This is a genomic window from Pseudomonas sp. MF08817 (assembly GCF_059862705.1).
Genome location: NZ_JCBCUY010000043.1, coordinates 1 through 43,412, shown reverse-complemented (window position 1 = coordinate 43,412; position 43,412 = coordinate 1). Strand labels below are relative to the sequence as shown.

Annotated in this window: 37 protein-coding genes and 2 pseudogenes; 23 read left to right on the top strand and 16 right to left on the bottom strand. The window is 64.1% G+C overall.

Features of this window, described 5'->3' with window-relative positions; translation table 11 throughout:
- Positions 1-219 precede the first annotated feature (219 nt).
- From AC19YR_RS21900 to AC19YR_RS21890, 3 genes and pseudogenes are all read right to left on the bottom strand, one after another.
- Entirely contained in the window at positions 220-534 is a 315-nt protein-coding gene (locus AC19YR_RS21900; protein ID WP_500600113.1) for a hypothetical protein, read from the bottom strand.
- Positions 527-1,720, bottom strand: coding sequence for a tyrosine-type recombinase/integrase (locus AC19YR_RS21895; RefSeq protein WP_077750514.1), 1,194 nt, complete (start codon positions 1,718-1,720; stop codon positions 527-529). Before AC19YR_RS21895 ends, AC19YR_RS21900 begins: the two co-directional genes overlap by 8 nt.
- A 78-nt stretch (positions 1,721-1,798) precedes the next feature.
- Positions 1,799-2,533: pseudogene (locus AC19YR_RS21890) on the bottom strand (heme/hemin ABC transporter substrate-binding protein); the annotation flags it as partial.
- A 184-nt stretch (positions 2,534-2,717) separates the two neighbouring features.
- Here AC19YR_RS21890 and AC19YR_RS21885 point away from each other — a divergent pair.
- A complete protein-coding gene (locus AC19YR_RS21885; RefSeq protein WP_095111026.1) occupies positions 2,718-3,035 on the top strand; it encodes a Rieske (2Fe-2S) protein in 318 nt (105 codons plus the stop codon).
- On the opposite strand, the gene sfsA is transcribed toward AC19YR_RS21885, so the two are convergent.
- Together sfsA and AC19YR_RS21875 are read right to left on the bottom strand one after the other, a co-directional pair.
- Positions 3,032-3,745 (bottom strand): DNA/RNA nuclease SfsA, encoded by a 714-nt coding sequence (gene sfsA / locus AC19YR_RS21880; protein ID WP_095111027.1) that lies wholly within the window; start codon positions 3,743-3,745, stop codon positions 3,032-3,034. The genes AC19YR_RS21885 and sfsA overlap by 4 nt on opposite strands.
- The gene (locus AC19YR_RS21875) at positions 3,745-4,917 is read right to left on the bottom strand and encodes a pyridoxal phosphate-dependent aminotransferase (protein WP_500600111.1); all 1,173 of its coding nucleotides are present in this window, start codon (positions 4,915-4,917) and stop codon (positions 3,745-3,747) included. Before AC19YR_RS21875 ends, sfsA begins: the two co-directional genes overlap by 1 nt.
- Positions 4,918-5,256: 339 nt before the next feature.
- Between AC19YR_RS21875 and dksA the strand changes: the two genes are divergently transcribed.
- From dksA to AC19YR_RS21860, 3 genes are all read left to right on the top strand, one after another.
- The gene (gene dksA / locus AC19YR_RS21870) at positions 5,257-5,700 is read left to right on the top strand and encodes an RNA polymerase-binding protein DksA (protein ID WP_095111029.1); all 444 of its coding nucleotides are present in this window, start codon (positions 5,257-5,259) and stop codon (positions 5,698-5,700) included.
- Positions 5,701-5,830: 130 nt separating this feature from the next.
- A complete protein-coding gene (locus tag AC19YR_RS21865) occupies positions 5,831-6,847 on the top strand; it encodes a class I SAM-dependent rRNA methyltransferase (protein ID WP_500600110.1) in 1,017 nt (338 codons plus the stop codon).
- Positions 6,848-6,929: 82 nt separating this feature from the next.
- Positions 6,930-9,878 (top strand): DUF748 domain-containing protein, encoded by a 2,949-nt coding sequence (locus AC19YR_RS21860; protein WP_500600108.1) that lies wholly within the window; start codon positions 6,930-6,932, stop codon positions 9,876-9,878.
- A 51-nt stretch (positions 9,879-9,929) separates the two neighbouring features.
- On the opposite strand, the gene AC19YR_RS21855 is transcribed toward AC19YR_RS21860, so the two are convergent.
- Positions 9,930-10,823, bottom strand: a complete 894-nt coding sequence (locus tag AC19YR_RS21855) for a PA4780 family RIO1-like protein kinase (RefSeq protein WP_095111032.1) — start codon at positions 10,821-10,823, stop codon at positions 9,930-9,932.
- A 464-nt stretch (positions 10,824-11,287) separates the two neighbouring features.
- On the opposite strand from AC19YR_RS21855, the pseudogene AC19YR_RS21850 reads away from it, so the two are divergent.
- Positions 11,288-12,376, top strand: a pseudogene (locus AC19YR_RS21850) (cache domain-containing protein); the annotation flags it as partial.
- A gap of 90 nt (positions 12,377-12,466) precedes the next feature.
- Complete coding sequence (locus AC19YR_RS21845; RefSeq protein WP_500600117.1) at positions 12,467-13,234, top strand: methyl-accepting chemotaxis protein; 768 nt, start codon at positions 12,467-12,469, stop codon at positions 13,232-13,234.
- 124 nt (positions 13,235-13,358) lie between these two features.
- Here the strand turns inward: AC19YR_RS21845 and AC19YR_RS21840 are convergent, their stop codons facing one another.
- Positions 13,359-14,636 carry an acetyl-CoA C-acetyltransferase gene (locus AC19YR_RS21840; RefSeq protein WP_095111034.1) on the bottom strand — a complete coding sequence of 426 codons (1,278 nt, stop codon included), beginning with the start codon at positions 14,634-14,636 and terminating at the stop codon, positions 13,359-13,361.
- Between the two features lie 122 nt (positions 14,637-14,758).
- Here AC19YR_RS21840 and AC19YR_RS21835 point away from each other — a divergent pair, with 122 nt between their 5' ends.
- Entirely contained in the window at positions 14,759-16,111 is a 1,353-nt protein-coding gene (locus AC19YR_RS21835) for a 3-oxoacyl-ACP reductase (RefSeq protein WP_500600106.1), read from the top strand.
- Positions 16,112-16,113: 2 nt separating this feature from the next.
- Positions 16,114-16,968, top strand: a complete 855-nt coding sequence (locus AC19YR_RS21830) for a MaoC/PaaZ C-terminal domain-containing protein (protein ID WP_500600104.1) — start codon at positions 16,114-16,116, stop codon at positions 16,966-16,968.
- A gap of 15 nt (positions 16,969-16,983) precedes the next feature.
- Here the strand turns inward: AC19YR_RS21830 and AC19YR_RS21825 are convergent, their stop codons facing one another.
- The gene (locus AC19YR_RS21825; protein WP_095111037.1) at positions 16,984-17,433 is read right to left on the bottom strand and encodes a DMT family transporter; all 450 of its coding nucleotides are present in this window, start codon (positions 17,431-17,433) and stop codon (positions 16,984-16,986) included.
- A 397-nt stretch (positions 17,434-17,830) separates the two neighbouring features.
- Here AC19YR_RS21825 and AC19YR_RS21820 point away from each other — a divergent pair, with 397 nt between their 5' ends.
- Positions 17,831-19,336 (top strand): collagen-like triple helix repeat-containing protein, encoded by a 1,506-nt coding sequence (locus tag AC19YR_RS21820; protein ID WP_500600102.1) that lies wholly within the window; start codon positions 17,831-17,833, stop codon positions 19,334-19,336.
- 158 nt (positions 19,337-19,494) lie between these two features.
- Positions 19,495-21,162, top strand: coding sequence for a ShlB/FhaC/HecB family hemolysin secretion/activation protein (locus AC19YR_RS21815; RefSeq protein WP_500600100.1), 1,668 nt, complete (start codon positions 19,495-19,497; stop codon positions 21,160-21,162).
- A 19-nt stretch (positions 21,163-21,181) separates the two neighbouring features.
- Here AC19YR_RS21815 and AC19YR_RS21810 read toward each other — a convergent pair whose 3' ends face one another.
- From AC19YR_RS21810 to AC19YR_RS21790, 5 genes are all read right to left on the bottom strand, one after another.
- Positions 21,182-23,041 (bottom strand): phospholipase effector Tle1 domain-containing protein, encoded by a 1,860-nt coding sequence (locus tag AC19YR_RS21810; RefSeq protein ID WP_500600098.1) that lies wholly within the window; start codon positions 23,039-23,041, stop codon positions 21,182-21,184.
- Positions 23,042-23,202: 161 nt separating this feature from the next.
- Positions 23,203-23,673 (bottom strand): hypothetical protein, encoded by a 471-nt coding sequence (locus tag AC19YR_RS21805; protein WP_500600096.1) that lies wholly within the window; start codon positions 23,671-23,673, stop codon positions 23,203-23,205.
- 6 nt (positions 23,674-23,679) lie between these two features.
- Positions 23,680-23,976: a hypothetical protein gene (locus AC19YR_RS21800; RefSeq protein WP_141234012.1), complete on the bottom strand. Its 297-nt coding sequence runs from the start codon at positions 23,974-23,976 to the stop codon at positions 23,680-23,682.
- Between the two features lie 250 nt (positions 23,977-24,226).
- The gene (locus AC19YR_RS21795) at positions 24,227-24,637 is read right to left on the bottom strand and encodes a response regulator (protein WP_500600094.1); all 411 of its coding nucleotides are present in this window, start codon (positions 24,635-24,637) and stop codon (positions 24,227-24,229) included.
- Positions 24,638-24,687: 50 nt separating this feature from the next.
- The gene (locus AC19YR_RS21790; protein ID WP_095111042.1) at positions 24,688-24,897 is read right to left on the bottom strand and encodes a Flp family type IVb pilin; all 210 of its coding nucleotides are present in this window, start codon (positions 24,895-24,897) and stop codon (positions 24,688-24,690) included.
- A gap of 326 nt (positions 24,898-25,223) precedes the next feature.
- On the opposite strand from AC19YR_RS21790, the gene cpaB reads away from it, so the two are divergent.
- The 8 genes from cpaB to AC19YR_RS21750 all read left to right on the top strand — a co-directional run bounded on the left by cpaB (position 25,224) and on the right by AC19YR_RS21750 (position 32,681).
- The gene (cpaB, locus tag AC19YR_RS21785; RefSeq protein ID WP_500600093.1) at positions 25,224-26,177 is read left to right on the top strand and encodes a Flp pilus assembly protein CpaB; all 954 of its coding nucleotides are present in this window, start codon (positions 25,224-25,226) and stop codon (positions 26,175-26,177) included.
- Positions 26,178-26,245: 68 nt separating this feature from the next.
- Positions 26,246-27,421 (top strand): type II and III secretion system protein family protein, encoded by a 1,176-nt coding sequence (locus AC19YR_RS21780; protein ID WP_500600115.1) that lies wholly within the window; start codon positions 26,246-26,248, stop codon positions 27,419-27,421.
- Complete coding sequence (locus AC19YR_RS21775) at positions 27,418-28,611, top strand: CpaE/TadZ family protein (protein ID WP_500600092.1); 1,194 nt, start codon at positions 27,418-27,420, stop codon at positions 28,609-28,611. The genes AC19YR_RS21780 and AC19YR_RS21775 overlap by 4 nt, the downstream gene beginning before the upstream one ends.
- A complete protein-coding gene (locus AC19YR_RS21770; protein ID WP_500600090.1) occupies positions 28,608-29,888 on the top strand; it encodes a TadA family conjugal transfer-associated ATPase in 1,281 nt (426 codons plus the stop codon). The genes AC19YR_RS21775 and AC19YR_RS21770 overlap by 4 nt, the downstream gene beginning before the upstream one ends.
- Positions 29,889-29,905: 17 nt before the next feature.
- A complete protein-coding gene (locus AC19YR_RS21765) occupies positions 29,906-30,790 on the top strand; it encodes a type II secretion system F family protein (protein ID WP_500600088.1) in 885 nt (294 codons plus the stop codon).
- Between the two features lies 1 nt (position 30,791).
- The gene (locus AC19YR_RS21760) at positions 30,792-31,673 is read left to right on the top strand and encodes a type II secretion system F family protein (protein ID WP_500600087.1); all 882 of its coding nucleotides are present in this window, start codon (positions 30,792-30,794) and stop codon (positions 31,671-31,673) included.
- Between the two features lie 10 nt (positions 31,674-31,683).
- Complete coding sequence (locus AC19YR_RS21755) at positions 31,684-32,418, top strand: tetratricopeptide repeat protein (protein WP_095111048.1); 735 nt, start codon at positions 31,684-31,686, stop codon at positions 32,416-32,418.
- Positions 32,415-32,681, top strand: coding sequence for a DUF3613 domain-containing protein (locus AC19YR_RS21750; RefSeq protein WP_095111049.1), 267 nt, complete (start codon positions 32,415-32,417; stop codon positions 32,679-32,681). Before AC19YR_RS21755 ends, AC19YR_RS21750 begins: the two co-directional genes overlap by 4 nt.
- Positions 32,682-32,892: 211 nt before the next feature.
- On the opposite strand, the gene AC19YR_RS21745 is transcribed toward AC19YR_RS21750, so the two are convergent.
- A complete protein-coding gene (locus AC19YR_RS21745; protein ID WP_500600085.1) occupies positions 32,893-33,666 on the bottom strand; it encodes a response regulator transcription factor in 774 nt (257 codons plus the stop codon).
- A 133-nt stretch (positions 33,667-33,799) separates the two neighbouring features.
- The gene (locus tag AC19YR_RS21740; protein WP_500600084.1) at positions 33,800-34,270 is read right to left on the bottom strand and encodes an A24 family peptidase; all 471 of its coding nucleotides are present in this window, start codon (positions 34,268-34,270) and stop codon (positions 33,800-33,802) included.
- 75 nt (positions 34,271-34,345) lie between these two features.
- Here AC19YR_RS21740 and AC19YR_RS21735 point away from each other — a divergent pair, with 75 nt between their 5' ends.
- Both AC19YR_RS21735 and AC19YR_RS21730 read left to right on the top strand, forming a co-directional pair.
- On the top strand, positions 34,346-34,786 hold the full coding sequence (locus AC19YR_RS21735; RefSeq protein ID WP_500600083.1) for a TadE/TadG family type IV pilus assembly protein: 441 nt from the start codon (positions 34,346-34,348) through the stop codon (positions 34,784-34,786).
- On the top strand, positions 34,783-37,533 hold the full coding sequence (locus AC19YR_RS21730; protein WP_500600082.1) for an ATP-binding protein: 2,751 nt from the start codon (positions 34,783-34,785) through the stop codon (positions 37,531-37,533). Before AC19YR_RS21735 ends, AC19YR_RS21730 begins: the two co-directional genes overlap by 4 nt.
- Here the strand turns inward: AC19YR_RS21730 and AC19YR_RS21725 are convergent.
- Positions 37,530-39,509: a pilus assembly protein TadG-related protein gene (locus AC19YR_RS21725; protein ID WP_500600081.1), complete on the bottom strand. Its 1,980-nt coding sequence runs from the start codon at positions 39,507-39,509 to the stop codon at positions 37,530-37,532. The two genes, AC19YR_RS21730 and AC19YR_RS21725, sit on opposite strands and share 4 nt — an antisense overlap.
- Before the next feature lie 188 nt (positions 39,510-39,697).
- Between AC19YR_RS21725 and acs the strand changes: the two genes are divergently transcribed.
- The 3 genes from acs to AC19YR_RS21710 all read left to right on the top strand — a co-directional run.
- Positions 39,698-41,635, top strand: a complete 1,938-nt coding sequence (gene acs, locus AC19YR_RS21720; protein WP_500600079.1) for an acetate--CoA ligase — start codon at positions 39,698-39,700, stop codon at positions 41,633-41,635.
- A gap of 48 nt (positions 41,636-41,683) precedes the next feature.
- Positions 41,684-42,556 carry an oxygenase MpaB family protein gene (locus AC19YR_RS21715; protein ID WP_500600078.1) on the top strand — a complete coding sequence of 291 codons (873 nt, stop codon included), beginning with the start codon at positions 41,684-41,686 and terminating at the stop codon, positions 42,554-42,556.
- Positions 42,557-42,784: 228 nt separating this feature from the next.
- The coding region (locus tag AC19YR_RS21710; RefSeq protein ID WP_500600076.1) for a thiolase family protein at positions 42,785-43,412 on the top strand (628 nt) is incomplete at its 3' end.

Sequence of the window (43,412 nt, the reverse complement as noted above, 5' to 3'; positions counted from 1 at the left end):
GACATCACTGTCCAAGTGCTTGTGGAATCAGTGTCCAAGTGGCCGTGGAATGAGTGTCCAAGTCAGCGTGGAGTCGCTGTCCAAGTGTTCGTGGAATGGGTGTCCAAGTGCGCGTGGAATCCCCAACGACGTCACAGTTTCAACAATCAGCTGTCACCGGTAGAGTTTGAAAAGCGTTACGTAGCGAGCCTGGAGAGTGTCTAGAAAACCCGGGGCGATTCACCCTATGACGCGGCCCTTACCCGATTCAGCGTCGAGGTACTTGAACCAATAACGCATACCGGAGGCACAAAGGTTCATTACGGTCGCTTGGCTGACCCCCGACGATTGAATTTCTTGGACGGCCTCGTGTAGCTGACGTGAGAGCAATAGTCTCGTAGCTGGCTCAATCGCTTCCGGTACCGATGCCCACTGCGCGAAGTCGAACACCCTCGTTCCAACGCAAATCGACATGTCACCAGGAGTTTTTTTTGCTGTTTCAATTGAGATGATGTTTTCTGGCTGCATGCCATAGCTTTTTCTGGGTCTAGGCATGTGCATTCCCTAGCAAGTCCAACTCTTCCTGATATGTATTCAGTTCCGAGTTTTCCATGAGATCAAGACAATGAAGATAGATGCTAGTCGTTTGGACGCTGCTGTGGCCCAAGCGATCTCGAACCCATGCAAGTGCTTGCCCCATGGCCGCACGCTTCGACTGGTGGAGTAGTTCAAAAGTAGCAAAGGTATGCCTCAGCATGTGCGGAGTAACCCTGAACATAATCCGAGGTTGCTTCCCAGACCAAAGTCGTCTGTACGCATTGTTCAAGCCTTTTTCACTGAAAGGGTGACCATCTCTGTTTAAGAAGATGGGTTGAATCCCAGAGCGGCTTGCACTGCGACCAAAGTTGGCCCTGAATGCTCCCTCAGCAAAGCTCAGATAATCGAAAAGCTCCCGCATGACGTGCCAACCAATGAAGACTGTCCTAGGTTTTGAATTCTTCAGCAGCATGTCCGATGGGCTGAGATCAACACGAATGCGCTTCCGTACATCGAGCCCTGTCGGGTCAAAAACATACTTAATAGGGAATGTCCTGCATTCTTCATTGCGAAGGCCAGTTTGAAGCATCAGCACCGTCATCAATCGAAGCGTTTTGGTTGTGCATGCCTGAACCAGAAGCTTGGCTTGCTCAAGCGATAGAAGTTTAGGCGGCTCTCGGAAGACCTTGAGCCGAAGGTCGTCGCCATCTGTCATCTTGGCGGCGTGTGCATGCCTCAAAAAGCCCTGATTGTTTCCGGCAACAAATTTCGGTGAGGCATCCCAAGGAACTGAGCTAATGCGGCCTTGTTTATGCGCCCATTGATAGAACCCCATGAGGCATGTCAGCCGCTGGTTCAAAGTGCTCGGTTTTATGGCCCTTAGGCCCGTTGATGGTCTTGTCAGGGAAATTGACCAGTTCCTATACGCGGCAAGATTACTTACGGCGGATCGAGCGTGCCCCGCGACAGGGACATGAGCCCAATCGAGGGCGTTTGCCTCCAGCCATGAGAAATAGTCATACAGTGCTTCGCCGTGATTTCTCCATGTCTTGGGGCTACGCGTCTTGCCTCGTTCCAGCGCCAGATACATGAGGTAATCGTTTGCCGGCTCAACCAACTCCATTTGCCCGTTCAGCAGGAAAGGAATTCCAATATAAGCCTGGGTTAGCAGGACGAAACTGTCATCGGTGAACAGTAGCCTCATGGTTCATACCACTCATTGAGCACTGAGAGATCCTTTCTCTCTAAGCTAATGAATCATGGGCGCTCTGTCTGTAACAGAAATAGGGTTACCCTCCCTGAACAACGCCGCCCGCGCCGCTTCGCCGAACAGGCTGCGGTCGGAGAACACCAGCACGTCCGGGCTGAGGCCGGCCAGGGACTCGACGGAAAACGGCTTGTAGCCCGTGTGGCTGGCCAAGTTGCGCCCGCCCGCGCGCTGCACCACCCAATCGGCGGCGGTGTCCTTGCCCGCCACCAGCGATTTGCCGCCGGCATTGCCGATCACCACCAGCACCCCCGGGGCCTGGGCGCGGGTTTGCGCCTCGCGCACCCATACGGCCTGCTGGTCGAGGCGCTGTTGATACGCCGTGAACAGCCGCGCAGCCTCTGCTTCAGCACCAAGTAGCGTGCCCAGGCGTTGCAGGTTGGCCTGCAAGACGGGCAGCTCAGGCTCGGCAGAAAACAACTCGACCTGCACCCCGGCGCTGCGAATTTGCGCCAGCACCGGCGGCGGGCCCATTTCATCGGTGCCCACCAGGATTTGCGGGCGCAGGCTCAAAATGCCCTCGGCCGACAACTGGCGCTGATAGCCAATGCTAGGCAGTGCCTTGAGCGCCTCGGGGTGCTGGCTGGTGGTATCGACCCCGACCAATCTAGACTCCCCGCCCAGGGCACTGACCCACTCGGACAACGCGCCCCCGGCACTGACCCAGCGCTGTGCCACATCGGCCGCGAACGCCGTCGGGTTGAACAGCAGGGCGGCACAGAACGCGACGGTGAGGGTACGCAGGCGCATAGCGGGTTTCCTTTATGGCTAGGCTGGTTGTGTCAGGCCGCGCGGTGGGGGCCTCTATGCAGCGGTGCACGGCTGGCGAAGCCGGCATTTGATAATTGTTTGCATTTGAACGTCAAGCACTGACATTTCCCCTTACCGTGGGATGATCGCCCAGGCCCGCCGCCTGCGGCACTTGAGGAAAGACATGAAGTTTCTATGCAACAGCAGTGAACTGGCCGACGCCGCCAGTCGCGGTTTTGAGGTCGAGGGCCAGAAGCTGCTGGCCGTGCGCCGCGACGGCCAAGTCTATCTCTACCTCAATCGCTGCCCCCACCGCGGCATACCGCTGGAATGGCAACCCGACCGTTTTCTCGACGACAGCGCCAGCCTGATCCAGTGCGCAACCCACGGCGCCTTGTTCCTAATGGAAACCGGCGAGTGCATCGCCGGCCCCTGCGCCGGAAAATCCCTGGCGGCCCTGCCCTGCCGGGAAGACAGCCAAGGCATCTGGGTCGGGCTTTAACGGCCCAACTGCACGGGCAAGCGCCGTTCCACGCGGATCTCCTCGCAGGTCAGGCTCACGCCGTAGGCCAGAACTTCCACGCCTGCCGTAACCGCCTCACGCAACGCGGCCGCGTAGCCCGGGTCGATTTCCTCGGCCGGGCGCACGGCGTCGATGCCGGTGAGGTTGACGCAATACAACTGCACCGCCCGCACGCCGTCACGGGCCAACGCCGCCAGTTCACGCAGGTGCTTGGCGCCGCGTGCCGTTACCGCGTCGGGAAACGCCGCCACTGGCGTGCCATCAAAGCCCAGGGTGACGCTCTTGACCTCAACGAACGCCGCGCCTTGCGGGTAGTCCAGGCGAAAGTCGATGCGGCTGTTTTCCTGGCCGTATGGCACTTCGCGCTTGAGCCCGGTGAACCCGGCAAGTTCGGTGATCTGCCCGGCGCGCAGGGCCTCCTCGATCAAGCCGTTGGCCCGCGCCGTATTCACACAGGCCAGGCGCCCTTGAGGGGTCTGGCTGATTTCCCAAGTGCCGGGCAGTTTGCGCTTGGGGTCGTTGGAACGGCTGAACCAGACCACCCCACCGGGCGCCATGCAATTGAGCATCGAGCCGGTGTTGGGGCAGTGGATGGTCAGCAGTTCGCCTTCCAGGGTTTCGATATCGGCCAGAAAACGCTTGTAGCGGCGCAGCAAGCGGCCCTCTTCCAGGGCAGGAGAAAAGCGCATCAGCCTTGCCAACTGCGCAGGCCGCGGGCAATGCGCTCCACCGCTTCTTGCAAGCGCGGCAGGCTCTGAGTGTAGGCAAACCGCACGTGATGCCCGGCCAGGTGGCGGCCGAAGTCCAGGCCCGGGGTGAAGGCCACGTGCTCGGTTTCCAGGAAGTGCTGGCAGAAGGCGAACCCATCACCGCCGAACTGGCTGATGTCGGCGTATAGGTAGAACGCCCCTTCAGGCTCGACGGCGATGCCGAACCCCAACTCCCGCAGGGCCGGCAGCAGGAAGTCGCGACGCCGGCCGAACTCGGCGCGACGTTCTTCGAGGATGTCCAGGGTCGCAGGCTCGAAACACGCCAGCGCCGCGTACTGGGCCATGCTCGGCGCACTGATGTAGAGGTTCTGCGCGAGTTTCTCCAACTCGCCTACCGCGTCCGGCGGGGCCACCAACCAACCCAGGCGCCACCCGGTCATGCCGAAGTATTTGGAGAAGCTGTTGAGCACAAAGGCGCTGTCGTCCACTTCCAGCACGCTGGCGGCGTCGGTGCCGTAGGTCAGCCCGTGGTAGATCTCATCCACCACCAAATGGCCATTACGCGCCTTGACCGCCGCCGAAAGCCCGGCCAATTCGTCACGGCTGAGCAGGGTCCCGGTGGGGTTGGCGGGCGAGGCCACCAGGGCGCCGACGCTGTCCGCGTCCCAGTGCCGCGCCACCAGTTGCGGGGTGAGCTGATAGCGCACATCCGGCCCCACCGGCACCAGTTGCGCCGCGCCTTCGACCAGGCGCAGGAAGTGGCGGTTGCACGGGTAGCCGGGGTCGGCCAGCAACCAGTGCTTGCCCGGGTCCACCAGCAAGCTACTGGCCAGCAGCAAGGCGCCGGAGCCGCCGGGGGTAATCAGGATGCGCTCGGGGTCGATGCTCAAGCCGTAGCGCTGCTGGTAGAAACCGGCAATCGCGCCGCGCAACTCAGGGATGCCACGGGCCGCGGTGTAGCGGGTCTTGCCGGCGGTCAGGGCAGCCTGGCCGGCCTGGATGATCGGCTCGGCGGTGGTGAAGTCCGGCTCGCCGATTTCCAGGTGGATCACATCGTGGCCGGCGGCTTGCAGCTCATTGGCGCGGGCCAACAGGGCCATGACGTGGAACGGTTCGATCGCGCGGCTGCGCGCACTGTAGGGCTGAGCCATGGGTAGCCATTCCTTCAATGGGAGGCAAAAGAGCCGATTCTACCCAACCCGGGGAACGAGCGAGCGGCTAAAGCGGTCAGAGCCGTCAGCCAGGTCCCGACCAACAACCGGGGCGTACACCCCAGGCTTGACTAAAATCACTAATCACGCAGGCCACCCGACTTACCAGACGCGGCTTTGCAACCTTTTGCATGCAAGGCTGGCCGTACGCTCGACAACCGGGAGTAGCGCGGCCCGATTTGATCTGGTAAGTTCGCCCGCTTGCAGCCGCAGGGCCGGCAGGTGTCGGTGAAGGAACAATCCTGCGCAATGGATTACAAGAGTAGAGGCGGTCCATTCATGCCCACCCAAGCAAAGCAACAGCCAAACCAGTCGATCAGCGGCTTTGAACCCTACAAAGAGGTCAAGGGCGAGGAATACATGGGCAAGCCCATGCGCGATCACTTCACCAAGATCCTGAACAAGTGGAAACAGGACTTGATGCAGGAAGTCGACCGCACTGTTGACCACATGAAAGATGAGGCAGCCAACTTCCCCGACCCGGCCGACCGTGCCAGCCAGGAAGAAGAATTCAGCCTTGAACTGCGTGCCCGCGACCGCGAGCGCAAACTCATCAAGAAAATCGACAAGACCCTGCAACTGATCGAAGACGAAGAATACGGCTGGTGCGAATCCTGCGGCGTCGAGATCGGTATCCGCCGGCTCGAAGCGCGCCCGACCGCCGACATGTGCGTCGACTGCAAGACCCTGGCAGAAATCAAGGAAAAACAGGTCGGCAAGTAGTCGCCGGCTTGTATAAAAGAACGGAGCGTGCGAACGCTCCGTTTTTGTTTGCCCCGCTTTATCGCCCCGCCCGCCGCCCCAGGCAATGCTGTTAAACTCCCGCGCCCCATTCCCCAGCAAGGCGCTTTGCATGTCTTCCTTGAATCAGGCGCTGCGCGCCGCCCTCGATCATCGCCAAGACCTGCTCGCCACCCTGCACGGGCAAGGCACCGATTGCTATCGCCTGTTCCACGGCAGCCAAGAAGGCGCCGGCGGCCTGACCATCGACCGCTACGGCCCGCAACTGCTGGTGCAAAGCTTCCACCAAAGCCTGGAACGCGACGCCTTGCTGCAACTGCATGCCCTGGTCGATGAGCATCTGGGCCTTGCGACCCTGCTCGTCTACAACGACCGCTCCCGGGGCAACTCGCGCATCGACCGCCAAGACAGCATTTACCAGGCGCACGACGCCGCCCTGCAAGACCTGGTCGGCCACGAATGGGGCCTGAACTACCGCGTGCGCGGCCGCCATGCCGGGCAAGACCCGCTGCTGTTTCTCGATCTGCGCAACACCCGCGGCTGGGTCAAGGACCACAGCGCCGGCAAGAGTGTGCTCAACCTGTTCGCCTACACCTGCGGCGTCGGCCTCAGCGCAGCGGCCGGTGGCGCGCGCGAGGTATGCAACCTGGACTTCGCCGAAGGCAACCTGGCCGTGGGCCGGGAAAACGGCCAGCTCAACCCGCACCTGCCGGCCATGGAATTCGTGCAGTCGGACTACTTCCCCGCCATCCGCCAACTCGCCGGGCTGCCCATCAGCCAGCGCCGCGGGCAGAAACTGCCCAGCTACCCACGCCTGGAACAGCGCCAGTACGACCTGGTGCTACTCGACCCACCGGCCTGGGCCAAAAGTGCGTTCGGTACTGTCGATTTGCTGCGCGACTACCAGAGCCTGCTCAAGCCCGCCCTGCTGGCCACCGCCGACAATGGCGTGCTGATCTGCTGCAACAACTTGGCGAAAGTCAGCCTCGACGACTGGCGCGAGCAGGTGCTGCGCTGTGCCGACAAGGCCGGGCGGCCAGTACGCGACTGGCAGGTGATGACGCCGGGGGCGGACTTCCCCTCCCACGACGGGCAGCCGCCCCTCAAGACCCTGATCCTGCAACTCTGAGACAAACTTCAGGCGCCAATAAACACGGCTACTTCGGAACCAGAATGGCGTGCCATACTCCAAGGCACTCCGATTCAGACAGATGACGCCGCACATGCCCAAAGGATTGATTCGCGCTATTGGCGCCCTGTTGACCGCCCTCGCTCTCTACAGCTTGCTGGGCTTCTTGATCCTTCCAGGCATTGCCCTGCGCATCGCCAACCAACAGTTAGCCAACTACGCCACCACCCCCGCCCACATCCAGCGTATCGAACTCAACCCGTTCAGCCTGGAACTGAGCGTCTGGGGCCTGAACATCGGCGAACCGGGCAAGGAGCAAGTGACCTTCGAGCGCCTCTACGCCAACCTGCAATTGGACAGCCTGTGGACCCGTGCCCTGCACCTGGCGGACGTGGAGCTGGACAAGCCCAAGACCCAGATCCTGTTCGGCAAGGACGGCAAGCTCAACCTGCTGGGCCTGTTCAACCTGCCCGCCAGCGAACCCACCCCCGCCGACCCCGAGGCCAAGCCGTTCCCACTGCGCATCGAGCGCATCAAACTGGCCGGCGGCTATGTGCACTTCCAGGACCTGCGCCCCAGCGAGCCGATCGAATTCCTCTACGACAAAATGGACCTGGAGCTGAAAAACCTCAGCACCCTGCCCGACGACAACGCCGACATGACCCTGGTGGCCGCCGGCCCCGAGGGCGGCAAGATCGATTGGACCGGCAACTTCAGCCTGGTGCCGATTGCCTCCGAAGGCACCCTGAAAGTCACCGACGGCAAGATGAAAGTCTGGTGGCCCTACGTGCGTGACGCCGTGCCCCTGGTGCTCGAAGACGGCGTGCTCAACCTCAGCACCCGCTACAAACTCAACCTGAGCCAGCAGACCGAACTGCTGCTCAGCGACGTGGCGGTCAGCGTCGCCCCTTTCGCCATCAAGGCCCCCGACGGCCGCCCACTGGCGCGCCTGGAACGCCTGGACATCAGCGAAACCACGGTCGACCTGGCCAAGCAACAGGTCATCGTCGGCAAGATCCGCAGCCAGAAGCTGGAAACCTGGGCCGCCCGCGAAGCCGATGGCCAACTCGACTGGCAAAAGCTCTTTGCCAGCCAACCGGCCAAGCCGGCGTCCAAAGCGGCCGCCACCGCCCCGGCCACCGCCGACACCCCCAAAGCCGACCAACCGGCGCCGCCCGGCAAGCCTTGGCAAGTGCTGCTCAAGGACGTGCAACTGCGCAACTACCACGTGCACCTGGCCGACCGCCAAGCCAAACCGGCCGTGGCCCTGGAACTGGGCCCGCTGAACCTGGACCTGCAAAACTTCGACAGCCTCAACCAGTCGCCCTTCACCCTCAAGCTCGATACCGGGTTGGGCAAGCAGGGCAAGATCCTGGCCAATGGCGAGGTCAACCTGAACCCGGTCAGCGCCAAGCTCGCGGTGCAAACCAAGGACATCGACCTGCGCGTCGCCCAGTCCTACATCAGCCCCTTCATTCGCCTGGAACTGCGCAGCGGCATGCTCGGCAGCGACCTGGCGGTCAACCTCAAGAGCACCGAACCGCTGGCCCTGAGCATCACCGGCCGCGCCCAGGTCGATCAGTTGCACACCCTCGACACCCTGAAAACCCGCGATTTCCTCAAGTGGCAGCAAGTGGTGGTCGAGGGCCTGGACTACCGCCACGGCGACAGCCTGTCGATCAACCGCATCAACCTCAAGCAGCCCTATGTGCGCTTCATGATTAACGATGATCGCACCACCAACATCGACGACCTGCTGATCCCGCAACCGGCCGACAGCGGCGCGAAAAAAGCCGCCGCCAAACCCGCCGCCAGCCAGGAAAAACCCCTGGGCATCCACATCGGCGGCATCGCCATCAACGACGGTTCGGCCAACTTCGCCGACTTCAGCCTCACGCCCAACTTCGCCACCGCCATCCAGCAGCTCAACGGCCAGATCGGCACCATCGACAGCCGCCAGGCCAAACCGGCCACCGTGGACGTCAAGGGCAAGGTCGACCGCTATGCGCCGGTGACCATCAAGGGCAGCGTCAACCCCTTCGACCCAATGGCCGCACTGGATATCGCCACCAGTTTCAAACGGGTCGAACTGACCACGCTCACGCCCTACTCCGGCAAGTTCGCCGGCTACCGCATCCGCAAGGGCCGCCTCAACCTCGACCTGCACTACCTGATTACCAAGGGCCAGCTCAAGGCCCAGAACAAAGTGGTGGTCGAGCAACTGCAACTGGGCGAAAAGGTCGATAGCCCGGACGCCGTCAGCCTGCCGCTGAAACTGGCGGTGGCGTTGCTCAAGGACGTGGACGGCAAGATCTCCATCGAACTGCCGGTCACGGGCGATCTGAACAACCCGCAGTTCAGCGTGATGCCCATTGTCTGGCAAACCCTGCGCAACCTCATCGTCAAGGCCGCCGCCGCGCCGTTCAAGTTGATCGGCGGGCTCGTCAGCGGTGGCGGGTCGCAGGACCTGGGCACCGTGTCCTTCGCCCCCGGCTCCAGCGAGTTGGGCAGCGACGCCCAAGCCGCCCTCGCCACCCTGGCCAAGGCCCTCAAGGAACGCCCGGCCCTGCGCCTGGAAATCGAAGGCACCAGCGCCGCCAGCAGCGACGGCCCGCTGATTGCCGAGCAACGCCTGGAGCGCGAATACCAGTACACCTACTACAAGATGCTCCAGCGCCGTGGCGACAAAGTGCCGGCCCAGGCTTCGCTGCTGCAAGTGCCGGAAGACGAGAAAGCGCCCCTGCTCGAAGGCATCTACCGCACCCGTCTGAAAACCCAGCCACCGGCCGAATGGGAACAACTGAGCCGCCGCGAGCGCACCGAAAAACTGCATGAGGGCGTCATCAAGTTCTGGAGCGAAAGCGATGTGCTGCTGCGCCAACTCGGCCAGGACCGCGCCAGCAGCATCAAGGACTACCTGGTGGATAAAGGGCAACTGGCCGACGACCGCGTGTACTTCATCGACGCCAACCTGGGCGAGGCCGAAAGTGATGGCCGGGTGATTACCCCGCTGCACCTGGACGCCGAATAGCTTATCGGCGAACACAAAAAATCCGGCCGAGGCCGGATTTTTTGTGGGCGATCACTGCATCCAGGGTGGAGGCGGTTCTTCAGCCTTGCTCGGCGGTGCGTCGTCGGCGGCGCGTACCGCTTGCCGACGCTCCTCGTCGAGGCGCGCGGCCTCGATCTCGCGCATGATCCCGCCCACGTCCGCCAGCTCTTCGGGTTCGTCGAACTCGCCGGTCAGCACACTGGCCGGGTGCAAGGTGCCGGCTTCGTACAACGCCCACATTTCCTTGGCGTACTTGGTCGCCTTCAACTCCGGGGCAAAACGCCCGAAGTAGGACGCCATGTTGCCCACGTCCCGCTCCAACATGCTGAACGCGTGGTTGTTGCCCGCCGCGTCCACCGCTTGCGGCAGGTCGATAATCACCGGCCCGGTGGGCGTAAGCAGCACGTTGAACTCGGAAAGGTCACCGTGCACCAGGCCGGTACAGAGCATCAGCACAATCTGCTGGATCAGAAAGGCGTGGTATTCGCGCGCCTGCTCCGGTTCCAGCACCACGTCGTTCAAGCGCGGGGCCGCATCGCCGTACTCGTCGGCAATCAGCTCCATGAGCAGCACGCCTTCAAGGAAATCGAACGGCTTGGGCACCCGCACGCCCGCGCCGGCGAGGCGGAACAGCGCCGCCACCTCGGCATTCTGCCAGGCGTCCTCGGTCTCTTTGCGACCGAATTTTGAGCCCTTGGCCATCGCCCGCGCCTGGCGGCTGTTGCGCACCTTGCGGCCTTCCTGATACTCGGCCGCCTGGCGGAAACTGCGTTTATTCGCCTCCTTGTAGACCTTTGCGCAACGCAGCTCATTACCGCAGCGCACCACATAAACAGCTGCTTCTTTACCACTCATGAGTGGGCGCAGCACCTCGTCGACCAGACCGTCCTCGATCAGGGGTTCAATGCGTTTTGGAGTCTTCATCAGCTTTTATTGTGGGTCCTTTATTACCAAACACGCGAATGTCACTCGTTATACGGCAATCCTCTCTCCGGTGGGAGAGCCTGCCGACCTATGAACGCAACCGATGCACTCAATGTGCCAGATTATTCGGACAAAACCCGAGGGCCTATGCCGACCGCGAGGAATCATAGCCGACGCGGCAAACCCAGCATGCCGCACACCCAGCACCATTTGCGACAGAATCTGACACAGCAGCGCCAGGTGTCTGAGGATTTTTCCTCAGACACCTCAATTTCCCGCCGCGCCAGCCGAAGCCCTTACAGACAAGGGAGTTTGTCTGCCTCCAACAAAAAACCGTCATCGACCCGGTGACAAAGGCTTTCCCCGCTGCGGGACGAAAGGACTCGACGCACCACACAAGACGTTTACGGCTGCCGTCAATCCGCGATCACTTCGTGGGCCTACAAGAAAAATCTGGAGCGCGGATGAACATCAAACAAAAGCTGACCTGGGCGTTTGCAATCATCGCCTGCTTGCCGGTCGTACTGGTCGCCACCCTGGTGGTGCTGAACTTGCGCAACGATGCCAAAGAGGCCTTTGTCGATAGCAGCGGCCGCGAGATCCGCCAGGTCAGCAACGCCATGCAGATCTTCTTCGACAGCATCAGCCAGAACGTCAACTACCTGGCTTCCCAGCCGCTGATCCGCAACACCGACGACAGCCTCAAGACCTACATGAGCGCCGATGCCGCCCAGGTCCCCCAAGGCGACGTGGACAAGCAGATCTTCCGCCTGCTGGAAAACCTCGGCACCACGCACCCGGCCTACGCCTACGCGATTGTCGGCACCAACGCCGGCGGCTACGTGTCGTGGCCCGATGATGCCACGCTGAGCAACTACGACCCACGCCAACGCCCCTGGTACCAAGCCGCCCAGGCCAACCCCGGCAAGCCGATACGGCCACCGGCCTACTACTGGGCGCAAGACAACGCCACCTACGTCAGCACCGTGCGCACCATCGACAACAAATTGGGCAGTAACGGCGGCGTGGTCAGCATCGACGTGACGCTCAAGCAGCTCACCGAGATCGTCAAGCAGATCAAGCTCGGCGAAAGTGGCTACCTGATGCTCATGGAGAACTCCGGCACCGTCCTGGTGGACCCGGCGCAACCGGAGCACAACTTCAAGGCCCTGGGCAGCCTTGGCGAGGGCTACAGTGACCTGGCCAAAGCCGGCAAGGGCCTGGTGGAAGTCCAGCTCAATGGCGAGCGCTACATGGCCAACGTGTGGCCTTCCGAGCAACTGGGCTGGACCTTTATCGGCCTGATTAAACACAGCGAAGTGATGAGCTCGGCCACCCAGTTGACCTGGTTGATCGCCCTGATCGCCGGGGTGCTGGCGGTGGTGTTCGCCGGGGTCGGTGCCAGTTTCGCCAGCCTGATCGTGCGCCCGATCCGCAGCGTGGCCAGTGGCCTGGAAGGCATCGCCCAGGGCGAAGGCGACCTGACCAAAAGCCTGAACATTCGCGGCAGCGACGAAACCGCGCAACTGGCCAACTGGTTCAACCAGTTCCTGGCGGCGATCCGCAGCCTGATCCAGCACATCGGCCAAGCGGCCGGCAAGATCCTCGACACCTCGCGCAGCTCCACCCAGGTGTCCCACGACATGGCCGAAGCCGCCGGGCGCCAGCGCGAAGCGGTGGACATGGTGTCCACGGCGTTCCACGAAATGGTCGCCACCGCCAACGAAGTCGCGCGCTCGTGCAGCCAGGCCGCCGAATCCGCCGACAGCGGCCAGCGCCAGGCCCGCGAAGGCCAGCAGCAGATTGACGCGGCCGTGCAGAGCGTCGATCAGTTGAGCCAGGAAATCGAACAGTCGGCGCAGTCGATGCAACAACTGGAACGCGACAGCAACGACATCCAGTCGATCCTCGGCACCATCCGCTCCATTGCCGAGCAAACCAACCTGCTGGCCCTCAACGCCGCCATCGAGGCCGCCCGTGCGGGCGAGCAGGGCCGCGGCTTTGCCGTGGTCGCCGACGAAGTGCGCGCCCTGGCCAAGCGCACCGCCGACTCCACGGCGGAGATCGACGGTTTGCTGGGCAACCTGGCCAAACGCACCAGCCAGGTCACCCAGCAAATGCACGCCAGCCTGCAGGTGTCCCAGGAGTCGGTCAGCCGCATCGGCCTGGCGCGCAACAGCTTCGGGCAGATCCGCGAATCGGTGGACGTGATCCGCGACATGAACACCCAGATCGCCACCGCCGCCGAAGAACAGCACCAAGTTGCCGAAGACATCAACCGCCACATCAGCCAGATCCACGGCGATGCGCAACGGGTGGCCGAACTGGCCGACTCCGCGCGCCTCGACTCCCAGAGCCTGGCCGGGCTGTCCCATGAACTCGATGGCTTGGTGCGCCGGTTCAAGACCTGAGGTTCTCCCCTGTGGGAGCGGGCCTGTGTGGGAGCGAGCCCTGCTCGCGATAGGGCCGGCACAGCCTATGGGCAGCCATCGCAAGCAGGGCTCGCTCCCACCCAAGCCCTGCCCACAGCCCGCGTCAGCGCTCGACGATAGCCGTCACGCCTTGCCCGCCCGCCGCGCAGATGGAAATCAGGCCCCGGCCGCTGCCTGCGGCGTCCAGCAGTTTGCCCAGGTTGGCGAGAATGCGCCCGCCCGTGGCGGCAAAGGGGTGGCCTGCGGCCAGGGAGCTGCCCTTGACGTTGAGGCGGCTACGGTCGATGGCGCCCAGCGGTGCGGCCAGGCCGAGGCGGCTCTGGCAGTAGTCGGGGTCTTCCCAGGCCTTGAGGGTGCACAGCACCTGGGCGGCGAAGGCTTCGTGGATTTCGTAGTAGTCAAAATCCTGCAGGCTCAAGCCATTGCGCGCCAACAACCGTGGCACCGCGTACACCGGGGCCATCAAGAGGCCTTCGGCGCCGCCGACGAAATCCACCGCGGCCGCCTCGCCATCGCGCAGGTAGGCCAGAACCGGCAACCCGCGCTCCTTGGCCCAGGCCTCGCTACCGAGCAACACCAGGGACGCGCCGTCCGTCAGGGGCGTGGAGTTGCCTGCCGTCAGGGTGCCCTTGGCGCTGCGCTCGAACGCGGTCTTGAGGCCGGCGAGTTTTTCCAGGGTCAGGTCCGGGCGCACGTTGTTGTCGCGGGTTAGGCCCATGAACGGCGTAAGCAAATCGTCGTGCCAGCCTTCGGCGTAGGCAGCGGCCATGTGCTGATGGCTGAGCAGGGCCAGTTGGTCCTGTTCGGTGCGGGGGATGCTCCAGGCCTGGGCCATCAATTCGCAGTGCTCGCCCATGGACAACCCGGTGCGCGGCTCGCCGTTGCGCGGGAACTGTGGCACCAGGTGCCCGGGGCGCAGTTGCAGGAAGGCCTTGAATTTGTCACCGGTGGTTTTCGCCCGGTTGGCTTGCAGCAGGATGCGGCGCAACCCTTCATTGATGGCGATCGGCGCGTCGGAGGTGGTGTCCACGCCGCCCGCCACGCCGCATTCGATCTGCCCCAGGGCGATTTTGTTGGCCACCAGCAGCGCCGTCTCCAGCCCCGTGCCGCAAGCCATTTGCACGTCATAGGCCGGCGTGGCCGGGGACAGCCGCGAGCCAAGCACACATTCGCGAGTCAGGTTCAGGTCGCGCGAATGCTTGAGCACCGCCCCAGCTACCACCTCGCCCAGGCGCAAGCCGTGCAGGTTGTAGCGCTCGATCAACCCTTCCAGGGCGGCGGTGAGCATCGCCTGATTGCTCGCGGTGGCATAGGCGCCGTTGGAGCGGGCGAACGGAATGCGGTTACCGCCGATAATCGCGACGCGGCGCAATTGAGTCATGGAAAGCTCCCTAGGGTTTGAAAGGCTACAGACCCACAAGCGTAGGCCGTATCCAAGGCGATCGAACGACTGATCGCCATTCATGGTCCACACTTTGAGTCCCCGCCCTTGGAGAGTGTTCCATGTCTGACCGTTATATCGACTTCGCCAACTCGGCCCTCGGCCATCGCCTGGTCGGCGCCCTTGGCCTGCCGTCGCCGGTTCGCCTGGAACGCTGGCAGGCCGGGCGCCTGCGGCCCATCGAAGGCGCATTGCTGCTGGGCGGCGGGCCGCTGGTGACGCCGATCGCAGCCTTTGCCCACAAATTGACCGACGCGGTGTACAGCTACGCCAGCGACGCCGCGCCCGCCCAGGCGTGGATTCCCGGCCACGGCCCGCGCCTCAAGGCCGTGGTGTTCGACGCCAGCGCCCTGACCTCGGTGGAGCAGCTCAAGCAACTGCGCGAGTTCTTCCAGCCGCTGCTGCGCAACCTGGACAACAGCGCCCACCTGGTGCTCCTCGGCCGCGCCCCGCAAAGCCTCGACGAGCCCTTCGCCGCCAGCGCCCAGCGTGCCCTCGAAGGCTTCGCCCGCTCGCTGGCCAAAGAACTGCGCAACGGCGCCACCCTGCAATTGCTCTATGTGGGCGCGGGCGCCGAAAGCCAGCTCGAAGGGGCGCTGCGGTTTTTCCTGTCACCCAAAAGCGCCTACGTCTCGGGCCAGGTTGTGCGCCTACAGGCCTGCGCCACCCAAGTGCAGGACTGGAGCCGCCCGCTGGCCGGGCGCAAGGCGTTGGTCACCGGCGCCGCCCGCGGCATTGGCGCGGCCATCGCCGAAACCCTGGCCCGCGACGGGGCCCACGTGGTGCTGCTGGACGTGCCCCAGGCTCGCGCCGACCTCGATGCCCTCGCCGCACGCCTGGGCGGGCGCAGTGTGGCCCTGGATATTTGCGCGGCGGATGCCGGCGCGCAGTTGATCGAACAACTGCCGGACGGCATCGACATCGTGGTGCACAACGCCGGCATCACCCGCGACAAAACCCTGGCCAATATGACCCCGGAATTTTGGGACGCGGTGTTGGCGGTCAACCTGCAAGCGCCGCAAACCCTCACCCAGGCCCTGCTGGACAGCGGCACCCTGGCGGACAACGGCCGGGTGATCCTGCTGGCCTCAATCAGCGGCATCGCCGGCAACCGCGGGCAAACCAACTACGCGGCGAGCAAGGCCGGGTTGATTGGCCTGGCCGAAGCCTGGGCGCCGTTGCTGCATGGCCGCGGCATCAGCATCAACGCCGTGGCGCCAGGGTTTATCGAAACCCAGATGACCGCCCACATCCCCTTCGCCCTGCGCGAGGCCGGGCGGCGCATGAGTTCCCTGGGCCAGGGCGGGTTGCCCCAGGATGTGGCCGAAGCCGTGGCCTGGCTCGCCCAACCCGGCAGCGGTGCGGTCAGCGGCCAGGCCTTGCGGGTGTGCGGGCAAAGCGTGCTGGGGGCCTGACCATGACTGTTCATTGGCACGACCTCAGCCATCCGCCCGCGTTACCGGGGCTGTATGTGAAAGCCGCACTGCGGCGCAAGGTCCACGGCAGCGACCTGCCGGTCGATGGCCTGCGCTGCGCCGTGCAGGTCGAGCCGCGACGGTTGGCGGCGTATCGCCAGGTCTGTGGCTTTGCCGAAAGTGCGTGGCTGCCGCCGACCTATCCCCATGTGCTGGCCTTCCCCCTGCAAATGCAGTTGCTCACCGCCCAGGACTTCCCCTTCCCGCTGCTGGGGTTGATCCACCTGCACAACCGCATTCGCGTGTTGCGGCCCCTGGGCGGCGTGGCCAGTGCCTGGGTGAGCGTGCACGTGCACAACCTGCAACCCCACGCCAAAGGCGCCGTGTTCGATTTGGTCACCCGCTTGGAAGACAACCTGGGCCTGCTGTGGGAGGCCGAAAGCCGCCTGCTGTGCAAAGGCGTGAAGTTGCCCGGCGAACCCACCGCGCCAGAAGCGCCCGAGCCCCTGGCGCTAACGGCGCTGGAGCACTGGAACGCACCCGCCGATATCGGCCGCCGCTATGCCCGGGTGTCGGGGGACTACAACCCGATCCACCTCAGTGCCTTGAGCGCCAAACTGTTCGGCTTGCCCCAAGCCATCGCCCACGGCTTGTGGAGCAAGGCCCGCACCCTCGCCGCCCTGGGCGAGCGGTTGCCGGCCAGTGGCTACGAGATAAGCGTGAGCTTCAAAAAACCGCTGCGCTTGCCCGGGGCGGTGACGTTGCTGGCCAGTGAACCGGGGCCGCAGGGGGCGTTGTGTTTGGTGGGTGGCGAGATCGAACACATGACCGGGCATTGGCGTGCGCTGACGCCGTAGGTAGCAAGCAGGGGGTCAACCGCGCCGGATCAGGAACACCCCGGCCAAAATCAACACCAACCCGGCGATTTTGAAGGCGCTGATAGGCGCTTCGCGAAACCCTGCCCAGCCGAAGTGATCCAGCGCCAGGGCCATGCCCAACTGCCCGGCCAGCACCAGGGCCATGAACAACATGGCGCCGATACGCGGCCCGGCGAAGGCTGCCGTGGTGATGAAAAACGCGCCCAGCAAACCGCCACTCCAGTGCCACCAGGTCAGGGTTTTCAGCGCCGCCAGGGTCGGCACTTCACGCTGTACCAGCACCAGCAACAACAGCGCCATGGTGCCGACGAAAAACGAGATAAACGCCGCCGCCAACACACTCGATACGTTTTTCGCCAACTGGCCATTGATGCCCGCCTGCAACGGCAGGAACGCACCGGCGACAAAGGGCAGGCACAACAGCCACCAGACAGGGGCAGGCATAAAGCTCTCCAACAGAAAATAAGGTGCGCGGAGTATACGGCAATACCTAGTTACACCTGAGTATTCATTAAGTAAAAGAATAAAGGGCCCGTGATTAACCCTGTGCTGGCGGGGTGTCGCACTGCTTAATTGTATATATATAACTAAAGTTTATTTCTCGTTAGCTTCGCCTCTTACGGCCTGCCATGTCACTGATTAAAAATCATTTTTTATTCCGGATAAAGCCAATGGAACCGGGCCTTGGCGGCCGGGTATATAAGTTATTAATACCAAGTTGAGAATGGCGCCAAACAGCATCTGGGATTGTTATGGGCTCACGGACGAAGGCATCGCCAGCGACAGAACTGGCGAGCCATCGAAAACATCGAGCGTTGTACAGGTGCAAGGAATAAATCCCATGAAAACTCAAATTTCATTGAAAGCATGCACGGCAGTGGCCCTGATCCTGGCCCTTTCCCTGGGCGGTTGCAGCAGCGGCGGTGGCGGCCATAAGAGCCGTTCCAGCAGCTCCACCCCGGACAGCTCCACCGACGCCGGCAATGGCGGCACCGATGACGGCACGGGCGGAACCGGTGGCGGTACGGGCGGTACGGGTGGTGGCACCGGCGGCGGTACTGGCGGTACAGGTGGTGGAACCGGCGGCGGTACGGGCGGCGGCACCACCACCCCACCCCTGGTCACCAGCACCGTGGTCGATCAAGTGGGCGATACCGTCACGGGCGTGGGCGATGGCGTGGGCGCCATCGGCGATGGCTTGGCGGGCACCCCTGTGGTCGGCGGCATCGTGCAAAGCGTCACCCACACCACCGACAATGTGGTCGGCACCGTTGGCGATGGTTTGAGCGGCGGCCTCGGCACCCTGGGCAGCAACCCCAACGCCCTGAGCGACACCACCGCCACCGTCGGCAAAGTGGTCGGCAATGTGGGCGATGGCGTGACGGACCTGAGCGGCAAACTCAACACCGCCACCGGCAGCATTCCCCTGGTGGGCGATATCGTCGCCAAGGTCACCCCAGTGGTGGGCCAGGTCGGGGAGAAAGTCAGCATGCTCGGCGACACCCTGACCCACATCACCAGCGACGGCCCGCTGGGCAAGCTCACCGACGCGGTAGGCAATAAAGTCGCGGTGCCGGTGGTGACCCTGGCAGAAAACGTCATCAGCAAAGCCACCAATGCCACGGGCCTGGCAGCCCCGCTCAATGGCACGGTGAACGGCATGGCGAACGTGGTCGATGGCCTAGGCGACAAAGTGGCCGCCGCCGGCAACGGCAACCCGCTGACCAACACCCTCGGCGGCGCCCTGAGCAACGTCGGCGGCACCCTGGATAAAGCCGGCAACTACGTGGCACCCGCCACCGGTGGCGGCAGCACGCCAGGCCTGGGCGGCACTGGCCTACTGGAAGTGGTGGGCGGCGCAGTGGTCAACGTCACCGGCGGCCTGAATGCCGGCAACACCAACCCACTGGTCAGCGCCACTGCCGTCACCGGTGGCAGCGCCGGCACCCTCGTCGCCGTGACCGGCGGTGCCCTGGGCGGGACTGGCGTGGCCAACACCGCCGCCACCGCGCCCCTGGCCAGCCTCGGCAACGCCATCGGCAGCGGCCTGAACCCGGTCACCACTGCGGTGGCCAGCGCCACCCAACAAGTGACCGCCGCCACGGGCCTGGCCGCCCCGGTCAGCGCCATCACCAGCCAACTGGGCGGTGCGGTCAGCGGGGCCGGCGCAAGCATCGCGGCCAACACGCCTAACCCTGTGGTCAAGGCGGTCGGCGGTGTGGTTACCACCGCTGGCGGCACGGTCTCGGCGGTCAGCACCCTCACGGGCACCGGCAGCACGGGGGGTGCCACTAACGGCGGTTTGGGTGGCCTGCTCAACAACCTCAAGGGCAGCCTGAACCACTAAAAAATGCACCTGGCCGATTCGACGGCCCTTCCTACAGCGCCTACGCTTGGTTGGAGACAGAAGGTTCAGGCGAATCTTCTGTCTTTTTCTTTTTGGAGCATAACGGTCCACTCGGATCGACAGTCCTTTCGCGATGTGGTCTGACCATGGAGTGTCCTATGCGCGCTTTGGCTTCCCTGTTGTTGCTCAGCCTGTGCCCTTACGCCTACGCCGAATCCCTGCCCACCTTCCTCAACAGCAACGAAACCATCCGCAACCTGCCCGCGCCCAACCTGCCCGCCGACGCCTACCGCCCGGTGACGCCGCAGTTGCAGTTACCCACCCCGGCGCCTCAGCCGCAGCAGTTGATGATGGACACCCAGGTCACCATCAAGAAGCTCAACATCGAGGGCGGCACGATCTACCCGCTGGAGGACGTGGCCCAGGCCTACCAGCCGCTGCTGGGCCACGAAGTGACCCTGGCGCAATTGATCGAAGCCACCCGCGCCGTCACGCGCCGCTACCAGGACGATGGCTACTTGCTGTCCTACGCCTTCCTGCCCCAGCAAAGCTTTGATGGCGGCGTGGTGCGCGTGGTGCTGGTGGAGGGCTATATCAAGGACTACCAACTGCAGGGCGACATCGGCCGAGTCTCAGGCTACTTCGAGCAATTGGTGGCCAAGCTCAAGGCCGAACGCCCGCTCACGCGCGCAACGTTCGAGCGCTACACCACGCTGATGAGCCGCATCCCCGGCATCACCGTGCAGGCACAAGTGCCGCCGCCGGGCACCACCGACGGCGCGGCGTACCTGATCGCCCAAGCCAGCCGCAAACCCTTCACCAGCAGCCTCAACACCACCGACGACAACCGCAACGGCCCCCAGGCCCTGCTGGGGCTGACCAGCAATGCCCACACCGCGATGGCCGAGCAGGTCAGCGTCAGCGGCCTGTTCCCACCGGGGGACGACCACGAGCACTACTATCGCCTGGACTACAGCCAGTTCCTCAACGCCGAAGGCACCCAATTGAGCCTGTACGGTTCGCGCTACCGCGCCGACCCAGGCACCCACGTGCAGCTCGCCAATGGCCTGCAACTCAAACCGCACCGCGAAAACGACCGCTACTCCATCGGCCTCACCCACCCCTTCATCGCCTCGCCCACCGAAGTGCTCAACCTCAGCTCGCGCTTCTACGCGGTCAACGACAAGACCCGCTACCAAGTGGTCGGCTACCCGCTGAGCGTGGAAGACAAAACCGACATCCGCGCCATGGCCTTTGAAGGCGACTGGCGCAAAGCCAACGAAACCCAATTGCGCATCCTCAGCGGTGGCGTCTACCAGGGCATCGACAGCCTCGGCGCCAACAGCGACAACCGCGCCTACGACCTGGACTTCATCCGCCTGCGCCTGTCCGGGGTGCAAAGCGACAAGTTCTTCAGCAACTGGCAAGGGGTACTTTCCGCCGCGCTCTACTGGACCCAAGACACCCTGCCCGACAGCGAACGCGCCGTGTTCGGTGGGCAGAACTTCGGCCGTGGCTACCCCGACGACCAAGCCTCCGGCGACAAGGGCTGGGGCGTGGCCTACGAGGTCAACTACAGCCACAACCGCGACAGCACCTGGCTGCGCATCCTGCAACCCTACGTGGTGCTCGACCGCTCCAAGGCCTGGTTCAACGACCTGCCGGTCAAAGGCAACGACCTCTCCTCCGCCGCCATCGGCCTGCGCTTTGGCGACGCCAAGTACTACAACATCGCCCTGGAAGCGGCCAAACCCCTGGCCGACGAAGCCCTCGACACCTTCAACCGCAAGCCGCGCTATAGCCTGAGTTTCAGTTATCAGTTGTAGGGGCCGCTGCACACGGCCCTCAATGGGCGAAAAACCTCTCATACGCCAGCTCCAAACGCTGCAAGAAACCGGGGTCCGGCGCGGTGGATAACCGATGGATCGCCCGGCGGTTCATGTAGTGCCGGGCATGCACCCACGCGCCGAAGGCCGTCTCGATATCCGACTCGGCCATGCTGTCGTGGATGTCGTTGAGAAAGTGCGGGTACAGCGCTTCGATCTCGGCGATTCGGCTGCCGGGGTTGTTCCACAGCCAAAACAACGCCTGGGCCTGCGGGTCGCTGATGAAGATGTCCGGCGCCACTTCGCCGTCGAGTTGGCGCCGCGCTTGCGGCGGGTCGAACTGCGGGCCGGAGCGGGCGTGGCGGTCCATGTAGGCCAACTCGTCGGCCAGTTTCTGGTAGCGGCCAAAGGCTTTGGGGTCCAGCGGTACGCCCAGGCCCCAGCCACGGGTCTTGCGCCCGGCGCTGTGCTGGTGCTGGTCGTACCACATGCGCAGCCAGTGGATGAAGATCACCGTGTGGCCGCTGAGTTCTTCTTCGATGGTTGTCGGCAGTAGGCTGATAAACAAAGGCGCTGCCGGCACCGTGCATTGGTACGCCGAGGCTTGTGCGTTGACGATCTGCGGCTTGAAACGCTCGGTGGCCCGGCCCGACTCAAGCACCAGCGAGGGGATTTCCCGGGTGGTGGCCGCCAGTTGCTTAACGGCGGCGCGGTAGTTGCGCTGGAAGGTGGTGATTTCGGGGGGGATGCGGAAGGTTTTGTATAAATCACCATCAATCTTCGCCAGTTTTTCCAGGCTCGGCATCGGCACTCCCGCCGCGTAGGCGCGGTGATACATCATCTGCAACGGGTACCGCGACACGTTATCCGACACGTTCTCGTCATCCTCATCGGCCCCACCGCCCACATCGACCTGGGCACCGGGGAACAAACGCTCCTGGCGGGGGCCGCGACAGTCCTCGGGGTCGGCGCCGAGCATGCTCAGGGGTTTGTAAAAACGCAGTTCGTGGGCGGCGGCGTAATGCACGCAACGCTCAACCTGGGGCGAGAGGTGCAGTTGCGAAGACACCTGGTTACTCAGCGGCATAAACCCCGTCAGCAGGTTGTCGTCATAGCGGTTGGTCACGCAATCGAACAAGCCCATGAACCGGATGTGCACGGGAATGCCCTGGTAAGCCCCGCCCTCCATGAGGCCTTCCAGCAGGCGTTGGGCAAAGGCCAGGGCCAGGCCACCGCCCATGTCGTAGCCGAAAATCGCCACGTTGATCTTATGGATCGGCAGGCGCTGCTGGGCGCTCATCACTGCCAGTTGAAAGTCGCGCCGAGCGGCGTTGAGGCGCACCTCCACGCCGGTATTGAACAGCGCGGCCCCTAGGGAGCCATCACGCACCCAGCCCCAGGACTCGGCCACAGCCCCTGCCGAAACCTTGGCCCCGGCTTGCCCCGCCGACTGGGCGGCGCGCCAGGGGTGGCGCGTCACCTCCTCCCAATAGTCCTGCCACTCGCGACGCAGGTTGCGCTCGATACGCGCCCATTGTTTACGGGGTTTGGCCACCAGGCGCTTGGCCTGGCGCCCCGCCCTGCCGGCCGCCTCCTTGCCTTGCTCCAAGACCTCTTGCGCCGTCCACATCGCCCGCCGAATCAGGCTGCGATCGCGGATCCCCTGGCTGCGGGCCCAGGCATCTTCCACGGCGGCCTTCGTGCGTTCCCGGGCCTTGTCTTGGGCCATCTCAGGGGTTTTATCGTAAATAGCGTCACCGGCTTTATCGGCGATGGCAGCGGCCAATACTCGGGTTTCAGGGTCGAAGTCGGCGCCGAGGCCGGGGTAGTAATAGGTGTGAATACCCTTTTCTTCGCGCTGATAGGCCGCCTTGTACAACTTAACAATATTTGATGTAGGTCCTACAACCTCCGAAAAACCAAACCCATCAAAGTAAAAACTTAGCCACAAGACCTGCTGACAGATAGGACACAACTCCTCCGACTCGGACTTAACTCTGTCAAAGAAAACATCATCCAAACTTAATTCGATATCATCCATCACTGCACCTCACTCTCAGACGACGGCATTATTTTTGGAGTACGCAAATCATCCACCCACTGCAATTGAGGGCTTCCACTTTTCATAAAATAGATTCGGAAATATCGAGAGCTTGAGGATTCAGGCTGCGGAATAGTGACCCAAGTAGAAAATTCCTCCCTGGGAATTCCCGCCTCAAGCTCCTCTAAGCTTCGTGCAAGACTCCAACTTAAACTGACCTGCCTCCCCGCAATCACACGACACCCACACACATATCCCCCTCCTCCGCCATATATGCCATATCCATCCCTTCCAGATGGATTCCCCCAACAACCAGACTTGCTTTCCTCATCCAGTCGAAAAATATGAAGTTGACGCTCATACTGGTTATATCCAGTAATACAAACCTCCTTCGAGGCAGGTGCAAAAACATCACCGCACCCTGCCAGCAAAGTCAGCAACAGGCCTGCCATCAGTAGTTTTTTATTCATTGTTTATCATCCTTCGATTGGCGGCATGATTCTCGGAGTACGTAAATCGCCCCACCCAAGTAAGCAGCGCAATCGAAACTTCAAACTGTCTTGATATCGTTCAACTAATTCTTGCAGCTTAAACGTGCTGAGCAACAGCCAGGTCAGCCGCAACAAGATTGCACCTATGTAATAACGCTGGGTTTTGCACGCCTGTGGGTGGGCAGGGAGTTGTGCCGCATCGCTGAATACGTTGGGCGAACGCGGGGGGCCGTTTTCGGTTTTTTTTGTGTGGGGAAGCCAGCGCGTCAGTGTGGTTTGCATCGGCAAGCCTTTTGGCAACGGTCAATAGGGCGGCGAAACCCGGTGCAGCAGGCATCCATCAACAGCCCTTCACGCCCGGGGCCCACAAGAACGCAGAGCGTAAAGACTGAACATCCTTGCGTAATGTCGGAGAATTCCCGTTTTCAAGACGGCCACTTCCTGATCCCCCTATTGGGTGCAATGTTCAGTGGGTGACTACGGGCGGCGGGGTGGGACGTGCGGCACCAGAAGGGAAGCAAGGCAGGGCCGGCTACGGATTAACCAAAAACACCTTGGGCTGCGGGAACAGGTTGTTCAGGGTTTCGAGCAGGCGTACGTGGTAGATGGGTTTGCGGAACAGGTCCAGCACTTGCAGGCGCAGCAGGTCGCTGACGTCGTCCATGTCGGCGTGGCCGGAGGTGACGATCACGGGCAAGTGTTGGCGCAGGGTGTGTTCGCGCAGGCGGCGGATCAGGGTGATGCCGCTTTCTTCGGGCATGCGCAGGTCGGTGATGACCAGGGCGATGTCCGGGTGTTGGGTCAGGGTTTGCAGGGCGTGCTTGACCGAGGTGGCGGTGAAGCAGTGAAAGCCTTCGCCTTCGAGCAGTTCGGCCAGTTCCAGCAACGCCTCTTCTTCGTCGTCTACCAAAAGCAACTGCTGTCGCGACGAAGAAGAGGTCATGGGCGTGGCTCAACTCAAAGAGATGAAGGTGCAGGCACAACCGCCCACGGCTAAGGCACTGGTTTGCCACCCGGGGAGGTTCCGCCCAGGCTGGTGGTCACCGAGTTGAATTTATCCCACACGGCCCCGCCCAGCGGCGTGACGAACAGCACCAATACCACCGCCACCATGGCCACCAGCAATGCGTATTCGATGGCGGATGCACCGTCATCGCGTCTCAGAAAACGCCGCGCTTTGCGCAAAAAGTTCTGAAGGATCATTGGACTTCTCCTTATGCGCCATCGAGTGCGCTTGATACTGGGACTGCAACATGAGTCCTCTGTGCCACCTGAGCATTGTCAACAATCCCCCACCCAACAAGTGTAAGAACTGATTAATCACAAAGTATTAATCCAAAGGTTTGCACCAGCAAAACACCGTGGATAAAGGGCCAAGAACCCGCCGCCAATTATTTTTCGCGCAGTAATGGCGTTTTGGCTTAGCTGCACTACCTTCAAATAGCAAAATCGTTGCATGTTCATAGCTGCCTGATTGCCCGACGGGCCCGTTTTACGGCCGCTGAAGCAGCAGGAAAGGGAGAGCCGTCATGAACAGTCGAGTCACCATGGCCCTCGCCGGGTTGCTGTTGCTGGGCGCCGTATTCGTCGGCTACTGGGGCCTGATGCTCAACCGCCAACCCGAACCCGTAGCCGAGCCGGCCGCCCCGGTGGCCGTCAGCCAAACCGTGGAGAAAGCCGTTACCACAGCCCAAGACCAGACCCGCACACCGGTGGTGGTGCTGCTGCGCGATGTGCCGGCCTTTACCCCGTTGACCGCCGAGGATCTGACCCTGGAAAAACTGCGCAACGCCCCGGCCGGCAGTCTTTCCAGCCTGGACCAGGCCCTGGGCCGCACCCCCTGGCGCACCCTCGCCGCGGGCACCTGGCTCAACGATGAAAGCTTCAGTGCCGGCGGCCCGCTGGCGCGGATGATTCACAGCAACGAGCGTGCTTTGGCCATGGCGGTGGATGAAGTCATCGGTGCCGGCGGCCAGTTGAACCCCGGCGATTATGTGGACGTGCTGCTGTTTTTACGCGCCGACGCGAGCAACCTGCAACAGTCGGTGCAAGTGGTGATCCCGGCCATGCGCCTGCTCGCCGTGGGCGAACAATTGGGCCTGACCAACGATGGCCAACCGGCCTCGCCGGCCACCACGGCGGAAGAAAAAATGAAGCTCGAACAGCGCCGTTATGGCGCGCGCACGGTGATCCTCGCCGTGCCGCAAAAGCTCCTCAGCCGGATGATGCTCGCCACCCAGGTTGGCACCTTGCGCCTGGCCGTGCGCAGCAGCGAAGAGAAGAACCTGGCGCGTTACTGGGCTGGTGAAAATGACAGCATTGGCACAATCGACGCAACCAACAGCCAACTGTTCCAGTTCACCGAACTGGCCATGGCCCGGGCACCCAAGGGCGGCATGGTTGCCGGCCCCGTCGCCAGCGGCGGCACGCCTGCGCCACGGCGCGGCATCGAGGTGATCCGCGGCAACCAGGCCAGCCAATGAACCCCTTGATCGAGCAAGGATGCATGCGCATGCAAAAACCTTCCTTCAGCACCACGCTTGGCGCCCTGATGCTCGCCGGGCTGCCGCTGCACACCGCCCTGGCCGCGCCTGCCAATTGCAGCTCCCTGGCCGGGTTGCCGGCGGTGCTGGAGGTGGGCGAGGGCCTGCAACAGAACATCGAATCCCCCGTGGCCATCACGCGCTTGGCGGTGGGCGACCCCAAGGTCGCCGACGTGCACCCCAACGGCGACAAATCTTTCCTGCTCACTGGCATGGCCAGCGGTGCCACCAGCCTGATGGTCTGGACCGGCTGCGCCAGCCCCCCACGCCAGAGCATGGTGTTCGTGCGCGGCAAGGCCACCGCCGCCCTCACCCGCGCCGCCCTGGGCCCCACCGAGGACCCCCTGCTGCCCAGCCAGGTGCAAACCGATATCCGCTTCGTCGAAGTCAGCCGCAGCAAGCTCAAGGAAGCCACCGCCTCGCTGTTCGGCACCCGCGGCAACTTCCTGTTCGGCGCACCCAAGACCCTGCCCACCATCGACGGCGTGGTCACCCCCAAGCTGCCGGTGGACAACGGCCAGTTCAACTTCTCGTGGATCGGCGGCAAAACCATGGTGATGATTAACGCCCTCGAAGGCAGCGGCTTTGCCTACACCCTGGCGCGGCCCAGCCTGGTGGCCCTGAGCGGGCAGAGTGCGAGTTTCCTGGCCGGTGGCGAGATCCCCATTCCGGTGCCCAGCTCCGGCAGCGACAGCGTGTCCATCGAGTACAAGGAATTCGGCATCCGCCTGACCCTCACCCCGACCATCATCGGCCGCGACCGCATCGCCCTCAAAGTTGCCCCGGAAGTCAGCGAGCTGGATTACAGCAACGCGGTGAACATCGCCGGCACCCTGGTGCCGGGCCTGACCGTGCGCCGCACCGACACCAGCATCTCCCTGGCCGACGGCGAGAGCTTCGTCATCAGTGGCCTGATTAGCACCCGCAACAGCTCCCAGGTGAACAAGTTTCCGGGCCTGGGCGACATCCCGATCCTGGGGGCGTTTTTCCGCGACTCAGAGATCAAACGCGAAGAGCGCGAACTGCTGATGATCGTCACCCCGCACCTGGTCCAGCCGCTGGCCGCCGATGCGCGCCTGCCGTCGCTGCCGGGCGAGCAGATGCGCAACTACGACCCCAACTTCTACCGCATGTTCTTCCTTGAAAACGGCAACTTCGACAACCGCAGCGGGTTATCGCAATGAGCCAGAACCTGAGCCAGACCTTCCTCGCCATCACCCGCAACCCCACCGACCAGGAGTGGCTGCAAAGTGCCCTTGCGCCGTTGGGGCAAGTGGTCAGCGCCGGCGGCGGCAGCCTCGACGAGTTGCTCGCGCTGGTGGACGTAACCTTCGCCAGCCTGGTGTTCGTGGGCCTGGACCGCGAGAACGTGGTGGCCCAGTGCGCGATGATCGAGGGCGCCCTGGAGGCCAAGCCGATGCTGGCGATCGTCGCCTTGGGCGATGGCATGGACAACCAACTGGTGCTCAACGCCATGCGCGCCGGGGCGCGGGATTTCGTCGCCTACGGCTCGCGGGCCAGTGAGGTCGCCGGGTTGGTGCGGCGCCTGGGCAAACGCCTGCCGCCGGTGGCCCACAGCACCTTGCTCGGCGGCCTCACGGTGCTCTACAGCACCCAGGGCAACGGCGACGGCGCGCTGATCTCCAGCCACTTGGCGCTGGTGGTGCAAAAGAGCGGCCAGCAAACCCTGCTGCTGGACCTGGGCCTGCCCCGGGGCGACTCCCTGGCGCTGCTGGGCCTGGAGAGTTCGTTCAACTTCGGCGATGCCCTGCGCCACCTGCGCCGCCTCGACGCCACCCTGATCGACAGCGCCTTCACCCGCGCCGAAGCGGGGCTGCGCATCCTCGCCTACGCCCCGGGCGATGAGCCCCTCAAACGCACCAGCGCCGCCGAGCTGTACATGCTTCTCAGCGCCCTGCGCCAGCATTTCCAGCACATCGTGGTGAACCTCACCGGGCAGTCGGACAGCGAAGCGCTGCGCACTTTCGTCAGCCACTGCGACAAGTTGCTGTGGCGCACCGACCAGAGTGTGCTGGACTGCCGGCGCAACCTGGCGGTGCTCAACCTGTGGCGCGAAAAAGGCATGAAGCTCGACCACGCGCGCCTGCTGGTGGACAGCTACCTGCGCAGCGTCGCCCCCGACGCCGAAACCCTGGGCAAGACCTTTGGCATGGAAGTCATCGCTGTGCTGGCCCTGAGCCCCGAGCTGCGCCTCAACGCCAAGAACCAGGGCGTGAGCCTGTTTGAGCTGGCCCCGCGCGAGAGCCTCACGCAGAGCCTGCACACCCTGGGCGAACGCCTGGCCAAGCGCTCCGAAGGCTTGGCCAAACCCAAGGGCGGCTGGCTCAGCCGATTGCGAGGAACGCCCCCATGACTGGCGAAAAACTGTTCGGCGCGCCCACCGCCAGTGTCGGCGCCAAGGGCAATGCCGACCACGAAGGCCTGAAACTGGTGCTGCACCGCTACATCATCGACGCCATCGAGGAGTCGGGGAAAAACCTGCTCGAAGGCTCACGCCAGAACCTCGCGCAATTTGTCACCGATAAAGTGGCCGAGTACATCGCGCGCCTGCACCTGGCCATTTCCCGCTACGAGATGGAACGCCTGGGCGAAGAGATCGTCGACGAGCTCACCGGGTTCGGCCCCCTCGAAGTGCTGCTGCGCGACCCGGCCGTGACCGAAATCCTGGTCAACGGCCCGCATCGCGTGTTCATCGAGCGCGACGGCGTGCTGCACCTGAGCGACCTGCGCTTTATCGACTCGCACCACGTCGAGCGCGTGATGCAGCGCATCCTTTCGCCCCTGGGGCGGCGCCTGGACGAGTCCTCGCCCATGGTCGATGCACGCCTGCCCGACGGCAGCCGGGTCAACGCCATCATTCCGCCCATCGCCCTGGACGGGCCGTGCCTGTCGATCCGTAAGTTTCGCAAGGACATGCTCAAAAGCAGCGACCTGGTGGCGATGCAAACCATCGACCAGAACATCTTCGAGTTCTTCCAGGACGCGGTGGGCAAGCGCTGCAACATCCTTATCAGCGGCGGCACCGGCACCGGCAAGACCACCCTGCTCAACATCCTCAGCCAGTTGATTAACCCCCACGAACGCCTGGTGACCATCGAAGACGTGGCCGAGCTGCAATTGGGCCACCCCCACGTGGTGCGCCTGGAAACCCGCCCGCCCAATGCCGAGGGCCACGGCGAGGTCAAGGCCAGCGACCTGATCCGCAACGCCCTGCGGATGCGCCCCGACCGCATCATCCTCGGCGAGATCCGTGGCGTCGAAGTGCTCGACGTGCTCACCGCGATGAACACCGGCCACGACGGTTCCATGAGCACCGTGCACGCCAACAACGCCCAGGACGCCCTGTTGCGCCTGGAAACCCTGGTGGGCCTGACCGGCCGGCAAGTGGCCGAACGCACCTTGCGCCAGATGATCTGCGCGGCCCTGGACGTGGTGATCCAGCTGACCCGCATGCCCGATGGCCGGCGCTGCGTCAGCGAGGTGGTGGAAGTGGTAGGCGTGCGCGACGACGTGTACGTCACCAACACCCTGTTCCGCCTCGACCGGCGCAGCGGCTTCGGCTTTTTGCGCGAGGCGCTCAACCCGGCCGGCGACAAGCTGCGCCGCGAATTCGCCCTGAGCCAGGACTGACCCGCGAGGTGCCGACCATGTTGCTGCCGTTGCTGCTGAGCGTGGTGTTTTTGCTCTTGGTGAGCCTGTCGATTCGCCTGTTCTACCAGGGCCTGCGCAAAACCGGCAACGAGCGGGTGATGCAGCGCCTGGCCCAGGGCCAACCGCAACTGGCGCCGGAAAAAGCCGCCTGGACCGGCCTGGAGCGGGCCTTCCTGCGCGCCGGCCTGGGCCGCCCCACCGAGCGCCTGGGGCTGTGGCTGGCGGCGTGGGCGCTGCTGCTGATGCTCGGGTTTGCCCTCCATGGCTGGGTCGGCCTGCTGGTGCTGCTGGTGCTGCCGCCGCTGGTGGTGCGCCTGGTGATTGCTTGGCTGTACCGGCGCCGGGTCAACCGCATGATTGCCCAATTGCCGCCGCTGCTGGACCACACGGTGCGCAGCCTCAAGGCCGGGCGCACCCTGGCCGACGCGGTGCTGGGCGCCATCGAGGCCAGCAACGACCCGCTCAAGAGCGCCATGAGCCGCATCCAGCGCAACGTGCAACTGGGGGTCAACCTGCCCGAGGCCGCCAGCGACTTCGCCGAACTCTACGAACGCGATGAACTGCGCCTGTTCGCCCTGGGCCTGAAGGTCAACCACCGCTACGGCGGCAACGCCAGCGAACTGCTGGAAAACCTCATCAAGATGATCCGCGAGCGCGAACAGGGCGCGCGCCAACTCGCCGCCCTGACCGGCGAAACCCGCATGACCGCGGTCGTCCTGGCGGTGTTGCCGGTGGGCATGGTCGGCTACTTCATGCTCACCAACCCCCACTACATGCTCAGCATGTGGCACGACCCCAGCGGCCAGCGCATGCTCATCACCGCCGTGGTGCTGCAAGTGTCGGGCTGCCTGGTGCTGTGGCGCATGTTGCGGAGTATCTGAGATGGCCCTGCTCGCCGCTGCCCTGATGGTTGTCGCCGCCCTGGCCCTGGCACTGCTGGCCCTGCTGGGGCAAAAACGCCGCGAACGCCAGGTCGCCCAACGCCTGCAAGGGCACCTGGTGCGCGACAACAAACTGGGCAGTTGGCTGCGCCTGTTGGGCGACAGCCGTTTCGGCCAGCGCTCGGTGAGCCTGGACAACGAAACCCAACGGCTGCTCAACCGCCTCGGTTGGCGCAAGGCCAGCCAGCGCTCGCTGTACGCCGCCAGCCAGGTCGGCCTGCCCATCCTCGCGCTGTGCCTGGTGGTGCTGGCGCAAACCCTGTTTTTCCCCAACATCGAGCACCAGTGGCTGGCGCCGTTCTTCGCCCTGTGCCTGGGCTACCTGCTGCCCAAACGCCTGCTAGCGGCAGCGGCCAAGCGCCGGCAAAGACAGATCAGCGTAGAAATCGCCACCTTCATTCCCTTGCTGCGCATCCTGTTCGAGTCGGGCATGGCGGTGGAGCAAGCCCTGCGGGTGCTGAGCGTGGAAGCGCGACGGCTGCTGCCGGAGCTGACCCAGGAACTGCGCATGATCCTGGCCCGGGTCGATTCGGGCCTGGAGCTGGGCCATGAACTGAACCTGTCGGCCAAGTTGCTGGACACCGACGAATTCACCGACACCTGCGTGATCCTCCAGCAGCTGCTGCACCAGGGCGGCGGCGCGATGAAGTCGCTGCTGGCCCTCAAGCAACTGCTCGACGACCGGCGCCTGACGCACTTGCAGGAATACATCTCGAAAATGTCCGCCAAGATGTCCGTGGTGATGATGCTGTTTCTGTTCCCAGCCTTGCTGATCGTGCTCGCCGGGCCCGGGTTCACCGCCATCGCCCGCGCTTTTTCCTAGAGGGAACACCATGAAAAAACGCCTGATGATCGCCAGCCTGCTACTGCTCGGCGGCTGTGCCAGCAACGGCCAGGCCCCTTGGGCGACGCTGGGCGCCGCCAGCAGTTGCGGCAAATTGAGTGCCGACCAGGAACTGGCCCTGAACCTGGCCGACGACATGGCCCGCGACGGCAAACTGCACGCCAGCCTGGCCAACCTGCAAAGCCTGCCCGACACCCTCAGCCAGGTGCGCCTGAGCAAGGCGCGGGTGTACCGCTTGCTCGGGCGCGGCGAGGCCAAAGCGCTGTACCAGAGCCTGGCCGGCGGTTGCCTGGCGGGCGAGGCCGAACATGGCCTGGGGCAACTGGCGGCGGCCCGCGGCGACAACGCCCAGGCCCTGGCCCACTTGCAACGCGCCGCCAGCCTGGCGCCCACCGACGAGAAAATCCGCAACGACCTGGGCGTGGTCTACCTCAACCAACTGCGCCTGAACGAGGCGCGCTTTGAATTCCTCACCGCCATGGAACTCAAGCAAAGCGACTCGCTGGCGGCGGTCAACCTGGTGACCCTGCTGCTGTATCAGGACAACTGGGCGCAAGCGGGCGAAGTGGTCAGCCGCGCCGGGTTGAGCCCGCAACAATTCACCCTGGCGCAATCGCGGGCCGAGCAACTCAAGGCCGGCGCCAAACCGGCCCCCGTCAAACCCGAACATGTGGCGACCACCAGCCACTTGCCTGTGACCCAAGCGAACCAGGAGTGGCCATGAAACGACTCACCCTGCTGTGCTGCGCCGCGCTGCTGGCCCTGCCCCAAAACGGCAACGCCATCGAACCCGGCCCCGCCTCCAAGCAACAACAGGAAACCGAAGGCTGGCTGCACCTGCAAAGCAGCAACGCCGCGCCCTCGCCCACACCGCAAACCGCCAGCAGCGCCGAACGGGAACTGGCCATGCAGCGCTGGCTCAAGAGCTACGAAGACCAGATACCGGATTTCTATGATGCGGATGTGGGTGGGGAGATCAGCAAGTAGGACACAGGCACCCAGGCACTGTGGGCCCGCCCCCACACAAGGCACAGGCAAAACCAAAATACCGCTGACACCGCAAACCCCTTGTGGGAGCGGGCCCGCCCGCGATGGCGCCGGCACACCCCACACACCTCCACTGCCTGGCCTACCGCCGTCGCGGCCACAGTGGGCCCGCTCCTACAGGGAGGATGTACTGCTCAGAAATACAGCAGGCTCAATGCGCGGTGACTTGGTGGCGCATGCCCGAGCGGCTCGGGGAGAGGGCCAGGGCCAGTTGGGTGCGGTTGTGCATGTGGGTCAGGCGCAATACCTGGGAGACGTAGAGCTTCACGGTGTTTTCGGTGATGCCCAGTTCGCAGGCGATCTGGTAGTTGGTCTGGCCTTTGCCCACCAGGCGCGCCACATCCAGTTGCCGGGGCGAGAGTTGGTGGAAGATCGCCGGGATTTCGTCCGGCTCCGCCTCGTTGGCCATGGGCGCCGGCGTGCCGGGGCTGCGGCGCACTTTGTCGAGGTCCTGGTAGAGGCCGTCGATGGAGGTGGAGAGGTCTTGCAGCTTTTGGTTGAGGTGGCCCAGTTGCAGGGTTTTCTGTCGCTCCTGCAGGGCAACTTCCTGGCGTTGCAGGCCTTGCAGCAGTTCGTCCAGGTCGATGGGTTTCTGGTAGTAGTCGGCGATCCCGGCGCGCAGCGCCTTGATGACGTCCTGTTTGTCGGCACGGCCGGTGAGCATGATGGCCTCGAACGCCCGTTGTTTGCCGGCAATGCGTTGCAGCGCCTGGACTAGTTCGATGCCGTCCATGTCGGGCATGTGCAGGTCGCACAGCACCAGGCCGATGTCGCAGTCTTCGTTAAAGCGCTCCAGCGCCTGGGGGCTGGATTCACACGGCACGCACCGATAACCGCTGCTTTCGAGAAACTCGCAGAGCTCTTCGACAATCAGTGGCTGGTCGTCGACCACGAGCACTTTCACCTGGGACGTTAGCTTGTTCACGCGAAACTCCATGCCTGGCAAGCCTGGGAGGGGGCAGCCTCTTCCTGTACCAATAGCCATAGGCTGTATAGGGTGTGATTTCAAAGTAGACGCACTTTGCCACTCTGTACATAAAGCGGCCGGGGCCACGCGACTAGTGGATCCAGGCCAGGGATAGCAGCAGGCCCAGCAAGACGAAGGGCGCGGAGGGTTGGTTTTTTGACTCTTTCGGGTCGAGCCACCGTACGTGCGCCCTAACCCGTTGACTCATAAGCGGCCAGACCTTCGGCGCGATCAACAGCCACAGCACGCTGACCACGCCGGCACCGATGAAGGTGCCCAGCAGGTGCAGGGTGTCGGTGGCCAGGCCCAGGGCGGCCATCAATTTCACGTCGCCAGCGCCCATGCGGCCCATGGCGTAGCCGGGCAAGGTCATGGCCGCCGCCAGTAAAAAGGCGAATACGCCTTGCTGGGCGCTGGCACCGATCCACGTGGTGTCGTTCCACAACAGGTAGACCAGGGCCACCACTGTTGCCCCGAGGGTCAAGCCATTGGAGATCTGCCGCTGCCGAGCATCCTGCGCAGCACAAAGCGCCAGCCACATGAATAGGAAAAAGGTGTGCATCAGGTAAAAAACGTCCCTTTTTGCCGAATGATTCTATGCTGACATTACGTCGTAGTTGTCAGGGTAGACGCGCGCATGAAAACCAGCCTGCCTAGAAAGCAAAAAGGCGCCGTAGCGATCGAATTCGCCTTGGTGTTCGTGATTTTTTTCGCGGTGTTTTATGGCCTCGTCACCTACAGCCTGCCGCTGCTGATGATGCAATCGTTCAACGAAGCCACCGCCGAGGCGGTGCGCCGCAGCGTGGCCCTGGACCCGGCCACGCCCAACTACAAGAGCGCCGTCGAAGCCCTGGCCAACGCGGTGCTGCGCGAGAAGCTGGAATGGCTGCCCAGCACGCTGAACATCACCTGGGGGGTGGACACCAGCGCCGACTACACCGCCGGCGTGCTCACCGCCAAGGTCAAGTACCCCAGCAGCAAGTTGAACCAGGTACTGCCCTTCCTCGTGCTGCCAGGCGTGGGCAAAGTGCCTAACCTGCCGGACTACCTGAGCGCCCAGTCGAGCCTGCAATTTTGAATTCCGGGGGACGATTGTTCGGCCGCTTGCTGGGCCGCAACCCGGCGTTGCTCAACGACCCCTGGGCAGCCCTGCCGGCGCCCAGTGTCGGCTTGCAGTTGTACCTGAACCACGACGGCGGCGTGCTGCACATGGCCGGGCCGCTGCGCCACATGCTGGCCCAGCTCCGGCCGCTGGACCGCCCGCCGCCGCTGCTGGATTTTCTGCTGCCCCACAGCGCCCTGGTGGTCGAAGGCACGCCCGGCGATTGGCTGGGCCACAGCCTGGACCTGGATTTCGCCAACCTGATCGGCCCGCCCTTGCAGTTGCGCGGCTGGGTGTTGCCCCTGGCCGAGGGCTGGCTGTTACAACTGCTCGACATCAGCGACCTGCGCCAGGGCCGCCAGCAGGCGCAAAGCCGCGAACATTGCCAGAGCCTGGCCGCGCAAATCAGCCAGCAGTTGCGCCAGTGCAGCCTGTCGCGCCTGCCCCAGGTGCTGGGCGAACAACTGCAAATGATCGCCCAGCACTGGTACATCCCCTGCGTGGCGGTGGCGCTGCTCGATGAGCGCAATCAGGGCTGGCAGATCCACTGCCAATACCGCGCCCACGATGCCCCGCAGCTGTGGCACAACGGCCAGTTGCTGGGTAGCAGCCTGGACAGCCTGAGCGGTAACACCCCCCTGCGCCTGAGCGTGCAGCAGGGGCTGAGCGAACACCCGCGCTTGCAAGGCCTGTTCGCCCACAGCGACGGCTGGCTGGTGCCGTACCGCGACGACCACGGTGTCGGCGCCTGGCTGCTGTGCGGTTTTTACCCGGTGTTGCAGCACGCCCCGGATTTGAGCTCGCGCGACTGGCTGCTGCTCACCGCCGCCCTCGCCGGGCCATTGCTCAGCCGCTTGCGCGAGCAGCGCCACCACCTGCAACTCGAACGCCTCGATGCCTTGCAAGGCCTGCTCGGCGCCGGGTGGTGGGAATGGCAGCAGACCGACAACCAGATCCACCTGGCGCCGCCGCTGGCCCACAGCCTGCAATTGCCAGCGGACACCTGGCAGTTGCCCCGCGAAGAGTGGCTGGCGCTGATCCACCCGGCCGAGCGCGAAGAACTCAACCGCCGCTTGCTCGACTTGCAGCAGCACGGCAAACCACTGGTGCTGAGCGTGCGCCTGCACCACGAGGAGGCCGAGCACGGGCCGCGGTGGTATCGCGTGCAGGGCCAGGCGTTGGGTGTGGGCGATGCTCGGCGGGTGGTCGGCTTCATGCTCGACATCAGCGACATCAAGAACCAACAGCAACAGGCTGCCGCGGCCCACGCCCGGCTCGATAACCTGATCGCCAGTTCCCCGGCGGTGATCTACGTGCAGCGTTACGCACAAGGGGCGCTGGAGCCGAGTTTCTTCAGCGCCAGCCTGTTACCGCTGTTGGGCTGGACCCTGGCCGATTGCAGCGCTGCCGGCCTGCTGGAGCACTTGCACCCCGACGACCGCGAGGCGTATTTCCAGCGCACCCGGCAATTGCTGCGCGAGGGCTCGGTACGCAGCCGCTATCGCCTGCGCGACGCCGCGGGCAGCTACCACTGGCTGCTGGACGAAGCCAAGTTGCTGCGCGATGACCTCGGCCTGCCAGTGGAGGCAGTGGGCCTGTGGCTGGACATCACCGAGGCGACCCAGGCCGGCGAGCACGTGCGCCAAAGCGAGGAACGCTACCGCATGCTGGTGGAGGATTCGCCAGCGATGATCTGCCGCTATCGCCCGGACTTAAGCCTGATCTTCGGCAATCGCCCCTTGGCCACTTACCTGGAATGCGCCCCCGAGGCGCTGCCGGGGGTCAACCTGGGCCAGTGGATGAGCGCCGAACAGCGCGAGGCCTTCGCCCAACGCATCGCCCAACTGACCCCGCAACGGCCCATCAGCACCGCCGAAATCAACCTGCAACTGCCCGGGCGCGCCAACGCCTGGTGGGTGTGGTCCGACCGCGGCGTGTTCGACGAGCACGGCCAGTTGCGAGAAGTGCAAGCCGTGGGCCGCGACAACACCGAGGTGCGCCGCGCCCAGCAGCAACTGACCCAGAGCGCGAAAATGGCCACCCTCGGCGAGATGGCCACGGGCCTGGCCCACGAGATCAACCAACCGCTGAACGTGATGCGCATGGCCGTGGTCAACGTGCTCAAGCGCCTGGACAGCGGCGACGCCGAGCCCGCGTACCTGCAAGACAAACTCAAGCGCATCGACGCGCAGATCCAGCGCGCTGCCCGGGTGGTGGACCACATGCGCGTGTTCGGCCGCCGCTCGGAGGTTGAGCAACAGCCGTTCGACCCGGCCCGCGCGGTGGAGGGCACCGTTGCGCTGTTGGGCGAAGGGTTGCGTGGCAAAGGCGTGGAACTGCGCATCAGTGAAGTGCCGTTTGCGGTGCAGGTGCACGGCCATGTCGATCAATTGGAGCAAGTGCTTATCAACCTGCTGGTCAACGCCCGCGATGCGCTGCTGAGCAAGCGCGAGGCCGACCGCCCGTTCAAGCCGTGGATCAGCGTGCACGCCGAGCGCGACGAAAACGCTGTGCGCCTGTGGGTGCAGGACAACGGCGGCGGCATCGACCCGCGCTTGCTGGAGCGCATCTTCGAGCCATTCTTCACCACCAAACCCGTGGGCGTGGGCACCGGCCTGGGGTTGTCGGTGAGCTACGGCATCATCGCCAACATGGGTGGGCGCCTGAGCGCCGGCAACACCGCCGACGGCGCGCGGTTTTGCGTGGAGTTGCCGCTGGTTTAGATGAGCAATTGCGCCCGCCCGCCGGCATGGCAACTGAGGTTGGCGCCCACTTCGGCATTGCCCAGGCTCACCCCCAAAACGCTCAACACGCTGTTGACGATAGGGTCCAGCAGCGGCCCGAGAATGCTTTTGATCGCCGTCACCAACGCCGCGCTGATATCGCTCAACAACCCCGCCACCCCGGCCAGGGCCGCCGCGCTGATGCCACCGCTGGGCGCGGCGTAGGAGGTCAACTGCACGCCGGTGAGGGTGTCGCCCAGGCTGGTGATGATGTTGGTGGTGGCCAGGCCTTTGTACAGCGGGCCCAGGCCGATATTGGGCGGTAGCGGGTAGGGAATGCTCTGGCTGCGCGAGGCCACGCTGGTTTGCACCTTGAGGTCGAGCCAGCCCCCGACGCTGGGGATGCGTGCCTCGCAGCCCAGGCCAATGAACAGCAGGGTGTAGCAGCGCTCGGTGCCGATATCCACCAGGCGCACCGGGTCGACCACAATGGCCGCCGCCGAAGAAAACGCCTGGGTGGCGTTCACCCGGCCTACCCCCAGGCTGGCCAGCGCCGTGGTGACCTGGGCGGTGAGGCTTTTGGAGGCATCGGTGTCGCAGTTGTAGTCGGTGACAAAGCTCTTGGCCGGGGCTGCCTCCACGCTGACGTCCAGGCTGGAGATCAGTTGCAGCGAGGGGTGCACGCAGGGCTTGGTGAGGATGCACAGCAACGGGTCGAGCAGGGTCGTAAGCTTGAGGCCCAGCAGGTTGTTGACCACCCCCACCACCGGGGTCAGCACCTGGGACAAGCCGTTGGTCAGCGCGCTAATGTTTTTGAGTACCGGCAGGTCGAGGGTCACCAGGGTACGCACCTGGGCGGTGCGCACGAAGATCTGCCTGGCGGTCACCACCGGGCCGACGGCGGCGTATTCGGCCTTGGCTACTTTCGGGTTGCCGATGGCCGACATCTGCGGGGCCTCGATGACCTTGGTCTTGATCGTGACCGTGGCGACATTGGGCACGCCAACGCTGTAGTCCACCGAGACGGCGGTCTTGCTGTTGGATAACTGCGCCACGCCTTGTACCAATTGGAACAGTTGCAGGGTGGAATCCAGCCCCGCCGTGGTGGTGCCGGTCTGCACCTTGATGAGGTCGCCCAGTTTGAGCAATTGAGTGTTGCGGCTTATCAGGCTCAGGGCCTGCATCGCCTGCAAGGTGACGGTAGCCACCGAGCCGTCCTTGGGCAGCACTTTGATCGCGGCGTCGAGCAGTTTGGTTGGCGACACATCGGTGGCGAGCAGGGTGTCGTAGTCGCCGGCCTTGACGTTGAGGTCCACCGCCAATTGATCGAGGAAGCTGAGCAACTTGATGTCGGTCTTGGCCAAGCCGTCCCAGCCCAGGGCGCTGATGTTCACCGTGCCGCCCAGCAGGCCGCCGACCACCGCGTTGAGCACGGCCGACTTGGTGCTATCGATGGTGCCCAGCACGGTGCGGATAGTCAGCATCGCCAAGGGCGAAGGCATGCCTGCCACCGCCGTGGCGCTGAGGGTTGTGGTGGTGGTCGCCGCGCGGCCGCTGAACAGGGCGCCCACGCCCGCGGCAATGCTGGTGGTGACGGTACGGGTGGCGACCACGCGGATGGCTTCGCTCTTGGCCGCATCCACGGCAAAGGTGCGCAGGTTTTGCCCATTCACGGTGAGCGCGCCGCACGTGGTGGCCAGGGTCTGGTTGGCGTCAACGGTGAAGCCGTTGCGGGTGGCGTTTTGCGCGGCATAGGTGGCCGCGCTGGTGTCCGGGGTGCAATGGCCACCACGGCTGGCGGCTTCCAGGGCGGCCATGTCGGCCACGCGCTGGAGCTTGCGCTGCTCCAGGTACAGGCGGCCGCTGTCGACCACCACCAGCATCATCAATGCCGCCAACCCCAGAGTGATGGCCGCCACCAGGCCAATGGCCCCGCGTTGGCGGGTACGGCTGCTGCGTCCTGAACCGGGAGACATCGAGCACTCCTGTGCCGGCCTGAGGCCGAGCGCTTCCTCCGTTGATGCAGGGCAGTGTAGACAAGGCAGTGGCGCTGCGCTGGCAACCGGCCAGCCCAGGCGACTGGCGGCGGCCGCCAGGGTTGAACCCCGCCGCCAGTGCGTGCATGGTTGTGCTTCGTCGCCAAAAACAACAATAAGGAACCGTCATGTTCGATATCAGCACGTTCCCCAAAGCCGATGCCGTGCGCCGGGCTGCCCAACTGAGTCAGGACGACTACCAGCGCCTGTACCGCCAATCCATCGACCATCCCGACACCTTCTGGGCCGAGCAGGCCAAGCGCTTCCTGGATTGGTCCACTCCCTGGCAGAGCGTGCAGCACAGTGACCTCACCCACGGTACCGCCACCTGGTTCGACGGTGGCGAGTTGAACGTCAGCTACAACTGCATCGACCGCCACCTGGCCACCCGTGGCGAGCAAGTCGCGCTGCTGTGGGAGGGCGATGACCCGGCGCAGTCAGCCAACATCACCTACCGCCAACTCCACGAACACGTCTGCCGTTTGGCCAACGTGCTGAAAAGCCGCGGCGTGAAAAAGGGCGACCGGGTGTGCATCTATATGCCGATGATCCCCGAGGCGGCCTACGCCATGCTCGCCTGCACCCGCATCGGCGCCGTGCATTCGGTGGTGTTCGGCGGCTTCTCCCCGGACGCCCTGCGCGACCGCATCCTCAACGCCGACTGCCGCACGGTGATAACCGCCGACCAGGGCGTGCGCGGCGGCAAATTCGTGCCCCTCAAGCAGAACGTCGATAAGGCCCTGCTCAGTTGCCCGAAAGTCAGCACCGTGCTGGTGGTGGAGCGCACGGGCGCCGAGGTCGACTGGACCCCGGGCCGCGATATTGGCTACCGCCAGGCCTGCGCCGAGGTAAGCGCCGACTGCCCGCCCGAGCCCATGGGCGCCGAAGCACCGCTGTTTATCCTCTACACCTCCGGCAGCACCGGCAAACCTAAAGGCGTGCTGCACACCACCGGCGGCTACCTGCTGCAAGCGGCGATGACCTTCAAGTACGTGCTCGACTACCGCGACGGCGAAGTGTTCTGGTGCACCGCCGACGTCGGTTGGGTCACCGGCCACAGCTACATCGTCTATGGCCCGCTGGCCAACGGCGCCACCAGCCTGATGTTCGAGGGCATCCCCAGCTACCCCGACAGTTCGCGGTTCTGGCAGGTGATCGACAAGCACCAGGTGAATATTTTCTACACCGCGCCCACCGCCCTGCGCGCCCTGATGCGCGAAGGCGACGGGCCCCTGCAAGGCACCTCCCGCGCCAGCCTGCGCCTGCTGGGCAGCGTCGGCGAGCCGATCAACCCGCAAGCCTGGGACTGGTACTTCAACACCGTGGGCCAGCAGCGCTGCCCGATTGTCGACACCTGGTGGCAGACCGAAACCGGCGCCATCATGCTCAGCCCCCTGGCCAGCGCCCAACGCATCAAACCTGGTTGCGCGACACAACCGCTGTTCGGCGTGCAACCGGTGCTGCTGGATGAACAGGGCCGGGAAATCGACGGCGCCGGCAGCGGCATCCTGGCGATCAAGGCCAGTTGGCCGGGGCAGATCCGCAGCGTCTACGGCGACCCGCAACGCATGGTCGACACCTACTTCAAGCCCTACCCCGGCTACTACTTCACCGGCGACGGCGCACGCCGCGACGAGGACGGCGATTACTGGATCACCGGGCGCATCGACGACGTGATTAACGTCTCCGGCCACCGCATCGGCACCGCCGAAGTAGAAAGCGCCCTAGTGCTGCACGACAGCATCGCCGAAGCCGCCGTGGTGGGTTACCCCCACGACATCAAAGGCCAGGGCATCTACGCCTTCGTCACGCCGATAAACGGCATCGCCACCGACGACGTCCTGATGAAAGCACTGCGCGACCACGTCAGCCAGGAAATCGGCAGCTTCGCCAAACCGGACCTGATCCAATGGGCCCCGGCCTTGCCCAAAACCCGTTCGGGCAAGATCATGCGGCGCATCCTGCGCAAAATCGCCTGCAATGAACTGGACACCCTGGGCGACACCTCCACCCTGGCCGACTCCAGCGTGGTCGATGGCCTGATCGCCAAGCGCCTCAACACCTGACCCACCACGCGGCGCGCCGGCCGGGCGCGCCGCCCCTATCGAGCCGCCATGGACTTTATCCGCAACCGCATCGAAACCCAGATCATGAGCCTGAGCGGCCTGTCCCTAGGCCGACTGGACCTGGAAAACCCCAAGGGCGACCCGGGCCTGTTCGGCCCCGACTCCGTCAGTTGGCAGGTACACGGCGACTTCACCAGCATGCTCATCGGCGGCATCAGCGCCCTGCTGCTGCAAGCCCTACATCCGCTGGCGCTGGCCGGGGTGTGGGACCACTCCAGTTTCCGCCAGGACATGCTCGGGCGCCTGCGCCGCACCGGGCAGTTCATCTCCGGCACCACGTTCGGTTCACGTCAGGACGCCCAATGGCTGATCGATAAAGTGCGCACCATCCACCTGCAAGTGGTCGGCACCGCCCCTGACGGCCGCCCCTACGCCGCCAGCGACCCCGACCTGCTGACCTGGGTGCACGTGGCCGAGGTCAGCAGCTTCCTCGCCGCCCACCTGCGCTACCGCAACCCCGACCTCAGCCCCGCCGACCAGGACCGTTACTACGCCGAAATTGCCCTGATCGCCGAACAACTCGGCGCCCGCGACGTGCCCCGCTCGCGCCAGGAAGTGGCGACCTACCTGCAACGCCTGCGCCCGCAATTGCTGTGCGACGAACGCAGCCGCGAAGTGCTGCGCCTGCTCCTCGCCGCCCCGGCGCCGAGCCGCTTGGCCAAGCCCTTCGGCGCGCTGATGATGCAGGCCGGCATCGACCTGCTGCCGGATTGGGCCAGCGCCATGCTCGACGTGAGCCAAACCCCGCTGCAACGCTCGCTGATCCGCGCCAGCGTCAAACGCAGCGCGCCGGTGTTGCGCTGGGCAGTGCGCAACGGGTCGGTGCAAAGGGCCAAGCGGCGCATGGGGATTTCTGAGTGAGCGCCGGGGTGGGTGTGTAAACCCCTTGTGGGAGCGGGTCCTGCCCGCGATCGCGGTTTCAAGTACGCCATCGCGGGCAGGGCCCGCTCCCACACAACCCTGCTCCCACACTGCCCGCCCCCCAAGACAAGACCCGGGGAACACTTCCCGACCGCCCGGTTCGCAATTGGAACCCAGCGCCAGGTCTGTGCCACCATGGCGTTTTGACTTCACTTGAGGATCAGCGCCATGCAAGACGTCGTTATCGTTGCCGCCACCCGCACCGCCGTCGGCAGTTTCCAGGGCTCGCTCGCCAGCGTGCCGGCCGTGGAGTTGGGCGCTGCGGTGATCCGCCAATTGCTGGCCCACACTGGCCTGGACCCGGCCGAAGTGGATGAAGTGATCCTCGGCCAGGTGCTCACCGCCGGTTGCGGGCAGAACCCGGCGCGCCAAGCGGCGATCAAGGCCGGCCTGCCCCACGCCGTGCCGGCGCTGACCCTGAACAAAGTCTGCGGTTCGGGCCTCAAGGCCCTGCACCTGGGCGCCCAGGCCATCCGCTGCGGCGACGCCGAAGTCATCATTGCCGGGGGCCAGGAGAACATGAGCCTGGCCCATTACGTCATGCCCGGCGCGCGCACCGGCCTGCGCATGGGCCACGCGCAAATGGTCGACACCCTGATTAGCGACGGCTTGTGGGATGCCTTCAACGATTACCACATGGGCATTACCGCCGAGAACCTCGTCGAAAAATACGCGATCAGCCGCGAAGACCAAGATGCCTTCGCCGCCAAATCCCAGCAAAAAGCCGTGGCCGCCATCGAGGCCGGGCGCTTTGCCGACGAAATCACCCCGATCCTGATTCCCCAACGCAAAGGCG

Bases quoted from the DNA above. Each gene is read 5' to 3' on its own strand.
- AC19YR_RS21900 (WP_500600113.1), bottom strand. From the start codon at position 534: ATGCCTAGACCCAGAAAAAGCTATGGCATGCAGCCAGAAAACATCATC.
- AC19YR_RS21895 (WP_077750514.1), bottom strand. From the start codon at position 1,720: ATGAGGCTACTGTTCACCGATGACAGTTTCGTCCTGCTAACCCAGGCT.
- AC19YR_RS21885 (WP_095111026.1), top strand. From the start codon at position 2,718: ATGAAGTTTCTATGCAACAGCAGTGAACTGGCCGACGCCGCCAGTCGC.
- sfsA (WP_095111027.1), bottom strand. From the start codon at position 3,745: ATGCGCTTTTCTCCTGCCCTGGAAGAGGGCCGCTTGCTGCGCCGCTAC.
- AC19YR_RS21875 (WP_500600111.1), bottom strand. From the start codon at position 4,917: ATGGCTCAGCCCTACAGTGCGCGCAGCCGCGCGATCGAACCGTTCCAC.
- dksA (WP_095111029.1), top strand. From the start codon at position 5,257: ATGCCCACCCAAGCAAAGCAACAGCCAAACCAGTCGATCAGCGGCTTT.
- AC19YR_RS21865 (WP_500600110.1), top strand. From the start codon at position 5,831: ATGTCTTCCTTGAATCAGGCGCTGCGCGCCGCCCTCGATCATCGCCAA.
- AC19YR_RS21860 (WP_500600108.1), top strand. From the start codon at position 6,930: ATGACGCCGCACATGCCCAAAGGATTGATTCGCGCTATTGGCGCCCTG.
- AC19YR_RS21855 (WP_095111032.1), bottom strand. From the start codon at position 10,823: ATGAAGACTCCAAAACGCATTGAACCCCTGATCGAGGACGGTCTGGTC.
- AC19YR_RS21845 (WP_500600117.1), top strand. From the start codon at position 12,467: ATGGCCGAAGCCGCCGGGCGCCAGCGCGAAGCGGTGGACATGGTGTCC.
- AC19YR_RS21840 (WP_095111034.1), bottom strand. From the start codon at position 14,636: ATGACTCAATTGCGCCGCGTCGCGATTATCGGCGGTAACCGCATTCCG.
- AC19YR_RS21835 (WP_500600106.1), top strand. From the start codon at position 14,759: ATGTCTGACCGTTATATCGACTTCGCCAACTCGGCCCTCGGCCATCGC.
- AC19YR_RS21830 (WP_500600104.1), top strand. From the start codon at position 16,114: ATGACTGTTCATTGGCACGACCTCAGCCATCCGCCCGCGTTACCGGGG.
- AC19YR_RS21825 (WP_095111037.1), bottom strand. From the start codon at position 17,433: ATGCCTGCCCCTGTCTGGTGGCTGTTGTGCCTGCCCTTTGTCGCCGGT.
- AC19YR_RS21820 (WP_500600102.1), top strand. From the start codon at position 17,831: ATGAAAACTCAAATTTCATTGAAAGCATGCACGGCAGTGGCCCTGATC.
- AC19YR_RS21815 (WP_500600100.1), top strand. From the start codon at position 19,495: ATGCGCGCTTTGGCTTCCCTGTTGTTGCTCAGCCTGTGCCCTTACGCC.
- AC19YR_RS21805 (WP_500600096.1), bottom strand. From the start codon at position 23,673: ATGAATAAAAAACTACTGATGGCAGGCCTGTTGCTGACTTTGCTGGCA.
- AC19YR_RS21800 (WP_141234012.1), bottom strand. From the start codon at position 23,976: ATGCAAACCACACTGACGCGCTGGCTTCCCCACACAAAAAAAACCGAA.
- AC19YR_RS21795 (WP_500600094.1), bottom strand. From the start codon at position 24,637: ATGACCTCTTCTTCGTCGCGACAGCAGTTGCTTTTGGTAGACGACGAA.
- AC19YR_RS21790 (WP_095111042.1), bottom strand. From the start codon at position 24,897: ATGATCCTTCAGAACTTTTTGCGCAAAGCGCGGCGTTTTCTGAGACGC.
- cpaB (WP_500600093.1), top strand. From the start codon at position 25,224: ATGAACAGTCGAGTCACCATGGCCCTCGCCGGGTTGCTGTTGCTGGGC.
- AC19YR_RS21780 (WP_500600115.1), top strand. From the start codon at position 26,246: ATGCTCGCCGGGCTGCCGCTGCACACCGCCCTGGCCGCGCCTGCCAAT.
- AC19YR_RS21775 (WP_500600092.1), top strand. From the start codon at position 27,418: ATGAGCCAGAACCTGAGCCAGACCTTCCTCGCCATCACCCGCAACCCC.
- AC19YR_RS21770 (WP_500600090.1), top strand. From the start codon at position 28,608: ATGACTGGCGAAAAACTGTTCGGCGCGCCCACCGCCAGTGTCGGCGCC.
- AC19YR_RS21765 (WP_500600088.1), top strand. From the start codon at position 29,906: ATGTTGCTGCCGTTGCTGCTGAGCGTGGTGTTTTTGCTCTTGGTGAGC.
- AC19YR_RS21760 (WP_500600087.1), top strand. From the start codon at position 30,792: ATGGCCCTGCTCGCCGCTGCCCTGATGGTTGTCGCCGCCCTGGCCCTG.
- AC19YR_RS21755 (WP_095111048.1), top strand. From the start codon at position 31,684: ATGAAAAAACGCCTGATGATCGCCAGCCTGCTACTGCTCGGCGGCTGT.
- AC19YR_RS21750 (WP_095111049.1), top strand. From the start codon at position 32,415: ATGAAACGACTCACCCTGCTGTGCTGCGCCGCGCTGCTGGCCCTGCCC.
- AC19YR_RS21740 (WP_500600084.1), bottom strand. From the start codon at position 34,270: ATGCACACCTTTTTCCTATTCATGTGGCTGGCGCTTTGTGCTGCGCAG.
- AC19YR_RS21735 (WP_500600083.1), top strand. From the start codon at position 34,346: ATGAAAACCAGCCTGCCTAGAAAGCAAAAAGGCGCCGTAGCGATCGAA.
- AC19YR_RS21725 (WP_500600081.1), bottom strand. From the start codon at position 39,509: ATGTCTCCCGGTTCAGGACGCAGCAGCCGTACCCGCCAACGCGGGGCC.
- acs (WP_500600079.1), top strand. From the start codon at position 39,698: ATGTTCGATATCAGCACGTTCCCCAAAGCCGATGCCGTGCGCCGGGCT.
- AC19YR_RS21715 (WP_500600078.1), top strand. From the start codon at position 41,684: ATGGACTTTATCCGCAACCGCATCGAAACCCAGATCATGAGCCTGAGC.